The sequence below is a fragment of the Calyptranema fuscum S582 genome, from assembly GCF_055793305.1.
The window spans coordinates 57672-115342 of record NZ_JBSLYH010000017.1; the positions used below are offsets into that span (position 1 = coordinate 57672).

43 protein-coding genes (1 of these 43 only partly in view) are annotated in these 57671 nt (G+C 46.4%); 20 read left to right on the forward strand and 23 right to left on the reverse strand.

The window, feature by feature from the left end; all coding sequences use genetic code 11:
- Nucleotides 1-907 carry the 5' portion of a UDP-N-acetylmuramoyl-tripeptide--D-alanyl-D-alanine ligase gene (locus tag ACR6Z4_RS13495; RefSeq protein WP_479717804.1) on the reverse strand. The gene continues 455 nt to the left of window position 1, outside the view, so the window shows 907 of its 1362 coding nt (coding positions 1-907); the start codon lies at nucleotides 905-907; the stop codon falls past the left edge of the window.
- A gap of 475 nt (nucleotides 908-1382) precedes the next feature.
- On the opposite strand from ACR6Z4_RS13495, the gene ACR6Z4_RS13500 reads away from it, so the two are divergent.
- From ACR6Z4_RS13500 to ACR6Z4_RS13510, 3 genes are all read left to right on the forward strand, one after another.
- Nucleotides 1383-2675, forward strand: a complete 1293-nt coding sequence (locus ACR6Z4_RS13500) for a hypothetical protein (RefSeq protein ID WP_479717805.1) — start codon at nucleotides 1383-1385, stop codon at nucleotides 2673-2675.
- A gap of 292 nt (nucleotides 2676-2967) precedes the next feature.
- Nucleotides 2968-3147 carry a 30S ribosomal protein S21 gene (rpsU, locus tag ACR6Z4_RS13505; RefSeq protein WP_479717806.1) on the forward strand — a complete coding sequence of 60 codons (180 nt, stop codon included), beginning with the start codon at nucleotides 2968-2970 and terminating at the stop codon, nucleotides 3145-3147.
- 210 nt (nucleotides 3148-3357) lie between these two features.
- The gene (locus ACR6Z4_RS13510; RefSeq protein ID WP_479717869.1) at nucleotides 3358-4824 is read left to right on the forward strand and encodes a GTP-binding protein; all 1467 of its coding nucleotides are present in this window, start codon (nucleotides 3358-3360) and stop codon (nucleotides 4822-4824) included.
- Nucleotides 4825-5534: 710 nt separating this feature from the next.
- Here the strand turns inward: ACR6Z4_RS13510 and sodB are convergent.
- Nucleotides 5535-6134 carry a superoxide dismutase [Fe] gene (sodB, locus tag ACR6Z4_RS13515; RefSeq protein WP_479717807.1) on the reverse strand — a complete coding sequence of 200 codons (600 nt, stop codon included), beginning with the start codon at nucleotides 6132-6134 and terminating at the stop codon, nucleotides 5535-5537.
- Between the two features lie 783 nt (nucleotides 6135-6917).
- Here sodB and ACR6Z4_RS13520 point away from each other — a divergent pair.
- Nucleotides 6918-7361, forward strand: a complete 444-nt coding sequence (locus tag ACR6Z4_RS13520; RefSeq protein WP_479717808.1) for an NfeD family protein — start codon at nucleotides 6918-6920, stop codon at nucleotides 7359-7361.
- Between the two features lie 37 nt (nucleotides 7362-7398).
- Nucleotides 7399-8373: an SPFH domain-containing protein gene (locus tag ACR6Z4_RS13525; protein WP_479717809.1), complete on the forward strand. Its 975-nt coding sequence runs from the start codon at nucleotides 7399-7401 to the stop codon at nucleotides 8371-8373.
- 220 nt (nucleotides 8374-8593) lie between these two features.
- Here the strand turns inward: ACR6Z4_RS13525 and ACR6Z4_RS13530 are convergent, their stop codons facing one another.
- The 4 genes from ACR6Z4_RS13530 to ACR6Z4_RS13545 form a co-directional block, all read right to left on the reverse strand.
- Nucleotides 8594-9529, reverse strand: a complete 936-nt coding sequence (locus ACR6Z4_RS13530; RefSeq protein WP_479717810.1) for a DNA-formamidopyrimidine glycosylase — start codon at nucleotides 9527-9529, stop codon at nucleotides 8594-8596.
- A 583-nt stretch (nucleotides 9530-10112) separates the two neighbouring features.
- Nucleotides 10113-10340 carry a photosystem I reaction center subunit IV gene (locus tag ACR6Z4_RS13535; protein WP_479717811.1) on the reverse strand — a complete coding sequence of 76 codons (228 nt, stop codon included), beginning with the start codon at nucleotides 10338-10340 and terminating at the stop codon, nucleotides 10113-10115.
- A 310-nt stretch (nucleotides 10341-10650) separates the two neighbouring features.
- Nucleotides 10651-11271, reverse strand: coding sequence for a DUF6391 domain-containing protein (locus ACR6Z4_RS13540; RefSeq protein ID WP_479717812.1), 621 nt, complete (start codon nucleotides 11269-11271; stop codon nucleotides 10651-10653).
- Nucleotides 11272-11455: 184 nt separating this feature from the next.
- On the reverse strand, nucleotides 11456-12205 hold the full coding sequence (locus ACR6Z4_RS13545) for a hypothetical protein (protein ID WP_479717813.1): 750 nt from the start codon (nucleotides 12203-12205) through the stop codon (nucleotides 11456-11458).
- A 709-nt stretch (nucleotides 12206-12914) separates the two neighbouring features.
- On the opposite strand from ACR6Z4_RS13545, the gene ACR6Z4_RS13550 reads away from it, so the two are divergent.
- Both ACR6Z4_RS13550 and ACR6Z4_RS13555 read left to right on the forward strand, forming a co-directional pair.
- A complete protein-coding gene (locus tag ACR6Z4_RS13550) occupies nucleotides 12915-14498 on the forward strand; it encodes an alpha-amylase (RefSeq protein WP_479717814.1) in 1584 nt (527 codons plus the stop codon).
- A gap of 508 nt (nucleotides 14499-15006) precedes the next feature.
- Nucleotides 15007-15480: a GNAT family N-acetyltransferase gene (locus ACR6Z4_RS13555; protein WP_479717815.1), complete on the forward strand. Its 474-nt coding sequence runs from the start codon at nucleotides 15007-15009 to the stop codon at nucleotides 15478-15480.
- 51 nt (nucleotides 15481-15531) lie between these two features.
- Here ACR6Z4_RS13555 and ACR6Z4_RS13560 read toward each other — a convergent pair whose 3' ends face one another.
- The 5 genes from ACR6Z4_RS13560 to ACR6Z4_RS13580 form a co-directional block, all read right to left on the reverse strand.
- On the reverse strand, nucleotides 15532-15978 hold the full coding sequence (locus ACR6Z4_RS13560; protein ID WP_479717816.1) for an SLATT domain-containing protein: 447 nt from the start codon (nucleotides 15976-15978) through the stop codon (nucleotides 15532-15534).
- A gap of 33 nt (nucleotides 15979-16011) precedes the next feature.
- Nucleotides 16012-17484 carry a CoA-acylating methylmalonate-semialdehyde dehydrogenase gene (locus ACR6Z4_RS13565; RefSeq protein ID WP_479717817.1) on the reverse strand — a complete coding sequence of 491 codons (1473 nt, stop codon included), beginning with the start codon at nucleotides 17482-17484 and terminating at the stop codon, nucleotides 16012-16014.
- 8 nt (nucleotides 17485-17492) lie between these two features.
- Nucleotides 17493-19985 carry a glycosyltransferase gene (locus ACR6Z4_RS13570; protein ID WP_479717818.1) on the reverse strand — a complete coding sequence of 831 codons (2493 nt, stop codon included), beginning with the start codon at nucleotides 19983-19985 and terminating at the stop codon, nucleotides 17493-17495.
- Between the two features lie 255 nt (nucleotides 19986-20240).
- Entirely contained in the window at nucleotides 20241-21230 is a 990-nt protein-coding gene (locus ACR6Z4_RS13575; RefSeq protein WP_479717819.1) for a glycosyltransferase family 2 protein, read from the reverse strand.
- Nucleotides 21231-21249: 19 nt separating this feature from the next.
- A complete protein-coding gene (locus ACR6Z4_RS13580) occupies nucleotides 21250-22398 on the reverse strand; it encodes a hypothetical protein (protein ID WP_479717820.1) in 1149 nt (382 codons plus the stop codon).
- Between the two features lie 304 nt (nucleotides 22399-22702).
- Between ACR6Z4_RS13580 and ACR6Z4_RS13585 the strand changes: the two genes are divergently transcribed.
- The 4 genes from ACR6Z4_RS13585 (at nucleotide 22703) to ACR6Z4_RS13600 (ending at nucleotide 28892) form a co-directional block, all read left to right on the forward strand.
- Nucleotides 22703-23686 (forward strand): glycosyltransferase family 2 protein, encoded by a 984-nt coding sequence (locus tag ACR6Z4_RS13585; protein WP_479717821.1) that lies wholly within the window; start codon nucleotides 22703-22705, stop codon nucleotides 23684-23686.
- Nucleotides 23687-23748: 62 nt separating this feature from the next.
- Nucleotides 23749-24672, forward strand: a complete 924-nt coding sequence (locus tag ACR6Z4_RS13590; protein ID WP_479717822.1) for a class I SAM-dependent methyltransferase — start codon at nucleotides 23749-23751, stop codon at nucleotides 24670-24672.
- Between the two features lie 229 nt (nucleotides 24673-24901).
- Nucleotides 24902-27574 (forward strand): glycosyltransferase, encoded by a 2673-nt coding sequence (locus tag ACR6Z4_RS13595; protein ID WP_479717823.1) that lies wholly within the window; start codon nucleotides 24902-24904, stop codon nucleotides 27572-27574.
- 4 nt (nucleotides 27575-27578) lie between these two features.
- Nucleotides 27579-28892 carry a methyltransferase domain-containing protein gene (locus ACR6Z4_RS13600; RefSeq protein WP_479717824.1) on the forward strand — a complete coding sequence of 438 codons (1314 nt, stop codon included), beginning with the start codon at nucleotides 27579-27581 and terminating at the stop codon, nucleotides 28890-28892.
- 176 nt (nucleotides 28893-29068) lie between these two features.
- Here the strand turns inward: ACR6Z4_RS13600 and ACR6Z4_RS13605 are convergent, their stop codons facing one another.
- From ACR6Z4_RS13605 to ACR6Z4_RS13615, 3 genes are all read right to left on the reverse strand, one after another.
- Nucleotides 29069-30154 (reverse strand): sulfotransferase domain-containing protein, encoded by a 1086-nt coding sequence (locus ACR6Z4_RS13605; RefSeq protein ID WP_479717825.1) that lies wholly within the window; start codon nucleotides 30152-30154, stop codon nucleotides 29069-29071.
- A gap of 235 nt (nucleotides 30155-30389) precedes the next feature.
- Nucleotides 30390-31436 carry a sulfotransferase domain-containing protein gene (locus tag ACR6Z4_RS13610; RefSeq protein WP_479717826.1) on the reverse strand — a complete coding sequence of 349 codons (1047 nt, stop codon included), beginning with the start codon at nucleotides 31434-31436 and terminating at the stop codon, nucleotides 30390-30392.
- A 66-nt stretch (nucleotides 31437-31502) separates the two neighbouring features.
- Nucleotides 31503-32579, reverse strand: coding sequence for a sulfotransferase domain-containing protein (locus ACR6Z4_RS13615; protein ID WP_479717827.1), 1077 nt, complete (start codon nucleotides 32577-32579; stop codon nucleotides 31503-31505).
- A gap of 396 nt (nucleotides 32580-32975) precedes the next feature.
- Here ACR6Z4_RS13615 and ACR6Z4_RS13620 point away from each other — a divergent pair, with 396 nt between their 5' ends.
- A complete protein-coding gene (locus tag ACR6Z4_RS13620; RefSeq protein WP_479717828.1) occupies nucleotides 32976-34037 on the forward strand; it encodes a peptidoglycan-binding domain-containing protein in 1062 nt (353 codons plus the stop codon).
- A 223-nt stretch (nucleotides 34038-34260) separates the two neighbouring features.
- Here the strand turns inward: ACR6Z4_RS13620 and ACR6Z4_RS13625 are convergent, their stop codons facing one another.
- Together ACR6Z4_RS13625 and sigC are read right to left on the reverse strand one after the other, a co-directional pair.
- Complete coding sequence (locus tag ACR6Z4_RS13625) at nucleotides 34261-34716, reverse strand: ferric uptake regulation protein (protein WP_479717829.1); 456 nt, start codon at nucleotides 34714-34716, stop codon at nucleotides 34261-34263.
- A gap of 552 nt (nucleotides 34717-35268) precedes the next feature.
- Nucleotides 35269-36525 (reverse strand): RNA polymerase sigma factor SigC, encoded by a 1257-nt coding sequence (sigC, locus tag ACR6Z4_RS13630; protein WP_479717830.1) that lies wholly within the window; start codon nucleotides 36523-36525, stop codon nucleotides 35269-35271.
- 764 nt (nucleotides 36526-37289) lie between these two features.
- Between sigC and ACR6Z4_RS13635 the strand changes: the two genes are divergently transcribed.
- Nucleotides 37290-37511, forward strand: a complete 222-nt coding sequence (locus ACR6Z4_RS13635) for a hypothetical protein (RefSeq protein WP_479717831.1) — start codon at nucleotides 37290-37292, stop codon at nucleotides 37509-37511.
- Here ACR6Z4_RS13635 and ACR6Z4_RS13640 read toward each other — a convergent pair.
- The 3 genes from ACR6Z4_RS13640 to ACR6Z4_RS13650 all read right to left on the reverse strand — a co-directional run bounded on the left by ACR6Z4_RS13640 (nucleotide 37508) and on the right by ACR6Z4_RS13650 (nucleotide 40452).
- Nucleotides 37508-39019 (reverse strand): YcjF family protein, encoded by a 1512-nt coding sequence (locus tag ACR6Z4_RS13640; protein WP_479717832.1) that lies wholly within the window; start codon nucleotides 39017-39019, stop codon nucleotides 37508-37510. The two genes, ACR6Z4_RS13635 and ACR6Z4_RS13640, sit on opposite strands and share 4 nt — an antisense overlap.
- 21 nt (nucleotides 39020-39040) lie before the next feature.
- A complete protein-coding gene (locus tag ACR6Z4_RS13645) occupies nucleotides 39041-39673 on the reverse strand; it encodes an ExbD/TolR family protein (RefSeq protein WP_479717833.1) in 633 nt (210 codons plus the stop codon).
- Between the two features lie 134 nt (nucleotides 39674-39807).
- Nucleotides 39808-40452: a MotA/TolQ/ExbB proton channel family protein gene (locus ACR6Z4_RS13650; RefSeq protein ID WP_479717834.1), complete on the reverse strand. Its 645-nt coding sequence runs from the start codon at nucleotides 40450-40452 to the stop codon at nucleotides 39808-39810.
- A gap of 1446 nt (nucleotides 40453-41898) precedes the next feature.
- On the opposite strand from ACR6Z4_RS13650, the gene ACR6Z4_RS13655 reads away from it, so the two are divergent.
- Entirely contained in the window at nucleotides 41899-44763 is a 2865-nt protein-coding gene (locus ACR6Z4_RS13655; protein ID WP_479717835.1) for a DUF4347 domain-containing protein, read from the forward strand.
- A 309-nt stretch (nucleotides 44764-45072) separates the two neighbouring features.
- Here the strand turns inward: ACR6Z4_RS13655 and msrB are convergent, their stop codons facing one another.
- Both msrB and ACR6Z4_RS13665 read right to left on the reverse strand, forming a co-directional pair.
- Complete coding sequence (gene msrB / locus ACR6Z4_RS13660; protein ID WP_479717836.1) at nucleotides 45073-45486, reverse strand: peptide-methionine (R)-S-oxide reductase MsrB; 414 nt, start codon at nucleotides 45484-45486, stop codon at nucleotides 45073-45075.
- A 302-nt stretch (nucleotides 45487-45788) separates the two neighbouring features.
- On the reverse strand, nucleotides 45789-46076 hold the full coding sequence (locus ACR6Z4_RS13665; protein WP_479717837.1) for a helix-turn-helix domain-containing protein: 288 nt from the start codon (nucleotides 46074-46076) through the stop codon (nucleotides 45789-45791).
- Nucleotides 46077-46655: 579 nt separating this feature from the next.
- On the opposite strand from ACR6Z4_RS13665, the gene ACR6Z4_RS13670 reads away from it, so the two are divergent.
- The 6 genes from ACR6Z4_RS13670 (at nucleotide 46656) to ACR6Z4_RS13695 (ending at nucleotide 53719) form a co-directional block, all read left to right on the forward strand.
- A complete protein-coding gene (locus tag ACR6Z4_RS13670) occupies nucleotides 46656-47963 on the forward strand; it encodes an acetamidase/formamidase family protein (RefSeq protein WP_479717838.1) in 1308 nt (435 codons plus the stop codon).
- A gap of 186 nt (nucleotides 47964-48149) precedes the next feature.
- The gene (locus ACR6Z4_RS13675) at nucleotides 48150-50708 is read left to right on the forward strand and encodes an HAD-IC family P-type ATPase (protein WP_479717839.1); all 2559 of its coding nucleotides are present in this window, start codon (nucleotides 48150-48152) and stop codon (nucleotides 50706-50708) included.
- Nucleotides 50709-50842: 134 nt separating this feature from the next.
- On the forward strand, nucleotides 50843-51628 hold the full coding sequence (locus ACR6Z4_RS13680) for a hypothetical protein (protein ID WP_479717840.1): 786 nt from the start codon (nucleotides 50843-50845) through the stop codon (nucleotides 51626-51628).
- 109 nt (nucleotides 51629-51737) lie between these two features.
- Entirely contained in the window at nucleotides 51738-52211 is a 474-nt protein-coding gene (locus ACR6Z4_RS13685; RefSeq protein ID WP_479717841.1) for an ABA4-like family protein, read from the forward strand.
- A 246-nt stretch (nucleotides 52212-52457) separates the two neighbouring features.
- Nucleotides 52458-52886 carry an FKBP-type peptidyl-prolyl cis-trans isomerase gene (locus tag ACR6Z4_RS13690; RefSeq protein ID WP_479717842.1) on the forward strand — a complete coding sequence of 143 codons (429 nt, stop codon included), beginning with the start codon at nucleotides 52458-52460 and terminating at the stop codon, nucleotides 52884-52886.
- A gap of 365 nt (nucleotides 52887-53251) precedes the next feature.
- On the forward strand, nucleotides 53252-53719 hold the full coding sequence (locus ACR6Z4_RS13695) for a VOC family protein (RefSeq protein WP_479717843.1): 468 nt from the start codon (nucleotides 53252-53254) through the stop codon (nucleotides 53717-53719).
- Here the strand turns inward: ACR6Z4_RS13695 and ACR6Z4_RS13700 are convergent.
- Nucleotides 53716-55449, reverse strand: coding sequence for a helicase HerA domain-containing protein (locus ACR6Z4_RS13700; protein ID WP_479717870.1), 1734 nt, complete (start codon nucleotides 55447-55449; stop codon nucleotides 53716-53718). The two genes, ACR6Z4_RS13695 and ACR6Z4_RS13700, sit on opposite strands and share 4 nt — an antisense overlap.
- A 264-nt stretch (nucleotides 55450-55713) precedes the next feature.
- Nucleotides 55714-57456: a GspE/PulE/PilB domain-containing protein gene (locus ACR6Z4_RS13705; protein ID WP_479717844.1), complete on the reverse strand. Its 1743-nt coding sequence runs from the start codon at nucleotides 57454-57456 to the stop codon at nucleotides 55714-55716.
- Between the last annotated feature and the right edge of the window lie 215 nt (nucleotides 57457-57671).

The window sequence follows — 57671 nt, forward strand, 5'->3', positions numbered from 1 at the left end:
GGGGTGCCCAATCAATTTCAAGAATGCTGGCAACTGCCAGAGCTGCCAAATAATTCAGGGCGTTATGCTCTCCTGGTAAGGGCAACGGTAATTTCATGCCATTGACATTGAGGATTTCGGCATTAACCAGGTGCCCCTGTAGATCTCCGCCCGTTAACCCATAGGTAACGGTTTTTCCATGCCAGACCTGAGCGGCTGTGTCGATCAACCGCAAATTGTCATAGTTCAGCACGGCGATGCCTGCGGTCTGCAAATTCGCCAGCAGTTCACATTTTGCATCGGCGATCGCCTGTTCTGACCCCAACCGACCAATGTGGGCTGTGCCAACGTTCGTAATCACCGCGATATCGGGACGTGCAATTTGGGTCAGGAGGGCAATTTCTCCAGCCCCCCGCATCCCCATTTCTATTACGGCATAATCATGCGATTCATCTAATTCCAATAGGGTTTTCGGGACGCCAATTTCATTATTAAAATTGGCTTGCGTTTTCAAGACCCGTCCCTGGGTTGCTAAAACTCCTGCAATTAGCTCTTTCGTCGTCGTCTTACCGACAGATCCTGTCACCGCAATCACCGGAATGGTAAAGCGATCGCGCCACCACCGAGCGATCGCCTGGTACGCCTTGAGCGTGTCTTCGACCAGCAGTTGAGGCAGCACCGCACCATCAGCCCCTTTCATCTCGTGATCGGTAATCGCCGCGATCGCGCCTTGACGCAGAGCCGTTTCAACAAATTGATGACCGTCAAACGTTTCTCCACGGAGAGCTAAAAAAAGTTGCCCGGGTTCAACCCCTCGACTATCCGTCGAAATGCCCATCGCAATTTCACTGAGAGCCGTCTTTACTAAACCCAACGGCTGGGCTGCCACAACACGCGCAACCTGATCAACAGAAACCTTTAGGGACATGTAGCCCACACATCTACAACGCAAGGACAGGTCTGATTATATCCCTGGGACTGCACAGCTCTAAAACTGAAATGGGGCATGAGGGGTCTGAGCCCCTATCCATAGTGACAAACTCTAAGCTATGCTCCCTGTGGCAAAAGCGGTTTTTACGATTTCGTCCTCTACCTGCCGACAGTTGAATTTTTTGAACTCAGCATTACAGAGTCTAGCTATGTGATGTTTGATGCCAAACGCAAGCGGCTTTTGCGTATATCTTTGGAAAGCCATCTAACAAAGGTTTCTAGGTGGAAATAGAACCTTTGCCGAATCTTCATTGAAAACGTGACTATGATCACAAATAAGATTGCTTACACTGGGTAGTATTAGATACTACTGATGAGTAGTCTTGGGATCAGTGTAGGCTGTCGCTAAAGTTTGTTTCACAGTCTTTTTTCAGCATGTTCGATCAAAAAATGTCTTGAGGAATTTTTCAGCTGTGGTGACTGCACGCGTGAGTCGTTACAACAGGCAGATTACATCAGAGGAGCAACAGATCTACGATCACTTGCTCTACTGGGTCGAGCTTGAGTCACCGAGTGAACTCATCGAGCGTTTTCATAGACTGTTTATTGGCGGTAGCCGCTACGAAGACACTGACGTTGCTGCGGCTCTAGAGAAAGTCGTTTTTTCAAAAACGGCAACAGAAGATTTTCGCTACGTTCTGAACCGATGCTGCCACATCTTAATCAACCGTTGGCAATCTAGGGTTCAGTCCCAATTTGCTATTCCTCATCTCATCGATCTATTTGATGATGCTGCCGCAGCAAAAGCATCTCAGCCAGGTATTCATCGCTCTCGCTCCACCCGTCGCTTACAAGAACTGGCTAAGCTGTTTACGGAGACTGAACAATATTACACGCTACGTCGTTTAGCGGAAGTCTTAAGTCAAGCCAATGAAGACACCGTCACCCCCCAAAATAGTCCGTTGGGAAGTCTGATTGGGCGGTATCCCTATCTCTATGAGCATTGCCTCTTAAGTGACGATAGCACGCAAGAGCAGCAACACACCGTTCGCAAAATTCAAGCTGATTTTCAACATCAGTTTGAAATTGACCTGTCTCAGTACGTCACCTACCGGGTGCGTCAGTCGCAGATGGCGTCTCAGCAACGCCCAGAGGCTCAGATTCGTCTGATCAAACCTATTCAAAATCCAACTCTGCTCGAAGATCGAGAGCTGGGCAGAGCCTTAAAACACTACGTTGGTAAGGTAGATGGCTTAAATACACATCGAGATTTAGCCTGTAGCTTCTCCTCCAGCAGCAGCCGTTCTCCGTCGTTTGCGTCTTTCAAAGACGATCTTTATCAATACATTACCTCTACCGTTGATGCAGAATACGGCAGGTTAAAGTTCAATAACCAGTTATATGGTCAGCTAAAAAATATCTTACCGGACAGCAACTCTCAGTCTTTAAACGACTTTTTAGTTGTACGCACCTGTAGCCAACTGCTCAACTTCCTGGTTGTCGATAGTTCCCATAATCCCAACCATTTTGTTTTCATTGATCTATTAACCAATCTCGGTCCCATTTTAACAACAGGCATATTGCTGAGAATTGTATTGTTCTGCCGCAAGGTAAAGCCCTATCTAGAGCGACGATTCTCGATTTTATTCAATCACTATGAAACGTATAATCGTGAAGCCGTACAGTGGTTGGTCGATGCTTTAGAGCATCTCAATATTGCCCTGAGTACCAATTTTGGCTCCGTTGATCTTTCTTTTATCCGGTAATATCCAATCGGCTAAATCAGCGTCAATGAACACTCTACACAGGCGGCACAAGGTTTTGGTGTTTCATGGTAGTCTTTCTCTAACGTCTTAGAGCTGATCTACCATAAGAATCGTAGAGCTATTGTTGGAAGCGGGGCGACGCCCCGCTTCCAACAATAAACTTAAGGGTTTTATTTAATTTGTGACCCTAATTGATTGAACATTCATTTAAACTTGAGAAGGCGCGAAGGCTACGTCATTATTAAAGTAGAAGTTTTTGGTTAGCCGCTTTACTTAATGGAGGAGTAAACGTATGGCACAAGTGGTCTTAGGTGAAAATGAAGGCATTGAGTCGGCACTGCGCCGCTTTAAGCGGCAGGTGTCTAAGGCAGGTATTCTGGCTGATGTGAAGACCCATCGGCATTTTGAAACCCCTCAAGAAAAACGCAAACGCAAAGCTATCATGGCACGCCGTAAGAGGAGATTCCATTGATACGATTGAGAAATTGACCTGAGATCAGCCTTCTAACCCTTAGATTTGCCATAATGCTCCCCAAGATGTGCTGATTCTGATCCTAATTATTTAGGATAGGAACAGCAGATTCAAAAACGTTCTGGGGATCAGAGATTGAATACGTCTCTATCTAAATATGGCTCAGATGATAGCCAAGAACTGAGTGCTCAAACAACACAGAGCACTCAGCTGGATGGCACAGAGACTGACTTTGAAGAAGTCCTGGCTAATTTCAAAGAAATTCAGTCGGAGCTTAACTATCAAGAGGCTCGCGACGTCTTAAAGAATTTGGTAACAAAGCTAGATTTGACGGATCGGGAACGGTCAAGTCTGGAGGTTGAGATCCAGAGTCTAGAACACATGCTAGACAAGCTGGATCAGATGGTGGTTCAAATTGCCGTATTTGGCATGGTAGGGCGGGGGAAATCTTCTGTTCTGAACGCGCTGCTGGGGCAAGATGTGTTTGAAATGGGACCAACTCATGGCGTGACTCAGACGATACAAAGTGCAAGCTGGAGTCAGGTACAAAACAACATCGCAGAAACCGACGATTTATTATCCAACGAACCGACCCAAACCGCTGATGTTGTCAGAGTTGCGTTGCATGGGTTGGGCAATTCTCAAGTGCAGCTCATCGATACACCTGGAATTGATGAGGTAGAGGGTGAAGCACGGGAATTGTTGGCTCAGCAAATTGTCAAACACGTTGACCTGATTTTGTTTGTCGTTTCAGGCGATTTAACCAGGGTTGAGTATGAGGCTCTGGCAATGCTGTGTCGTTCAAATAAGCCGATTTTATTGGTGTTTAACAAGATTGATCAGTATTCTGAGTCTGACCGCAACCTCATTTATCAAACTTTGCAGGATGAGAGATTAAAAGGTTTGTTAAGTCCGGATGAGATCGTCATGACGGCAGCTTCTCCGCTAGTAACTCGTGCCGTTCGCCGCGCCGATGGCGCGATCGCAACAGCTGTAGAACGGGGTAAGCCAAATGTTAGAGATCTGAAGCTCAAGATTTTGGATGTGTTGAATCGTGAAGGAAAGTCTTTAGTAGCGCTGAACACGATGCTATATGCAGATGAGGTGAACCAGAAGGTTGTCCAACAAAAAATGGAAATTCGCGATCGCGCTGCCAATCAGGTGATTTGGAATGCTGTTTTACTAAAAGCTGTGGCGATCGCAATTAACCCTGTCACCGTCATCGATGTGTTTAGCGGTGCGATTATTGACGTTGTGATGATTTTGACCTTATCTAAACTTTATGGCATCACGATGGCACAACACGATGCGATCGCTCTCCTCCAAAAAATCATGATTGGCATCGGTGGGATCAGTATTACTGAACTGGTGACAGTTTTAGGCTTGGGTTCCCTCAAAAGCCTGCTGGGATTATCTATACCCATGACCGGAGGGTTATCGTTGGCACCGTATATGTCAGTGGCTTTAACTCAAGCGGCGGTTGCTGGGGTTTCCTCTTACGCCATAGGTGAGGTGACTAAAACCTATCTTGCCAACGGCGCATCCTGGGGATCTAGCGATCCCAAAACCGTAGTTAAAACGATCCTTGAGTCGTTGGATGAAACCTCGATTCTAAACCGGATTAAGGAAGAGCTTCAGACAAAGCTAGAATTACAACGACCTAAAGCGGTTGATTAAAGCAACTCTTAGGAATAGGAATTAAATAACTCCGATGATTTGTTGTACGGGCGAACGGCCGTTCGCCCCTTCAAACGGTTTAATATTCGATCTTATTTAATTCACGATCCTTAACTCAATCGTCAGTTCAAAACTGCCAGGATATAGCACTCTTAAATGAGTTGTAAAATCAGCGCATTATGAGAGGCGCACTTCTCTACAATGTGTCTCCCATACCAGTTTAAACGGATTTTTGGGCACATCGGGTTCAGGAGGGGCTTGGCAATGCCAAGCTCCCTGCAAAGATCTGTCGTGCTCTTAATTTAAAGGGGTATCACAACCTATGTGGGCTTGCTATGCTCCCTTGATTCAATCGAATTCTTGATCATAAGAAATGTGCTGAGAAATGACACTCTGCGTCGTTTCTCAGCACATTGTCAGGAATTCATAGCGCGTCGGCTATGACACCGGATTAATGAATAGTTCTGTAGTGCTTTACGCCTGGATAGATCGCGTTTGTTGTAGGAGAGCCGCGCTCCGCGCGGCTCTCCTATATTCACTCACACGTCACGGCTTGTACGCCACGAAATCGTGAATTGCGATATTGATACCGATTTAAACAGACTGCACGGCACATCAATTTTCTGTAAGGGCGCATCGCGATGCGCCCCTACGGTATCTGGTGTAATCGCTAATTAAATTGGGTTGGCATTTGGTTTGACATGGTCAGCCTAAGCTGCCATGTTTTGAGCCACAAAATCCCAATTGACAAGGCGGTCAAGAAAGTTCTGAATGAACGCAGGACGAGCATTACGGAAGTCGATATAGTAAGCGTGCTCCCAAACGTCTAGGGTTAGCAGGGCTTTTTTGCCGTGTGCCAGAGGATTTTCGGCATTAGGAGTCTTCATCACCTTTAAAGTGCCGCCATCATCAACCAGCCATGCCCAACCGCTGCCAAATTGGGTTGCCGCTGCATTACTAAACTCTTGTTTGAACGCATCATAGCTGCCAAAGTCTTTTTCGATCTTTGCCGCGACGTCGCCGGTAGGTGCCCCGCCACCGCTGGGCTTCAAGCTATTCCAGAAAAAGGTATGGTTCCAAACTTGAGCAGCATTGTTGAAAATGCCAGCTTTAGCGGCATCTGAGAAAGAGATTTTAATGACTTCTTCCAAAGATTTGTCGGCTAACTCAGTATCTTGAGTCAACTTATTGAGATTATCCACATACGCTTTATGGTGTTTGCCATAGTGGTACTCAAACGTTTCCGCCTTCATCCCATAAGGTTCGAGGGCATTGAAATCATACGGTAAAGCGGGTTGTTCAAAAGCCATTGTGTTCAGTCCTCTCTTCAATTGCTGCGCTGGGAAACTTGTTTAGAGCAATATCAGCCCTAAAAATGCGTTGTGCAAATGGTTTCACTCACACCCAACACCATCCCAATCATTGCTACCCAAATCGATTGCCTGAAAACTAGCCAAGCAAGCTACTCATGCTGACCGTAGCAGGTTTTTCGACACGGGTAACTATTGATAGGATTTTATATCAAAAATCCATTCCAGATACATTTTGCAGGATCTATCAGGGGGTAGATTTTCTCAGTGGTACAAAACTTGTCGTTACTCTATCCAGAAATGAATGCGCCAAATTTTGTAGGTGGCGATCGCCATCGCTGCGATCGCCATCACAGTAGTGCCGACCATGCCTAAAGATAAGTGGATCAGGGGAATAAATCGTCAAGAGCTAGGCTAAATTGAGTCTATCTCGCTTAGACCTGATACTCCCTAGCAGTCGAAAGGCTGGCTAGGACAGAGGCGCGTGGTGCCTCCAGATCGGGGTTCTACCCCTGCACCCCGTCCTAATGGATCATTCAATTGCTATCTCTGATCAGGTGTTTGCAGGATCGTGGATTTCATAGTCAATTTCATAAAAATTAAATGTTTAGGATCGTGAATTAATGAAAACCGCAAGGTTTATGGTGTGAGGCGCGGCGGTGCCGCGCCTCACACCATAAACTTACAGGTTATTAAATCCATGATGTTTAGTAGGGCGGCAGGGTGTTGTCGCGTTGCCATAAATTCTTATCGTTACCCCTTGTTCGATGCAAGATTTAACCTATGTCCTTTAGTCCTGTTTTCCTTTGGTTTGTTGTAGGCATCGCTCTCTGCGCCCTGGAAGTGGTCTTTCCCACTGCCTTTGTAGAATTCACAATGGGAATCGGTGCGATCGCGGTAGGGCTTTTGCTACTGGCATTTCCTTCACTGTCGTTTGGGTTTCAAGCTGCCATTTGGGCAGTCATCTCAATTGGTTTGACCGTCTTAGCACGTCGGTTTATTCCCCAAGGCAAGGCTTACCAAATCGAAGATGCGGTGGAGGCAAAAACGATTACCGCAATTCCTGCCAGAGAAACCGGACGAGTGTTATATGAAGGAAACTCCTGGGCAGCCCAATGTGGGGATGAAGAATTGGCGATCGCTCCCAATCAGACGGTCTATGTGGTCGGCCGTAAAGGCAACACATTGATCGTGATGCCGGAAAACTCAATCCGAAATTTACGGTAATCAATCCGTAGTCATTGTTTTAATTAGGAGGTAAGAAATGGGCGGATTATTGGGGTTTCTAGCCTTATTTGCTGGGGGATATTTTCTCCTCGGCTTTAAAATCATTAACCAGGGTAACGAAGCCCTGGTAGAAAACTTGGGACGGTATAGCGGCAAAAAGTTGACCCCAGGTTTAAACTACGCATTGCCTCTGGTTCAGCGAGTAGTGTTCCAGGAAACCATTCGAGAAAAGGTCATCGATATCCCGCCACAACAATGCATCACTCGCGATAACGTTTCCATCTCAGTAGATGCCGTCGTTTATTGGCGCATCATGGATATGGAAAAGGCATACTACAAGGTTGAAAATTTGCAGTCAGCCATGGTGAATCTGGTTCTGACCCAAATTCGGGCAGAAATGGGCAAATTAGAACTGGATGAGACGTTTACTGCTCGGTCTGAAATTAACGAGTTGTTGCTGCAAGAGCTAGATACGTCCACCGACCCCTGGGGCGTAAAAGTGACTCGGGTTGAGCTGCGCGACATTATTCCTTCTAAAGCAGTGCAAGAATCGATGGAATTGCAAATGTCGGCAGAACGCAGAAAGCGAGCTGCAATTTTGACCTCTGAGGGAGAACGAGAATCGGCGGTTAACAGTGCCAGAGGTCGGGCTGAAGCGCAGATTTTGGAAGCTGAATCGCAACAAAAAGCCACGATTCTTAAGGCTGAAGCAGAGCAAAAGAGTTTGGTACTGAAAGCCCAGGCAGAACGCCAGGAGAGGGTTTTAAAAGCGCAGGGTGCGGCTGAAGCACTGCAAATTATTGGGAAAGCGTTGCAATCAGATCCTCGTTCGCAGGAAGCACTTCAGTTCATCCTGGCGCAAAACTACATGGAAATGGGAACGGCGATCGGCAACAGCGGTAGCAGTAAGGTAATGTTTATGGATCCTCGTTCCGTTCCGGCGACGCTCGATGGCATTCGTGCGATCGTGGGAGAAACGATCCAGGAAGGTAAAACTAACTTGAATCGGTAGTCTATATCTGCATCTGCCGTGAAGGCACTGATAACACTCTCCTACCACCGTTTAGGATCACATAGGCTCACAGATTCGTGAACCGATCCTTCTTTTGACGTTACTGATTTGGGCTATGAAATTGGGTGTGGGTGCCGCGCTTCGCGCGGCACCCACACCCAATTTCATAGCTTGAACAAGCCTTCAGGGGTTTAATGTGGCAACTATTAAGAGGGACTTCTCAACGTTGACAGTGAGGGCAAAAATGTGCGGATCGCCCTGCTAACTTCAGACGTTGAATTGGGTTAGCGCACACCAGACAAGGTGAGCCTTCGCGATTGTAAACCTGGGCTGCACCACCGTAATTGCCATTAATGCCCTGGACATCACGAAAGTCACTAAAGGTAGTGCCTCTGGCGGCGATCGCCGCTTCCAGAACCTGAATCACGGCAGTATGCAAGCGTTTGATGCGACTGGGCTGAAGGGCAGAGCAAAAGACGGTCGGATGAATTTTACTGAGAAACAACGCTTCATCGGCGTAAATGTTGCCGATTCCGGCTACCAATGATTGATCTAGCAAGGCATTTTTGATTGGGCGATCGCGTTTTTTTAACTGCTGAGAAAAATAGGCAAGCGAGAAATCAGCCGACAGTGGCTCTGGTCCCAGCTTTGCCAGGGCAATCATTACCGTCTCTGGGGCTTGATTGGGCGGCACCCACCACATTTGCCCAAACGTTCGTTGATCTACAAATCGTAGCTCTCGGTGATTTGGGAAAAATAACCTGACCCGACAATGTTTTTGTAACGGCTCATCCTGATCTACCCAGAGCAATTGCCCGGTCATGCGCAAATGTACCCCCAACCATCCTGACGCTAAGGACTGAGGAACGCGGTTATCGGTAGAGGTGCAATCGTCGGTAGAGACGCGATCGTTTGTGGAGACGAGATTCATCGCGCCTCTAGCAATCCGTGAATCTTGTAATTCTGCTAATAAATATTTACCGCGTCGATGCCATTGGGCGATCGCCTGACCTTGCAATCCATTTAAAAATTCTGAGCCAGAGATGGGGTAAGCGATCGTGCGATCTAGCAAGACATCTCCACCCAAAATTTCTTGGTGTAACGTCACTTGATTAAGATCTCGACGGACAGTTTCAACTTCAGGCAGTTCAGGCACAAGGGTTCAAAAAAACGGTGCTAAACCCATCATGCCTCAACTCAAGACTTTATAGCGCTGTGCGGATTGATGCAGTACGGTGTTGTGGGGCGCGGAGCGCCTCACAACACCGTTTCTGTACTGAATAAACTTGCACACCGCCATTTATAAAATCTATAAAAAAGAGGAGTTTTTCTGATAGAAAAACTCCTCTTTCACGCTAAACGTTTGCTTTTGGCAGTACGACATCGGCGTCCTGCCAAAAACAAACGGTTGGATTTTATTAAATTTTTGATCCTGAGGACTGTCGATCACCAAACCCGATCTTTGGGAGTGTAGAAACCTGGCAAAACCAAACTTCTACCGCAAACATCGCTGATGATGCCATGTACAGACCTACTTCCTGTGATGGATGAGCTAGCACAGAGTAGAGATCTGGGTCAACAACAATTCCATGAGAAATCCATGAGAAGCCATTGATTCCCTAGAATCCCTGGACAGTGCTTCGTTTCATCAATTACAGGTAATGAGTGGAGAGGCTGAGCAATGCTCAGCCTCTACTCAACCATTAGATCGGATCAATCTGTCTGCTTCAGCAGGATAGTTATTTTTTAGCCTTGGGTGCTGAAACTTCTTCAACTTCATCTAGAGAGAAGTTGTTGGTGTTAACGCCACCGGAAGACCCGCTAAAGCCGTTGTAATTGACGTTGTCAAAACGAACGATGACAGGATACTTAATGCCGCTCTGGTCAACAGAAGCAACCGTTCCGACATCTTTATACCAGTAGGATTCTTTACGGAGAATTCGGACTGTAGAACCGCGTTGAACCATGAGTATTTTCCCTTTAGATAATTAATCTTGAACGAGGACTCTGGCAAATCACCCTATTGGGAGAGTCAAAGACTCAATAGATATCTGCAAGAGTGCTGCTCACACGGTAATTGTCTTTCAGCGTACTACTCTGATGGGGTATTTTTTTGTCATCATCCTTAAGTTTTATTGCTAGTCCGTCAACAAAGTTTGTATACGAGATTTGCTGGGTCATGTAGTGGACTGAAGCGATCGCCCTTAAACTCCCAGATCAAATTTTGGAGAAGGCGACGGCAGAGCCGTCGCCTTCTCCAAAAACGAGCCTTAACCTTCAGCTCACCCAACGAACCTGGACAAAATGCACGGGTCGTCCTTTGTCATCGAAGTTGTTTTGGATCTCTGCGATCGCCAGATTAAACGGAATGGCAGTGGTGACATGACGTTGCACCAGGCTACCCACATCGGGAGCAAGTTGCATAGCAGCCGTAGCCGCTAATCCCAAACCCAAAAATTGCTCGATGGGACCTTTGGGAAGCACCAAATGCACCCCCATGGCTAAACCCACAGTCAGCAGCATCGCAACCGATAGGTTCGTACCACAGCGCGGATGAATGGCTAAATTCCAATCTCCGGCAACCAGACGGTCTAGGGCAATATGGACGGCTCTCTTTAAATCGGACGGTTTTACCGGCCCATATAAGTAAAACCCGTGCTCGGTGGACATGCCCCCAACTAATCCAGGGGAAGAAGCCGATGATGCTCCTGCCTGCCGAGACAGCTCATCAAGCACCCACACCGTTGCATGCTCTAAGGCATGAACCTGACGCAACATGAGCAGTTCTTTTAATCCTGGCAAAAAGCCAAACTGTTGAAGCAGTTCGGCATCTTGAACCATTTGAGGAGAGAAGTCAAAAATCGATGGGTTCGCCTGGGCAGAAGCAGAGGTTGCCATAGCGCAGCTCCTGATGAAGGTTCATATTTTTTGATGGCATACTCTTCGACCATGCCATCAAAATTCGGGCATTGCTGAATCCTGCTATGAAATTGGAGTGAGTACCGCGCGAAGCGCGGCACTCACTCCAATTTCATAGATCAAATCAGCAACGCTAAAAATCATTACAGTTGAGAACGATTGCCTAGCGGAATGCAACCTCAGTCGCGGGAGCGATCGCCATAGCCGCAGGAGGTGCACCTGGCGAAACAGGAGGTGCGCCGCCTTCTCCGACGGCTCGCGAAACTTCAACCCCATTTTGCTCAAACACAACCACAGGTTCTGCGCCCTGATACACCTCGATCCGTTTTACTAAAACTTCGCCGTTAGAGAGTAGTTGTCCAGCCCTGACATAGCGGCTAGAGGCTTCGTTGGGTGCATTGACAATGGCATAGGGGACACTGCCAATTTGAACCACACCAGTTACCTTAACAGCTCGCGCCAGATCGGTGGGGGGGGGTGGCGGTGGCAAAATTGGCATAGGGGTGCTGGGTACCAATTCTGGAATCGGTGCTAACTCACCCGTTGATTCAGGAGGAGTAGGGGTGAGCGTCGTCGGTTGTTGGTTTGCGTCTTCCCGTACCTGAACAATGGGATTAGTTGAAACCAACGAAAATGGGTCGCTCCGGTTTCTCTGAATTTCTTGGAGCCGCTGTGTTGGATCGGTTGAGCTAATCAAATCGGGCGGCAAATTCCCTGCCACGGTAACGGGTGGTGGGCTGCCATTGGGAGAGGGTGCTGTCGATGGCAGAGCTTGAGGAGCCGCCGGGACGGGCACCCCTGAAGGGGCTACAGGTGGGGTAGGCGATTCGGCTGTCGTATCTCCACCCGTTGCGCATCCCCCAACCCAAATGGCTATGACGCTTGCCAGTGCGATTAATGAGAGTTGACGCATTCCCATTCCCCCTAAAAATATATAGCTCTAAGATAATTCAGGATACTTCAGAAAGTCTGTAGTGGCGCTAGAAAATCTAAGTTTTTTACACCCTTATCTTATACAATTTATCTCTCATTTAACGAGGATAGGTTGAAGTGTACTTTCAAACCCAACGTAGCCCCTCTCAATAGAGTTTGTAAATTGAACGAGGTAAGCGTATCGAAGCATTACGACTTAAGTAAAATCCAGAAGTTTTTTAACAGCGCAGTCATGTTGTGTTGTTAAACAAAAGCCTTCAGGTTTATTCAATTTCCAATCCCCAGGATTAAGGAGTGTATCAACCCCAATTTTGGTTAAGAGAGCGATCGCCTGATTAGCGCGCTCTCAAATAGAATGACGGGTTAATTCATCTATAACGATCCCATTTGATTCGTGAAAATGATCAGTTGTGAGAGCGCCCGCCTGAAGAGTGGGCGCTCTCACAAGTAATTCAGGATCGCTATATGATCCTTTAGTTATTTAGACTGAACAGGGACTGATCGGGTTCCACCATAAATTGGGTTCCGCAATAAATGGTGATCCCGAATAAATGCCTCGTTTTAGAGTGGAATGATGACGGCAAAATTATTAATCACGGGCGATCGCGTTAGGCTCCAAAACTCTGCGAGGATGATTCATGATTTTGATTAGTTTTTACGTTCAAACGTTGCCCTAAAAGATCATCAGCATGAGTAAAGGAGTCATCCGTTTTCATCCATTGCAATTAAGCCCGTTTCGAGGTGGCATCAATTTTGTCTGGAAGATCCTGATTGGTCTGGTTGGGGTGTTGCTGATCACATCGGTATGGACAATAGTGCAACACTCCCATTTCCTGGTTCAGCCACGACCGTCACCTCTACCCCGCACTGCTTTTGTGCATTTGTTTGAATGGACATGGGATGACATTGCCCAGGAATGTGAGAATTTTCTTGGACCTCAGGGCTTTTCGGCGGTGCAAATCTCACCACCGAATGAACATGCGGTCTTACCCAAAGCGGGGTTTCCCTGGTGGCAACGCTATCAGCCCGTCAGTTACAAGTTGATCAGCCGCAGTGGCGATCGCCGTCAATTGGTTCAGATGATTAGTCGGTGCCATGCCGCTGGTGTAGAGATTTACGCCGATGCCGTGATTAACCATATGGCAGCCGAAGCCGAAGGCGTTGGCAGTGCCGGAACCCATTTCCTGCGATATCACTATCCCGGTCTCTACAGCCCAAAAGATTTTCATGCTTGCCAGGACGCGATTACAAGCTATGACAATCATGAGATCGTGACCCATTGCCAACTGGTGGGTCTACCCGATTTGGATACTCATTCTGCTTATGTTCGCCATCGCATTGTGGATTACTTAACAGAACTCTTGCAGATAGGAGTAAAAGGCTTTCGGATTGATGCGGCAAAACACATTAATGCGGGTGATCTGAGCGCTATTGTGCAGTTGTTGGAGAAGACGAGCCAGTCAACCCCTTACATTTATCAAGAGGTAATTGATCCGGGCAATGAAGCGGTAAAAAAAACAGAGTACTACGGCAACGGGGATGTCATTGAGTTTGAATATGGCAGGTTGGTCGGGACAATGTTTTTAGGTGTAGATGGGGCATCTCTCACACAACTGCAAACTCTGGGCGAAGCGTGGGGGTTGGCTCCGAGCGATAAGGCTGTAGTTTTTATCGACAATCATGATAAGCAACGGGGGCATGGGGGCGGTGGCACATATCTGACCTACCAGAGTGGCTTACTTTATGATCTGGCAACTATTTTTATGCTGGCGTTTCCCTATGGATATCCTCAGGTGATGTCGAGTTATGCGTTTTCTAATACGGATCAGGGTCCTCCGGCAGATGCCGCAGGGCGTACCCGTCCGGTTTATCGGGATGAACGCGTCTATTGTTTTGACGAATGGATCTGTGAACATCGCAGACAAGCGATCGCGGCGATGGTAGGGTTTCGGAACTACACAGCTCCCGTGTTTGAACTTACCGACTGGTGGAGCAATGGTCAAAACCAGATTGCCTTTGGTCGTGGCGATCGCGGCTTCATCGTGATTAACCGAGAGAATCAGCCTTTGACCCATACATTTCTCACCCGGTTGCCTGCGGGTTCCTATTGCAACGTGGTACGCAGCGATCGCTCTGCCGATGGGCTGAGTTGTGTAAAAGCGAATGAGATGCTCCAGGTAGATGCACAGGGTCGATTTACTACCACAATTGAAAGTATGAGCGCGATCGCCATTCATGGGGGGGCAAGGCTAAGATCAGCCTCAAATCCCTAAACCCTTAGAGGTGGCGTTGCTAGTTTTGGCTATGAGTACCCAGGTGAACCCCTCGGCTGCGCTTTGATATTCATACCAGGATTCAGCATTGTCTAAAAGCAGAGGTTTAGATGTCGCTAATTTGGGGATGAGTTTGCAGGTGAACCGTCAGGTTTTACCATCCAACGCATCTCTTGATTAGGCGATACCGATCGTGGCTCATTCCCTACCCGCCACCTTGAAACCTGCTCTTAGACTCATCCCTCTCTGCTGTTTTATAGGGTGATGCAATCGAGCAAGGACAGGTGTGTTGAAAAGATATGCTTCGCAGAGCAACGCTGTTCAACCCATTATTATTCTGGTTCTGAACGCATCGCACTATACCCATCCCTTAAAACTAGACAACCTGGGGTGTGTGGGACTCTATCCTACGCACCCTGTCTGACCAACAGAGAGGGTTCTAGGGCTGCGCCATTACTAGGGATAAAACCCTTGCAACCCTTATATCCTCTTGATAGGACCGCACTCTATGGATATTGTTATCCGGTCTGCCCATGCGTCAGATGCTGAACCCGTCGGCAAAATCTTAGTTGAGTCAAATCGATTTCATGCCGCTTTGTTACCTCATCGCTTTCAACGGGCAGATCCAGTTATGACTCAAGCCTGGTTTGATGAGGTGGTAAACAACCCCTGGATCACGCTGTTTATCGCAGAATTAGACGAAAAAATTGTGGGCTTACTGTTAGTTTCGATAGCAACTCAGCCAGATGATCCGATTTTTTGCGATCGCACTTACGCCTCTATTGACGAGCTGATTGTGACCGAACGCTATCGAGGGCAGGGTATTGGACGGTTGCTGATGAACCGCGCTCAACAATGGGCGATCGACCATCAAGCCAGAAACATAGAACTTCAGGTTTGGGAAAGCAATGTGTCTGCCCGTTTGTTGTACGAAAAACTGGGTTATAAAACCATCCAACGTACCTTAAGTCTAGAACTGTAGTAGTTTGGGGTAGCGCGGCGGAGCCGCGCTACCCCAAACCTGACATGATCCTTAATTGATTCCTTTAATTTTTTTCCACTCTTCTAAACTGGTTTTGAGCACTTGATTAATCCGCTCTTTATAGTCTCTTAATTGCGATTCCGATAGGTTAGGATTCACCGATAACTCATATTGCAAATCCCGTTCGATATCTCTCAGTTGAACCAAAACAATCGTTTCTTTAATCCACAATCGTTGCGGTTCAAAAAAAGCCTCGTAAGCTGTTAAAACCGTAATCGATGTACTAAAAACAAGAGCAATATTTTTTAATACGATGGGATAATTTGATCCTTCCCAGCCCAGCAGGATCGTCGTAAGAGCAGCCAGAAAAGTCGTTAACAGTTTCATCCACAGGGCAATGTGTTTATGGCGTTCGCGATCGCCCTTGTATCGAGTAATCAACGTCGCTAATTCGTTGACAATAAGTTGGGCGGGCGAAGGAAATTCAATCGGACTCATGGTTAGTCATTCAGCGATCGCAGCAGCATTATGCTAAAACTGCCTTGACCAATCTTGCAACCATCGCTCAACCACCACTTTAGTTTGGGTAAAAAATTCGACCGCATGGTGCCCTTGTCCATGCAAATCGCCATAAAAACTGTCTTTCCAACCACTGAACGGGAAAAACGCCATCGGCGCAGCAACGCCAATATTGATGCCAATATTCCCTGCCTCTGCTTCGTAGCGAAATTTGCGGGCAGCGGCACCATTGTTGGTAAATAGACACGCCATATTACCCCAATGCCCGCTGTTGACGAGGGCGATCGCCGCTTCAATCGTCTCGACATGCAGCATCCCTAACACAGGTCCGAAGATCTCCGTGCGGGCGATCGCACTATCGGGTCGAACATCTTGCAATAGCGTTGGTCGGACAAAACTGCCCTGCTCATATCCCTTAATCGTGGGTTGACGTCCATCAACAATGGCATTAGCGCCTTCATCAATCCCTTGTTGGATCAGCCGTTCAATCCGTTCCTGGCTTTGATGGTTGATCACGGGTCCCATCTGCACACCTTCATCTAACCCAAACCCTACGACACGAGCCTGAGCCGCAGCGGCGATCGCTTCTGTAAACGGTTCCCTGGCTTGCCCCACGGTTACGGCTAAAGACGCTGCTAAACAGCGCTGTCCAGCACAGCCAAAAGCGCTATCCATCGTAATCCGGGTGGTCATCTCCAGATCGGCATCCGGCAGAATGATCAGGGGATTTTTGGCTCCGCCCTGACATTGCACCCGTTTGCCATTGGCAGCAGCGCGGGTATAAACATACTTGGCGACCGGACTGGACCCGACAAAACTGATGGCACGGATGATGGGATGGTCGAGAATCGCATCAACGGCTTCTTTCGAGCCATTCACCAAATTCACCACCCCTTTCGGCAATCCAGTTTTATCTAATAACTGAAACACCTTTTGCATCGTCAGCGGCACTTTTTCGGAGGGTTTGACGATGTAGGTGTTGCCGCAGGCGATCGCATAGGGCATAAACCAGAAAGGGATCATTCCGGGAAAATTAAAGGGGGCGATCGCGGCAGCAACTCCCACAGGTTGACGGATCATAAACTCATCAATACCCCTGGCAATATCCTCGGAATTGTAGCCCTGCATCAGAATGGGAATGCCACAGGCAACCTCAACATTTTCGATCGCCCGTTGAATTTCACCCCGCGATTCTGCCAACGTCTTGCCACATTCCAACGTGATTGTCTGCGACAGATCCTCAAAATGTTCTTCCAATAAGGTTTTTAGCTTAAACAAATACTGCACACGCTCGGTGGCTGGCGATCGCCGCCAGTGTTGAAATGCCACTGCTGCGGCTTGGGCTGCCTCATCCACTTCACTCGTCAGTGACAACGGCACATAAGCCAATACCTCATGAGTTGCCGGATTGACTACATTGAGGAACTCGGGCGAGGTCGAAGATTTCCACTCACCGTTGACGTAATTCTGTAGATGCTCAGTCATGTATTCCCTTATTCCAGTGCCTTACTGTATGCCTGATAAAGCCGTTTGAGGTAATTTTCCATGCTAAAAAATTCGGCATTCTCTTTGCCCATCTCAGCATAGCGATCTCTGAGATATGGATCTGCTATAAATGTCTCCATTTTCTGGCGAATATCGACAACATCGTAAGGATCGACGTAGAGGGCAGCATTGCGGCAAACTTCTGGCAAACTGGACGTTTGCGTTGTGATCACGGGGCAGCCAAAGGTCATGGCTTCTAGGGGAGGTAAGCCAAAGCCTTCATACAACGACGGGAAGACCAGGAAATAGGCACCCCGGTACAGATATTTAAGACTCTTAACCGGAACGTACTCTAATAGTTTGACTTTTTTCTTCGATTCTTTGTCAAACAAATAGCTAACTTTGGCAAGTTCATCTTCCCACAACCATCCTTTTTTACCGACGATTACCAGGGGCATATCGGTGTCCATGGTGGCATAGGCATCGAGCAAGCGTCCGACATTTTTCTTGGGTTCGATCGCCCCAACAAATAAGATATAGTTGCCATACTCCAAGCCATAGCGTTTGAGGAACTCTTCTACATCTACATCATCGAGTTCTTCATACTGCAAGGCGATCGGTTGATAGGTGACTACAATCTTGTCTGGATCGACATCATAGAATTCCAATAAATCCTTTTTGGAATGCTCTGAAACGGTGATGGTAACAGCCGATTCTTTCAATGCATCGCGGATTTTGAAGTAGAAATTTTCCTTGTCATCGAGAGTCGCGTAGGGCAATCGCAACGGAATCAAATCATGCACCGTGGTAATTTTTTTAGAACCACGAATTTTGATTGGTAGAGGATAGGTGACGTGCCAGATATCGACTTTTTCAGAGATATGAAAATTGGAAACAAAATTCAATTTGCGATACAAAATATTGGCGACGTCGTAACACTGAGGCAGGTTAAACGACTGAGCATATTGCATAAAATCTTCGCCATATTTGCCCTGCGTCACCACAAAATCGGTTCGACTTTTCCGGCGTTTTGCCTGATAGAGCGGTCCAACTGAATTTTTGATCAATCCCTTTGTGACATCGATCAGATCGAGCAAAAAACTACCATTTCTGACCTGGTTATCAAAAAACAAGACTTCATCCAAAATCTCGTTGATCTTAGAAGCATTACGGCTGAGTAATACATCTACGTTCGCTCCCAGGTGGCTGAGTCCCTGGATCAGGCTGGTGCTGTAGGTTTTAATGCCCGTACCCGAGGTCAGTTGCAGGTTATATCCATCAACCAAAACTTTGGTACCTGCCAAACTTATATCTGCCGGTAAGGAAAAGCTAGGAGGCTCTGGTTCCGCATCATCAGGCTGTGGCGATCGCCTTGCATCTGCTTTATTCCTACGTTCTCTCACCGATAACGACTGAAGAACGGGTAGAGCATCAGGTTCCACCTCAGCCACCCGAATGCCACCCCAGATAGTATCGTCTTTCTCATCCTCAAATGTTCGCACCAAACCAGGTACACAAATCACATAGCCTCCCTGTTTGACGACTGATTGGGGCGACCATGCTGTAATCCACCAGTCTTCTTCTGTCCCTCGTCCAATGATGCGATCACGATCGCTCAATTCTGGCGTAGGAATGGGTAACACGGCTGCCCAATAATCACGATGGGCATGGAGATGAATTCCCGGTAGCGATCGCTTCAGGCGCACTTCATAACCAGCGATCGCTGTGGTGCCAAAATCGGCATGTTCAGCGGCATCTCGACCCGAAAGTAAAGGACGATCTTGTGCATCTCCGATCTGGGCTAACGTAACGAAGAGGTCGGGATGAACTTCGACAGCATCACTTAAACACGAAATCCACTTAGCCTTTGGATCTGCCAACCAATAGCTGATGCCCATATTGATCGCACTGGGTTTACCGCGATCGCCTGGAACGTTCAACAGCGTCACCTGGTGGCGATCGGCAATGTGCTGATTCAGTGCATTATTTTCAGGCGTTGACCCCGCATCTACCACAATGATCGGCACACCCAAAGCTTTGATCTGAGGGAGCGATCGCTCTAGCGCATCCGGGCGATCGCAGGTGATTACCACAACCCGATGGGTTTGCAGGATGGAACTCTCTGAAGGGGTCGGTGCCATCAATGCCGGAGTAGGAAACTGCGATCGAAATAGTTGCAGTTGCTCGTCGTTGTCCAGCAAGGTCATGCGCGCCGGTGCCCGTTTGGCAAACACACCAAAGACATCGTTAAAGAAAATAAACCAAAACCGTTCTATCACCTCTGCCCCAAACGCAGGCTCAATTTCCGCCAACATGGCTTTGTGCAACACGACAAAATCGAAGTCGTGGGCAGGCAGGGTGTAGGTGATGTTGTAGGGATAATTGCCAGGAAAGAAATCCAAAAATTCGTTGGGTGCCAGAATTGTTGCAGTCGGCTTGGCATACTTGGCTAGAAAAGTACGAACTTCGAGCCATTGAGGGTCTTCAACGGGAAAAGGCATGTTGGGCTTGTACCTGTACTAACGCGGATTGGGTCTTGTCGTTTCTACCACCAAACCTTAACTTAAGGCAATCTTGGGCAGTTGGCTATTAGCTTATGGCTGTTAGCTGTTGGCTGTTGGCTGTTGGCTGTTGGCTGTTAGCCCGTAGCTGTTGGCTGTTAGCCCGTAGCTGTTGGCTTATGGCTGTTAGCTGTTAGCTGTTAGCCGCTAGCTATTGGCGAAGAACCAGTTCTCGTTATGGTTAGGAGCATTTGACTAATCTTCAGGATCAGTAGGTAAGCCCAATCGACGCTTAACTCGAAACCAGAGCGATCGCAGTTGCCAAAATTTGCTGGTTTCCATTGCCTTAATCTTGCTTTCCAGGGTTGACTTAGCGTGGTGTAGCGATTCTATGTCTGCCTTAAGGCTGGCAACTTCGTCTCGAAACTGGGTAATTCTTGCTTCCAACCCCAGGATGTCGCGGTAACGGGCGATCGCCAGTTGATTCGTGCGTTCTAGTAAGTCATATTTGTCGATAAATGACTGTTGCAACTTTGCTATACGCTTGCTCAACCATTCCTCTTGCTGATAGAGCGGAATAGAATTTTGAATGGCAAAAACTTCTTCAAACAATGCCCGAATATTGCTAGAAGCACCGCCATGAGAATAGGAAACGAGAGTACGAGGATAGTAATGTAATGAGATGGTTGAATCCTGGATGAGTCGAGAAAACCACTCATAATCAGATGCGATGCGATAGCGTTCATCAAACAATCCCTTTCGGGTAAATAAATCCGCCTTAAAAAAACTAGCCGGTTGGATCAAACATTCTCCCAAACACACCATTTCTTCCAGCATGGCTTCCGGGGCAGCAGGTTTGTGAATGGAGGCATCACCGGAGAAGAAACGCGCTTCATGATCGCCATAAACAAATTCACACCCTGGATGGTCAATCACAAACTGAACCAGATCTTCAATAACAGTTTGATCGAACACATAATCGTCAGCATTGAGGAAATATAGAAACGCACCCGTCGCTAACCGGATGCCCTTATTCATCGCTGAATAAATACCATCATCCGGTTCACTAATCAGGATAGAAATGCGATCGCTGTAGGCTTTCAGAATCTCTTGTGTTCCATCTTCTGAAACACCATCAACCACAATATATTCAATCTCCGGATAAGTTTGCGAAAGAACACTTTGAATCGTTTGTTCGATCGTTTTTTCAGCGTTTTTGCAAACTGTAATCACAGAGACTTTCATGCGATCGCTCTACATAAAACTATTCTTCGACAGGTAATCCTACAAGTCGCTTTATGCGAAACCAGAGCGATCGTAACTTCCAAAACTTACTGCTTTTAATTGCTTCTATATATGCCTCAGATTGACTGTGTTTAGACTGAAACTTTTTCACACGTTCTCGTAGTTTTCGTACCTTTACTTTAAGCTGTTGAACATCATCTTGAGCTTTGCTTAGTTTAACCTGTGTGTTTTGGAGTCGTTGTTTGAGCAGAACGTCTGCTGAGGAAGGATCAGGTGGAGTAGGTGGTAAATTTACATCATCCGGAGAAGGCTCAGATGGAGTAGGTGGTAAATTTACATCATCAACAATCTTAGAATCCTGAGATGGAGTTAAAACTCTATAAGCAGAAACCTGATGAAATCTTATCTCATCTCGTGGAAACCCAAGAATCTTATCTATGTCTGGAATATTAAAAAATCGTTCACATGAGAATGGTTCAGAAAACAAATCGGAATTGACCAAATCCTTACGCACATAAAATCCATTGGGTGAGTAAAGACCACATCCAACTAACACCATTCCTTTGCGATCACAAAGCTCTTCTAATGATTTTATTGAAGCGCCAAAACTCCCATCTTTATAATCCCATCGATAGTCAGTGTTGTAAGGCATAATGTAATGTTCAGGCGGTGGAAAAGCAGGATTATGCTCAATACATAGCACTCTGGGATTAATTACCGAAATAGCTTCGTAAACATAGTAATCATTGCTGTCAATGTCAACAGACAGCAAATCAATTTCTCCAGTAATACCTGCACTTTCAATCAGTTGATTTATATTTTCAGCAGTAACCTTCTCTTCAATAAATTTCAATTGTCCTGTGGCTATTTCTTGACTACGACGTTGACGAATTTCTGCGGCATAGTAAGAGAAGGATTCTATCCAAAGTCCAGTCCATCCTTGCTCTAATAAATAGCGTGTATTATTTTCTTCCCCAATTTCCACCCCAAACTCAACAAACACTCTGTTTGTTATGCCAATACGCCTGAAAATTTCCTCAATAATTCCATCTTCATCTGCCTGAGAGAAAACCTTATAACCGAAATGTTCTAGACGTCTAGCATCTTCGCCTGCCCGCGCTTGGCGGTCCATAATAATCTGCTGAATTGATAAATATTTATCGCTCATTTAATCTTCACTCGATACATTTTTCTAATGCTGAAAATCTATAAAAACAAAACTATCGGGGATTAATAGCTAGAAAGAGTTGAACTTGTTTGTTGCCGGAAGATTTGTTGCCGGAGGAGAAGGATAGAAGTCAGGTCAATTCCCTCCATATGATAAAGTGCTATGAAAAGATGTCAATATATTACGGTTAAACTGTACCCTCGTAGTAATGATCCTATGGAGACTTGATTCTTTAGCGGTTTCGCACTATAGGGGAAATCGACAGAGCTATAAGCTCATAGGAGCATCAAAGTAAGGTTATATCATGAAAATCTCAATCATTACGGTCTGTAGAAACGCTGAACTCTGCATTGAAGCAGCCATCAAAAGCGTTGTCTCACAAACGTATCAAAACATTGAATACATCGTGATTGATGGAGATTCTCAAGATAAAACGAAAGCAATTATATCTCAATACTATGGCTCAATTAGCAAATTTATCAGCGAGCCAGATGCTGGGGTTTATGAGGCAATGAATAAAGGGATTCGTTTGGCCTCCGGTAATTTCATATACTTTTTGAACTCAGATGATTCTCTGGCAGATGAGCACATCATTCAAGATATGGCGCAGTTTCTTGCAGAACATCCAGAATGTGATTTTGTATACGGAAATCTGCTATTTCAAGTCGATACTCCATCTGGGGTATACAGTCAGCTAATTACGTTTCCCGAGCCAGACGGGATTCCTGACCATTTAATTTGCGATTGTTTGCTGCATCAGGCGAGTTTTGCCAGGACAGATTTGTTCTCCAGGCTAGGCTATTTCAACGAAAACTATCAGATCGGGTCAGATTATGAATGGTTTCTTCGGTTGATTGGCGATCGCTCCATTAAGCTTTGCTATTACCCACGAACTGTGGCGTCTTATAATGCAGGCGGTATGTCAAGTGATATGGAGAAAACACTGGTAGAGATGTTTGAGATTCAAAACAAAGCAGATGTATACCAGGATGTGTCCTGGCTGCAAAAACGAATTCGCAAATATCAAGACATACTCATCAATCCCCATGGGCGTTTTGGGCTCCATCGAGGAACTCCTCCATCATCAAACCAGCCAGAACTAGAAGAAAAAATTCAGCAATTAACTCAGCATATCAACCGATTAAAGCGCAGAGAGCAAACGCTGAAACAGGAGCTAAGTCAGGCAGAGTCTGTGATTGAAGCCATGAAAACCAGTAAGTTTTGGCAGATTCGTCAGGGTTGGTTTCGATTTAAACAACGGATTGGTCTAGCTAGCGATAACGAGTAAAAGACTTACAAGACTGACAAAATGTGATAACTAGTGCTTTCAAGAGTTAGAGAGGAATCAGCATGACACAATCAGTTAGTTCGTTAAAACAGATAATAGATGAGATTGGTCAATTGCCTGAAGATTGGCATCTGGCTGGCACAGTGCACCCCAGCGTTCTTCATGCCATTGTTAAGTATGCTGGGGATAAAAAAGTAGCGCATTCCGTAGAAACAGGATCTGGGAAGACAACTCTAGTCTTTTCTCAGATTAGTCTTGATCACAAGGTATTTGCTTTGGATGCAGGCAATAAAAGTATTGATTCAGTTCGTGCTCATCCATTGTTTAAGTCAGAAGTAGTTGAGTTCATTGAAGGTCCATCTCAAAAAACGCTGCCACCTTATCAGTTTGACAATAAGATTCAGATGGCTTTAATTGATGGCCCTCACGGTTATCCTTTCCCAGACCTGGAATATTATTATCTTTACCCCCAGATGGCAGAAGATGGTGTGTTAATTGTTGATGATATTCATATTCCAACTATCCGAAATTTATATAACTTTTTGAAAGAAGACAGCATGTTTGAACTGCTGGAAGTTGTTGAAACAACAGCTTTCTTTAAGCGAACAAATGCTGAACTGTTTAGCCCCATAGGTGATGGTTGGTGGCTACAACCCTATAACAAAGCTCGCTTCCCAGTACAAACAGATGCTCAGAAAGCAATGGCAGAATTGGCAATAGCCAATTCTGAGACAGTAGCACAGCCGGCAACAGCAGAATCTGTGAACGTCGCTCAAATTGGAGAATCAGAAGATGCTGCCAAAGCCCAGGAGATGCAACTTAAGCTACGCAAAGTTGAAGCTGAACTCCGCACCATGCGCTCGGAATTGGAGCGATCGCAAAACAGGATTGTAGCTATGGAAAGCAGCAAATTTTGGAAGTTGAGGCAGTTATGGTTTCAATTGAAGCATCGGCTTGGTCTAGCAGACGATAGTGAAGTGGAGTGATGAAAAATCACTATCGATCCCGAATTAAATAGTATTGTAGTTTGGGTGTCCATGTAGTCTATAACAACGCCCACTCAAACGGGTAAGATACCTATCCTAAAAGAATTACAGTTCATTGAATTCATCTTCCTGTACAATTCAGGATTGGACTATCTATAGAGTTGCATCCCATTTGTCTCTTTGCCTTGATTTGCTGAATTGATGATGTGTGGAGTGAGCCCCAAAAACTATGACAGGTAGTTCCATAGCAGCATCTAAAGCTGCCCTAGTTTTCTTCCCACACAATCCTTATCCCGCTCAGTCTGGTGCCCATCGACGGTGCCTTTCGATGTTGGGCGCGTTGCAATCTCTTGGGTACAAGGTGACATTGCTGAGCTCCACCCAATTTACAGATAGTCCCTGGACACCTGACAGCGTTCAATACTTTCAAGAAACGCTCGACATTGCAGTTGAGCTTCATCAACCAACAGAGTTCGACTATTACTACACAGCCTATGCCGGAGAGCGGGTTGGACAGGTAGTAAACTTTGCCATGTTTGCTCCACCGGGGTTGCGCGATCGCTTTCGCCAGACATTTCAGGCGATCGCCCCCGATCTAGTGATGATCAACTACTCCCTTTGGGGCGGGTTAGCGGTTGCCCAAGAGTTTCAGTCAGCATTGAGGGTGATTGATACCATTGACCTCTACAGTCGCAATCTCAAGATGAACTATGCGCTACACCAACATGCCCCCGAAACGCCTATTCATCTTAAAGATATCGATTCTGTTTTTGTAGATGAAGAGTTTTTCTCTCAGTTTGATGTAGATGCCACAGCCGATGAGTATTGGATTTATAACCAATACGACTGTACCATTGCTATTTCTCCAACTGAAGCCAAGGAGATGCAGCACCATACGCATCATACGTTTGTCGAGTATGTCCCGATGGCGTTTGATCCAGTACAGATCAATAACACATACACCAGCGATCCGCTGTTGGCTATTGGTCCAAATCCATTTAACCTACAGGGCTATTGTTATTTCGCTAAACAAGTATTACCACTAGTTCTCAAACAGTGCCCAGAATTCAATCTGAATGTGGTAGGTTCAAGCTGTCAACATTTAAAGGCGATTCCTAACACCAAGCTGTTGGGATTTGTGCATGATCTGACACCTCTCTATGCCGAAAGCCGATTTGCTATTTGTCCGTTGATTGGTGGTACAGGGCAACAAATAAAAATCGTAGAAGCCATGGCTCATGGAGTGCCAGTCATCGTATTGAAAAATTTGGCAGAAAGCTCTCCCATTCAACATGGCATTAATGGCTTGATTGCTCAAGATGCTCAGGAATTTGCAGATTACACTATCCAACTCTGGCAAGATCAAGAGTTATGCCGTCGCCTCGGAGAAGCTGCACGGCAAACGATCGCCCAATCCTTTTCAGAGCAACGATTGGTTGAAACGCTTGGTGTTGCTATTACTCAGGCAACCACTCGTATCAGTCAACGTCCTGCCAAGCCATACCCTGTTGTAGTCATTGATGGGGTCTTTTTCCAAATTAACAAGACTGGAATAGCTCGCGTTTGGGCATCTGTGTTAGAGGAATGGAGCAAAACTGGATTTGCCCGCCATGTCGTTGTTTTGGATCGCGCTGGCACTGCCCCTAAAATTCCGGGGGTGCGTTATCGCTCAATTCATCCTTATAACTACAGTAAAACTGCTCTGGATGCTGAAGTTCTCCAAGCAGTTTGTGATGAGGAAGGCGCAGATCTGTTCATTTCAACCTACTACACCACGCCAACATCTACGCCATCAGTATTCATGGGCTACGACATGATTCCAGAAGTTCTCAAGATGGATTTGAGCACTCCAGATTGGCAAGAAAAACGATTTGGCATTCTCCATGCATCTCGATATATCACCATCTCTGAAAGTACAGCCCGCGATTTGATACGATTTTTTCCCCATATTCCAAAGGAGTCCGTTACCGTTGCGCATTGTGGCATCGATCCCCTGTTCTCCCCGTCCACACCCGATGATATTCAGCAATTCAAGACCAAGTTTAAATTGACCAAACCCTACTTTCTGCTAGTAGGTGAACGTGTTGGCGTGGATGGTTACAAAAATGCCGCATTATTCTTCAAAGCATTCGGGCAACTTGAGAATCGGGCTGGCGTAGATGTAGTGTGTATCGGTGGAAACGAGCAGTTAGAATCGGAACTCAAGGTTCTGGCTGAAGCAGTAACTATCCATCTGTTACGTCTCAATGATGAAGAGTTGAGGCAAGCCTATTCAGGAGCGATCGCTCTAGTCTATCCATCCCTTTATGAAGGATTTGGGTTACCTGTGGCAGAAGCAATGGCCTGTGGCTGTCCTGTAATCACTTGCCATAATTCCTCTATTCCAGAGGTTGGTGGAGATGCTGCTCTTTACGTTCATCCTGCCGATGCCGACGGACTTGCCCGTGTCTTGAGACAGGTACAAGATCCAGAGATGCGTCAACGACTGGGTGAAGTTGGGTTACAGCAAGCTCAAAAATTCTCCTGGTCTAAGATGGCAGATATTGTGGCTAACGTCCTGTTGGATACTGTACAACACAAGCAAGTCAACCAGCATTCTCCAATACCTCCAGTATGGGCAGAGTTTAGAAAAGTTCAGCACCAATTGCAGCATACTGTTGCTGTTCCGACGGTTGATCCCTCTCAATTTCTAGCCATGCAGACAGAGTTTCAATCCGCCCAAGATGAGTTAAAGTCATTGCGGCAACGATTTAAGCAAGCTACATCTCAATTAGAAGCGACCCAGATAAAGCAACAAGAAGCGGAAGGTATGATTGCTGCAATGCAAACCAGTAAATTTTGGAAGATGCGATCGGTGTGGTTTAAGTTTAAGAAGATTTTAGGGCTGGCTAGCAACGATTAAATATATGGCACATAGAAATTGTTGGTGTGGCAACGACCAACTTAATCTTTTTTCTGATGAGTATTTACTTTGTAAAAAGTGTGGCACATTAGTTTCACAAGCAGGTTTGGACGCCGAGGAAATCGAAGTTAAAAACGACGACAAAGATTTCTATGGAAAGGAATATTGGCTATCTCATCAAACCGAGAATTATGGCTTTCCTGATATCTATCAACGCTCACGTCAAGATTTACCAGAAAGATGTCTACACTGGTTGCGTACACTATTAACCTATAAACTACCTCCGGCAAGCATTTTAGAACTAGGGAGTGCTCACGGTGGGTTTGTGGCATTAATGCGTTGGGCTGGATTTGATGCAACAGGATTGGAAATGAGTTCTTGGGTAGTGAATTTCGCCCACAAAACTTTTGATATTCCTATGCTGCATGGACCCGTTGAAGAGCAACAATTGGTCGAACAATCACTGGATGCTATCGTCCTTTTTGATGTATTAGAGCATCTCCCTGATCCGGTAGCTACGATGAAATACTGTTCTTCTATCCTGAAGCCAGATGGATTTTTTATTGTTCAAATACCTAACTATGAAGAAGGCAAGAGCTATTCAGAATTAGTTGAGAAAAATGATATTTTTTTAGAACAAATGAAATCGATTGAGCATTTACATTTGTTCAGTCATAGAGCTATACAGCAATTTTTCGAGCTGTTAGGATTTCCTTTTCTAGAATTTAGACAAAATCTATTTCCTTATGACATGTTCTTTGTTGCTAGCCGACAACCTCTAGAGCAACATACTCAAGAGCAAATTTGCGATCGCCTATTGTCAATTCCCTCGGGACGATTGGTACAAGCTTTACTGGATCAGACAGATACTCTAAACCAGTTGCAATCATCCCATCAAGAACTGCAAGCCTTCTATCAAATATCTGAAGCCGACCGAGCATCACGACTAGCGATCATCGAAAAGCAAGGGCAAGATATCGTTAGCTTGCAAAAAGCACTGCATCAAACTCAAACTGTCTTAAACGATTATCAAGTACAGTTAATCCAGTCTGTGAAAGGCTTGCAGGAAACTCATAGCCGACTTCAGCAGACGCTGACAAAACTTAATCAAACCCAGACAAAACTTGAGCGATCGCTCGAACGTAATCAACGTCTTGAAGGCAGGTTAAAGAACGTAAAGAGTAGATTGAATCGCGCACGGGATGCAATTAAATCGCTGAATAGCGGAATTGAAGCCATGCAAAGCAGCAAGTTTTGGAAACTGCGCGAGAGATGGTTTATCCTTAAGCGCAAGTTGGGATTGAACACTGAAGATTAATAATTTAGATGTCTTGCAAAGTTGGTTAACTTTCACTGCTGTTCTCTAAATATTAATGTCTATAAAAAGATATGACTCAAAATCTATTTTTAGGTAGTTGGTTATAAATACATAAAACAATCATTTGCTGATTGTAATATTAAGACAATTACTTTAGCTAAGAAGCGTAAAAAAGCCTATTTTTCAGAGGGAAAGAGTAGCTTCTTTAAGCTAACCCATTGATGGCGAAGTTTCCAAAATTTACTAGATTCCATTGCACCGATTTTCTTTTGCATACCAACTAGCCTTTGTCTGGCTCGTTTTAGTTGTTGGCGCAGACGTTTAATGGTGCGTTGTTCTTTGAGATACTTTGTATTAGTTTTTTCTAAAACTGACTGAGACTTTTCTAATTCGGATCGAGTTTGAGAAAGATTTAACTGAGTTTTTTTCCATCGAGCTTCGGTGTAGCGCAGCTTTAATCGCAACCTTTCAAGTTCTGGTTGAAATTCTCGTTGTTCCAGTTCATTTATGATAGAAGCTGATACATATTCAAGTCTTTCTAATGCTGAACTATGGGCATAAATAAAGCTTTCTATCATTTTCTCACTAAAAAACTCTTGCCAACCACCTACTTTACCTTGACGTACAAAAGGTTTTGAAATGTCGTACGTTGGTGTGATGCGAGCTAAGTCTTTTTCAAGACGTTTCATATTGTCAAATTCAGACGCTTGAACAGCAGCGATTAATTTATCTTTATCGATTGGTAATCCTGCAAACTCTAGAAAGCGTGTGAATTCATGGGCTGTATCTTTCCTCATATCCTCATATTTGATCAACAAAAAGTCTTTTTGAGGACTATCTATCCAGCCATTGACATGTTCGCTCCATGAAGTCATCCAACCATCAACACATCCTGCATTAAAATCAAGAAGAAAGTCTTGAAAACAGGTTTCCGGGCTGATTTGCTTATATTTAAGCATGTGGAAGTAATAGGAAACGGCAACATCACGGCCATCTCTAACGATATACACAACTCGTTGGTAATCAGGTGTATAGGGTCTATGACTTTTAATAATCCTAGGTCTTTCTAAGTTTCGACAATATTCTGGATTCAGATGGATATCTGGAACAATTAAATGACTATTAGCAAAGTCACAACTATTTTCAGTAATGTAATTACCAATGAGAAATCTTAACCAAGTATTACCTGATTTTGGATAGGAGACTAAAATTACATCATCAGCAAAAAAATCAATGTCGGATCTTTTTTTATGACTGTTCATAAGGCTTAAAAACTAACAGCTACTTCAAAATTTTACGTTTTTTAGATGGAGGAGATGCATAAATTATATGCTAACTAAATTCTAAAGGTAGTAAATATAATCTTAGACTCTAGATAATTCTACGCGATCGCTAGCATCATTTTTCATTAGTCGAATAAGGTGTTTGCTACAGTTCATCTAGACCGAAGCCAAGGCAGAGTTTACGGTGAGACGCTGCTACGCTATTACAACTTTTTCATTTTAGCAAAGAGCGATCGCCTAACCATCGCTTTACCTTCAGTCTTTGCTGCTGTAACCATCCAGTCGTATCAGGAGGTTCAACTGTCAAGTTTTTTAGCGTTTGTTGGGTTCGTTCTAAGTCCCGATAAGCTTTTTGAAGATTAAGCTGAACTTTTTTAATCTTTTGTCTACCTTGCTGGGCTCGAAATTGCGCGTTTTCTAGCTTGATTTCGGTTTCATTTAGCTTTTGTAGCAAGAGGTTTCTTATCTGCTCCAAATCCGTTTGATAACTTGCTCTGTCAGGTTCGGTCGAATACGAGGTAGAAATATAGCCTAGACGATTTAGAGCTGAGCCATGAGCGTTAATGAATCTCTGTTCTAATTCATCGCTAAAATAACTTTGCCAAGCACCCACCTTACCCTGACGCACAAATGGAATGGATGAGGTATTTCCGTCTGCCGCAGGGGCGATCGCTGCTTCAAGCTTTTGCATGGATTCGAACGTAGAGGCAGCGATCGCACTGGCAACTTTGGTTTGATCAACGGGCAATCCAGAGAATTCAAGAAATCGATTAAATTGCTGTGCTGTATCGAGTTTCATATCCTCATATTTGATCAACAAGAAATCGTTGCTACACTGATCAAGCCATGAATTGACATGATCACTCCACGCTGTAAATTTATCGACTAACCCAGCATTAAAAGTGATGAGAAAATCTGAGAAAGATGTATCTGGGCTAATTTTTCCGTACTTGAGTTTATGAAAGTAGTAAGAAACAGCCACATCTCGTCCATCTCTGACAATATAAACGACCCGTTGATATTGAGATGTGTAAGGTCTATGGCTTTTGATAATTCTGGGACGTTTGATTTGATAACAATGTTCTGGATTGAGGTGAATGTCCGGAACAATTAAATGACTATTAGCAAAATTACATTGATTATTCGTTAGATAATTTCCTATTAAAAATCTAAACCACGTATTGCCTGATTTCGGGTAAGAAACCAGGAAAATGTCGTCTGGAAAAACATCAATGTCTGATCGTTTTTTACGATGTTCCATACCTTTGTCGTCGAACCTATTTTACGTACTCAACCCTAGATGTAGAAAATTAAAATCTAAAAATTTCTAGGTGAGCTTACTTTTCAATTGGTGCCACTGATCTCTTAGCCACCCAATCTTTCCAGATTTCAGAGCTTTAATCGTTATCTTTGCCTGTTTAAGCTGCTGGTCTTTTTGGTGCAATTGTTTTTGAGTGATACGGAGTCGTTTCTGAAGTTTTTGCAATCGTTGTCTCAGTTTTCTAATCTTCTGATTACCTTGCCGAAATTTGCGCCCAATAAACCTCATTCGAGTCATCGTTTTGTGCAATTTGGCGATCGCTTGATTCAGCTCAATTTGCTCAGTTGTTAAAGTTCTAGAAGAATCTGGCAAAGTAGAACGAAATTGTCCAATATCATCTGGGCTATTCCTTAGTTGAATCTGTTGCAACTGCAAATGGGCTTGCTGTAATTGCACCTGAGCTTGAACCAACTGTTTTTTTAATACCTCAACTTTACTAGCGCGATAACCCAACACATAGGGAATATTCCCCATGTCTTCTTCAAATTTTTTCTCTATTTCTTCATCAAAATAATTAACCCAATCCCCTGCAATTCCTTTGCGGAAGGTAGAAAACTTATCTTCCACTCCTGAACGTCGATTATCACTTAAATTTTCGAAACTATACTCGACCAGGAGTTGTTTCAGAGCATCATCTTCTATAGCAATCTCGCAATGTTGAAATAATGCTCGGAAGACATTAAAACCGTCATCTCCAATTAGATCTTCAAATCGAACTACTGTAGTTTTTGGATCTTTTTCTGACGCATTAATCCAGGTTTCTAAAGGTTTAAAATAGCCCCCAGAACTCAAAATATCAATAGATAATAATAACCCTTCTTGAGTAGAGAGCTGACTCAGTGTATCTCTGAGTTTAGACATCCGTTCTGAAGGAGGGTGAGAATATCGAGTTGAGAAATACCAAGAAACAATTAAGTCTCTTGGGTCGCGCATAACAAAAAATGCTCGATAATTGTCATTTTTAGGAATGGTACAAAAAGTTTCGAAATCAATGTAGAGAGGAGTGATGATTGTATCGTTTGGGAAAGGCTCTACAAAGGTTTTCTGATGTGTCGATTTTGGATTATCTTCCAATGCAGCCAAACTTTTGTACCAATGAGCGGTTAAACCCGAAGCCTCTAGAACTCTTTTGTCTGATAAGATGCGCCGAATCCACTGACTGGCAGACTTCTGGACGCAGCAATGAAAAATGTTCATCTTCCCTTTAGGTTTAACGTTGCCTCAACTGATTCTATACTGTGTCGGTTCATCGGCTAATGATCGGGGATTGAATGAAATCCAATTCATTTGAGAGAGCGACAGCAGAGCTGTCGCTCTCTCAACATTGCTTTCTCCAAACGAGTTACAGGGTTATTGATCTGTAATTCTGGCTGTCAAGCTGGATTTAGGTCATTTCATGCCTAAACTGGAGAAAATGACATAGAATTACAGCCTAAAGAGTGAAATCTTGGTATCACACAGAAGAGTTGTGTTAATGCTATGCAGTTTCTCAACAATTCCCGATTTACAGGAATTTATCAACGTTTTTACCTTGACCCATCGGTTGAGGGGCGATCGCAACCTTGTTCTCCGTTGATTCTGGCTGCTACGGCTATAGATCTGATGCGGAATGGCGATCGCTCCCTAGTCAAGTACGCAGGATTGTTGCTTGTCAGCCTGGGGATGTGGGGAACTGGTGCTGTAGCCCAGGCAGCGTCTGAGTCTACTCGTCTGGCAAATACAGAGGCAGCAACGCAATTAGCTGTTCCTGGCAACTCTTCGTCAATCGCGCCCCAAGGTTTTTCACAACCGATTTTAATCAGTCAATCGTCCGATGGTCTCTTAAGGTTCGGCGATTTTGGATCAGAAGTCGAGGTGATTCAGCAACAGTTATCTGACCTGGGATACTATGACGGCGTCATCGATGGAGACTTTGGCTCGGGTACGGAAAATGCAGTGATCACGTTTCAACAAGATTATGGATTATCTGCGGATGGTGTCGTTGGCTACGAAACCCGCGCCGCCCTGGAAAATGCAAGCAGTGGCAGTGACAACTCAGGCTCTGATAATTCTTCAGGAAATTCTGATGATGATGGGGTGCTGCAATTGGGAGATACGGGACCTGCGGTGACAGAGTTACAACGTCGTCTTAGACAGGTAGATGCTTACGATGGCGATATCTCCGGTAGTTTCGGTTCTCGTACAGAAGAGGCTGTTCGACTTTTCCAGCAAAGAGAAGGGCTAACCGTCGATGGCATTGTCGGTCCCGTTACCGACGCCGCTTTAACAGAGGCGATTCGACAACAATCAACATCAGGCAACCCTCCAAACGACGGATCGTCCCAGCCGGGTTCTCCCCCATCTAACCCCTCGAATAACTCGGCAGGCACGGGCAGTAGCCGATATAGTGTTGTTGATCTGCAACGACGTTTGTCTCGTCGAGGATTTTACCAAGGTTCATTAGATGGCATCCTGGGAACAGAAACCCGAGATTCGATCACCGAAGCGCAAGATGCGTATGGCGTAACTGAAGGTGATGTGCTTGCCCCCGCAGGTTTTTAGGGCAGAATTTGAAATTATTTGAATGACTTAGAGCATATCCGAAGCGTTGATATAGCAGCCGAAGGGCTGGTTAGAACCCCCGCACCCCGTCCTGATCAACCATTCAATTGCTATAGAACAAAACCCAATTCTATTGGAGAGGGCGACGGCAGAGCCGTCGCCCTCTCCAATAAAGAATAACAGGGTGATTAATCTGTGAGCCTGCCTACCGATTGCTGGAGTTTTAGATAGGCAGTAATGCCCGTTGGCAGGCTGGGCAAACCGCATGAATGGTTAATTGACAGTCAAGCAAATGATATCCTTCCTTTTTGGCAGTTTTAGTGCCCATCCGTAGGATCGAGTCATTTTTGAACTCAACGGTCTTATTGCACCGCACGCAAATCAAATGGTGATGATGGTAGGGAGATGGCTGATTTAACTCATAGTGTTTATGCCCTTCAGCGAGTTCAAGCTCCCTTAAGATACCCATACGAGCCATTAGCTTGAGGGTTCGGTAGATGGTCGATAAACTAATCCCCTCACCATCTTCTTCAAGTAGGTTATAGAGATCTTCAGCGCTGAGGTGATTTCCTTTAGGAAGGTTTTGGAAGATGCGGAGGATCGTTTCCCTTTGCGGAGTTAGACGCCATCCTCTTTCATTGAGTTCAGCCTTGAGTGAGGTGGATGTGTAAGCTGTCATAATACCTTCCTCTCAATAGAGCTGTCTTATTGAGAAGGATACACAATCTAGCGACTCACTTGCAAGAAAAAAGGCTTATTGAGAATATTATTTAATAAGTTCGTTGCTGTTTTAATCTTAAAACCCTTGATAAATATAGGGTTTTCATAATCTGGTGTCATTCTGTCCAACAACTTCGTGTGTTAACTGCGTCGGGACGTGTGACCCGCGATCGCCTGTTATGGACGCAACCCATTTCATCAGGCATCGTGCTGAAATCGCGCCGTTCTGCTATGGGAATAAAATTTAAGGGTTAATTTTTGTACATTCTCTACAAAAATTAACCCTTAGGATCTTTACAAAATTAAACCCCACAACTGTTTTGGGAGAGTGCGGCTCCGCCGCACTCTCCCAAAACAGTTATTCAAGTTATTTTTATGAGGATCCTTAGGTTCGTAGATTTCATGAAATCTAATACTTGTTGAGCGCGCGACGGCAGAGCTATCACGTTCTCAAGCAAAATTACACGTTCATTAATCTGTAATCCTTAACATCACCTGAGATTAGCGATCTTTAAGTTAACGATTCCAGGTAATCTCTCACCCGGTTCCGTCGCTTGGGTTGGCGCAATTTTTGTAGCGCTTTTGCCTCAATTTGACGAACGCGTTCCCGCGAAAGATCTAAGGCTCGCCCAATTTCTGCCAATGAGTAAGGCTGACCGTCTCCTAAGCCAAACCGCATCCGAATTACGTCCTGTTCACGAGTAGTGAGATCGGTGAGTAATTGTTGCAGATCACGGTGGAGCGCTTCTCGCATCAGTGCTTCTTCTGGGGATACGCCTTCTTCAGGAAGTAAATCGCCCAATTCTGTATCTCGTTCTTTGCCCACTTTGGTTTCGAGGGAAACGGAACGAGGCACTCTCAACAGCACTTCGCGCACTTGCGGTGCGGTCATGTCTAATTCCAGGGCAATATCTTCAATCGATGCCGTCCGGCCTTTCTCTTGAGAGATTTTGCGCTGAGCTTTTTTGATTTTGTTTAATTTCTCGGTAATGTGGACGGGTAGGCGGATGGTTCGGCTTTGAGTGGCGATCGCCCGCGTAATCCCTTGACGAATCCACCAGTAAGCATAGGTACTAAACCGATAGCCTTTGGTGGGGTCAAATTTCTCCACGGCACGCTCCAGACCGAGCGTTCCTTCCTGAATCAGATCTAGAAGTTCTAACCCGCGATTTTGGTATTTTTTGGCGACCGACACCACCAACCGCAGGTTTGCTTTGATCATGTGATCTTTAGCAGAAACCCCTTCTGTTTTAATCCGATCCAGTTCTTCTACAGATAGCTTGGCAAGTTCCGCCCAGCGGATTTTGCCTTCTGCAAGAATTGGTTTTAGCTGAGTAACATCCACCCCTGCTTCTGTTGCCCAACGTTCTAAGGAAGGACGATGTCCTAGAATGGAGGCTAAGCGATCGCAGGCTTCGAGGAGTTGGACATATCGGTTGAGAGCCTCATCCTCTTGAGCAGCCTCGCGGCATAGTTCCAATAGGCGCATGTAGCGCTGGACACACTGTGCTTCTGAAACTTCTTCATCTCGCCCTAATAGCCGAACTCGACCAATCTCTTGAAGGTAAAGTCTCACCAGGTCGGTTGTCCGACGACCTACCCCTTTAGAAACGGCAGCGTTGGCGTATTCTGCTTCAAGGCTGACTAAGTCACTTTCAAGAGCTTCAGCATCTAATCCAGAACTATCAGTCTCAAGTGCTCCAGATTCAAAGCTGAAGTCAGTTGGTTCATCGTATGCAGAGTCAGCGTAAGAAAATTGTGCTGGCATAGTGATCGTCTCAATTGCTCCAGATACAAGGGGGCATTTACTACTGCTTACCGTTAGTGTTCCCGCTATTCAGGACTAAGTAATCAGGACTGCGCCAAAATGTTGAAGTTCCGCGAATCAAACTTCTCTTTGAAATGCGTTGGCTTACCTAATTAAGCTTCAAGCGGGTAACTATGAATTACGTATTTTTGAGGACGCACGTAATTAATTTGAGCGATGCACACCTAAGTAGACCTACAGAAAGCAGACAGACCTCGATCTGCTTATGACGTTATATATCAGGTATCTGTGATAGATCGCTGATTGGAAAGTGAAAAAGCAAGACAGGATGGGTTTTGAATCTTGCTGATGCAGGTACCTACATTACTTGTACAGCGAATTCCAGATTTGTTTCTTTAACCATTTGTAGTCGCGTATCAAGTTGAGATGAAGTTTCAAGCGGAATTTTTATGTACAAATACTCACTCAACCCGATTGGAATTTTGCAAAGGTTCGCATTGAGGGGCGTAGACTCAGCCCACGCCGCTCAATCCCAAGACCAGAGGCTAGCGATATCAGTTCACTCCACAACAAAACCCACTTTTAGGTCTTTTAGTAAGTGATTTGTGTCACTCTTTTTAAGAGATTTGGTCACGTTTTTTAACTAGTTCTATCACTCATGTTTACGGGACAAAATCACAAGAGTTCGCTCGTTTCAATCACCGCAAATACTATGAAAATCTCCGATATTTAATACAGTATCGAGTTCCTGAATTGTCACTGTCATGATCCAACCTATTAGTTTATTGCCAGGTGCGATCGCCGAATTATTTGCTCAAGTGAGCAACTCTGGGGTTGTTACATTAGCAGATCGGTATGGATTGATGGCAGCTATGTTTGATGACATGCTGTCGGACGAAGAACGCTATGCCATCGATCGCTTGCTGCGGGCAGCGTGTCGGGGGCATTTACGAGCGGTCGATGAGCTTTCAGCCCTACTGGGTTAATGATTATCCTGGGTTAGCGGCTGAACAACACGCGCGATCGCTTCCTGAACAAAGGTTTTGATAAATTCATCGCGACGGTTGAGTTGAAATTGGGATTGCACCACGTCGGTCATGCCACCGTCACCCCAGTCCTGGTCGCGGCGGAAGTATTCGATAAAGCTTCGCCCCGCAATGCGGGTTAAATAGGCAGCGGTCACTCCCTGGATGGCTTTACCGATCAAAAAAGTGCTGACATTGGTTTGTAGGGTAATCGAGAGCACCTCAATGGCACCTCGAACCACACCTAAACTCACCAGGGTTTTTGCTAGAGAAAACGCTAATTCTTTACCCCGGTCTAAATTCATTTCGCAACCATAAACTTGCCCGAGTTCTACAACCATCTGAGCGTTGACAGCCGCCGTTGCCAGCAAGTCTACACCAGGCAATGGGGTGAGAGAAACGACCCCCGCCCCGATCCACTGGAACCGATCGACAATTTTTTCTGCCTGCTGTCGTCGTTGTTCGTCGAGCAATTGGCGAGCTTCTTCGCCCAGTCGTTGGGATTGCAGCAGGATATTATCGGCAATCAAGTCTTCTCCCTCCGATCGGAGAACCGTTGCCATCCGCCGCAGTAATGGCAGAATCTCTGGTTCAGGTTGAAGGCGATCGCCATTTTCTAAGGTCAACGCCTGGGGATGAGCCGCGATCGCCACGACATCTTCTGCGGCAATGAAAGACTGCACTCGTTGTTGCAAACGGGTTAGGATGGCGTATTGGTCAGCGTCCGTGTACAGGTCAATCTTGTTGAATACGAGCAGCGATCGCTTGCCAATTGCCGATAATACTCTCAACGGATCATATTCAGATTTGCGCAAATCGCCATCCACAACAAAGAGTAACAAGCTTGCATTAGTAGCTAACTCTCGTGCCAGTTGCTCTCGTTCCGTGCCAATCACCCCCGCTTCCAAAATTCCGGGCGTGTCTGTTATCCAAATTTCGCGTGCCAATCCTTGCAGGCGTAGCCGGTAGGTTTCTCCCACCGTTGTTGTCCCCATTGGGGCACCCACCTGCCCGACGACCCGCCCTGCGATCGCATTGACCAACGAGGTTTTGCCAGCGGAGCCGGTGCCAAAAATCACGACCTGCAACGCCCCCCGAGACAAATTTTCTTCGATTTCACGCGATCGCCTGAGTAAGGCCTGCTGAGCTACTTCATCTTGGATTTGCTCCAATTGTTGTCGAACAGCTTGAAGAGTTTGCTCGGCAACGTCTGCTTTCTGCTCTGGAAGCGTAATGGGAGGGCGATTGTTACGTGCTTTTGGACGCAAAAATAAAACAGCGTAATAAACCAGCGCTGCCATCAAGACGCCTAAGAGTCCCAATATCATCCACAGAACGATGCCACTCAAGACCGGAGAAATCAGAGATAGAGAAGCATACAGACGCAACAACGCATCTACCAACCACAGCACCATGCCCAACGTCAGGACAGATGCCGCAATGATGGTTAACAAGCGCGACCGGGACATGGGATGTCGTCTCAATTCAGGTCAAAACTTAGGAGAAGGATTTTGGGAGGGTGAAGCCGGTGTTGACCCACTATTCGGTTGGCTGGGCACGGAGTCAATGCCTGGAAAAAGAGGTTGGTTAGGGTCAAAGGGATCTGAGCCGGGCGCGGCGGGGTTAGGAAATGGATTCGCCGGGTCGATGAGATAGGGATCAGATTGCCCGTTTAAACCAGGCACCTGACTGGGGGGTATCAGATTGGTTTCGCCCGTGTCAGATGATTCGGTTGCCAACGCAACGCGATCGCCGCCAACCAATTTCAGAACATCTAAGACCTGGATAACCTGGCTGTAGCTGGCAAACGGAGACGCACGCAGCACCAAAAGCCCTTGGGGTGTGGTTTGGTGATAATCTGCCAATTTTTGGTAGAGATCCGCCTGATTGACCGGGTCTTGCTCAAAATAAAGTTGCCCATACTGGTCAATGGTCACAACTTTCATTTCCCGCATCTGGGGGGTACCCGTAGCCGCTTTTGGCAAATCGATGTTGATAGCAGTCTGTCGGGTGAGGGTTACTGCTGCCAGAATAAAAAATGTCAGAATACAAAAAATAACATCAATCAGAGGAATTAGCTCAACCCGAATATCAGGTTCTGATGACTCCAAATTAATTTTCATAGGAGAATTAGGTGCCGCCGTAACAACAGTTTCAATCCATTAATAAACGTCTATATTTGATTTTTTTTGAAACGCTCCCGAAGGGAGCGTTTCAAAAAAATTAGCCCCATTTCTGAAAGACCATCGCAATCTATTTAAATCTCAGTCTTGGTTAAGGGGATGGCGCGATCTTTGCGATAGAGCAGCTCTAGCTCGTTGCCTGATTGCCGAAACACTTTTGCCTGTCCAGAGACAAATCCTTGGAAGGTGCGATAAAACGCCAGACTGACGATCGCTACGATTAAACCCGTGGCTGTGCTAATGAGTGCTTCTGAAATCCCTAATGTGACACCTGCCGTAGAGTCCGTGCCTAAATCTGCTAATCGGATAGAGCTGAGGGAATTGATCAGACCGAGCACTGTGCCCAGCAATCCTAATAGTGGAGCAAGGGCGATCGCAGTTTCTAAAATTTTGTCGCCCCGCCGCATCGTCGCCAATTCTTCATCGGCAGCATTTTCTAACGCCAACTGAAAAATTTCTGGTTCGGGGTTTTCTAGCTCCAGTGCCGCGTAGAGAAACCGACCAATGGGTTGACTGTTCGATCGCTTGGCAATTTCTGTCGCGGCTGACCAATCGCGCCGTGCAGATTCCAACACGCGCCCTGCAATTTCCCGTTCTCGCGTTAAGATTTTAGACCAAAACCAGATCCGCTCAATAATAGTGCTGAGTGACAGGATTGAGAGTAGCAACAGGGGATACATGGCAATGCCCCCCTTTTCAAATATTTCGCCGATATTCACAGTGTTGTTTTACCTCCAATTATCCTTATTATCCTCACGCCTGAACCCCTAGGATTTGCTAAATGATTCTTCAGTTGCTGCCCATCATCAGTAAATAGAGCATCTCAATTCTAGAGACATCCTTGCTCAACATAACAAGAAAATTGAGATTTCAAATTTTGCCTTTAGCTATCCCCCGTCACAACTCAGGGAAGCAGGGCTTAGGATCACAAATTAATTAAAACCCGGACGTTTATTTTTGGAAGCGCGGCGGAGCCGTGCTTCCAAAAATAAACGTCCGGGTTTTATTAAATCCACGATCCTTAGAAGCGATGTTTTTTCTTGCCCGAAGGGCAAGAAAAAACATCGCTCTGACTCAGCGTTCTGGAAGATTGTTTAAAAAAATGGCTACAGACGATTAGAGGGCGATCGCCCGTTTCAACCCCTCAACCCAAACGAGTGAGTCAATAAAAAACAGGCACTATTTAGCCTCTTAGAGATAAAATGACTGTAATTTTGCTGAAAAGATTCATGCTTCCATGAAGAATTGACGAAAATACATCAGGGGTTGCTTTTAAGTAGTTGTACGGTTTAATCTCCTATGATTCCATGGGCATTAGGTTGGAATAGTGGCTCTAAAATCTGAGAAACTACTGACCATAGCTATCTCAACTCTTATTAAAAAGCGTGTGTCTTACGTCAGTTTGGTGTGTTCTATAGGTCCTGACTACTCCGTAAACATACGCGATCGATGGTTGTGCGATCGCTTTTGCTCCTCGAAGTACAGCGTAGCTAATCAGTAGCTATGCTCAATTTCGTGCAAATGTTTCAGGGCAAGCAAATTTTCAGGGCAACGTGCATCTACAGAATATTTCGGCAAGAGCAAATTCAACATTGGGGAAATGTACAAGGTATTAGAGATTGCACTACACAGCCATCCTAAATCTTTGATGAGTACTACTTCCTAAACGACGTAGCATTCACAGATACAGCGGTGTGCAAGTTCGTTAAGTACAGAAACGGTGTTGTGGGGCGCTCCGCGCCCCACAACATGAATCAACCCACACAGCGCTATAAAACATCTCAAACCCCTAAAACAAGGCAATCGTAGGCGATTTCATATCCTCCGCTCTAGTGGTTTGATGGTCGTTGTCAGATATCGCTTGTCAGTCACTATCTAACGCAAACGGTATCAACCCTGAGGATCGTGGATTAGTAAACCCCAATTTTTTGAGACCGTGACGGCTCCGCTGTCGCGTGTTCAAACAGAATGACAGGTTAATGAATTTGTGATCCTCATAGCAGCCGCAGGTCTAGTTAGGACAGAGGCGCGGAGGCTGTGCCCCCGGACAGAGGTTCCACCCCTGCACCCCATCCTTATGAACCATTCAATTGCTATAGCTAGTCCTTGCCGAATACTACGCCGTTTTTTTTTGATGCATCTAACATTTCCAAGAGGTTTTCTGAATGAAGTCTTCCAGTCAATCTACGGTGGCATCTACACCTATTTCTAGACTCGTTTTTATTGATTCATCGGTTGCAGATTACCAAACTTTAGTAAGAGGTGCCTTACCAGCAACCAACGTGATTGTCCTGGGTGCAGAGCAAGATGGCGTTGCTTGCATTACAGAAGTACTGGCAACTTATGACCATGTTTCCAGTCTCCATATCATTTCTCATGGTGAGGCAGGAAAAGTCCAAATTGGTTCATCTCAACTCAGCCTCAATACGTTGGGGCAATACACAGAGCACCTGCAACGTTGGTCAGAAGCCCTGACTGATGATGCCAATATCTTGTTGTACGGTTGCAATGTTGCCGCCGGTGAAACCGGACAGCTCTTAATTCAACAGCTCAAAGAGTTAACGGGCGCGGAAATTGCGGCTTCTAATGACCTTACCGGCAGCGCTACACTCGGTGGGGACTGGGATTTAGAAGTTAGAACCAGCTCTGTTAAGCCAGAACTGGCTTTTAGCCGAGATGCACTGTTAGCCTTCAATTCTGTCCTGGTCTTGGTGCTAGCAGAAGACTTTCGCGGCAGCGATGTTACTAGCGGACCTTGGATTTATGGAATTGGTCAATCTAGTACGACTCCTCCTGCCCAACCTTTCTTAACGGCTAGACCTGGAACCACTGCATCGTCGGGGGGGATCCCAGGAGGAGGCACTCCTCTGGATGCCGATGGGCAAGGGGCATTACGGCTTACCAGCAATGATTTTAACCAGGCTGCATTTGTTATTTACGACATCCCGATCAAGTCTAATGCAGGGCTATCGATTACCTTTCAGTTTTTTGCCTACGATGGGGTTTCAAATACCTCAGGTGACGGGGCAGATGGTACGAGTTTCTTCCTGATTAATGGGACTAACTCGCCGAACCTGGGAGGCGCTTTTGGGGGTTCCTTAGGCTATTCCCAACGAACCGGAATTGCAGGGGTAGAAGGGGGCTATGTTGGGGTTGGGTTTGATGAGTTTGGCAACTTCTCCGCCGCGACCGAGGGAAGAGTGGGGGGGGTGGCAAATCCTATTCCAGACTCCATTGCCATTCGGGGGAGTGAAGCAACTCAGTACCAGTTTCTAGGTGGTACTGCAACGATTCCCCAAGGCATTGATTTTCCCAACGTTACCAATCGAGAGAATGCCTTACGTTTCACGAGAATTCAAATTACACCGGCAGGGCTATTGTCGGTTGATTTGGATCTCAACGGAGACGGCGACTTTCTTGATGCTGGGGAGGCTGTTGTTCCGGCCTTTAACATTGCTACCAATAACGGAACAGTTCCGGCAACCTTTAAATTTGGGTTTGCGGCATCTACCGGAACCTATACCAACATCCACGAAATTCGCAACCTGCAAATTGACACTCTGGTTGAGCCGATCAATAACCTTCGACCCACCGTTACCAATGCAGCAAAAACGCTAGACCCCAATACAACGGTTAGGCTAACCGGACTTTCTGGCACGGATCCAGATGGTGAAATTCTTTACTACACCATCTTGACGCTTCCTCCCGCTAATCAAGGGACTCTTTTTTTGGATGATCCATCCCTGGGTGGGGTTGCTGTAACAGTCGGGCAAAATATCCCGATTAATCGCATTGATGACCTATATTTTCAATCCAGCAATGGATTTGCAGGTACAACATTTACCTATAATGCCACCGATAACTCAGGGGTTAAACCTCTGACCGCAGGTATCGTTACGCTTGCCGTAACGGGCACCGATATCTGTCTGCCTGGAATTACGTTGGTGGGGAATGGCAAAGCCAATACCTTGCGCGGCACAAAAGACAGTGACACCTTAAAAGGTTTGGCTGGAAATGATAGCCTGTTTGGCTTGGGCTGTGATGATTATATTGATGGTGCTACCGGCACCGATCGCATTTTTGGTGGGGCTGGTGAAGACCGACTTTTAGGTCGTCCGGGCAGTGATTATCTTGACGGTGGTATCGGCGAAGACTTCATCAGTGGTGGACGCGGGAGCGACACGATCAAGGGCGGCAAAAACAGTGATCTGCTCCGGGGCAATGAAGGTGCCGATGATATCTCAGGTGGACCCGGAAACGACTCTATCAACGGGTTTATTGGCAATGACCTGCTCAAAGGGCAAGGCAGCAATGATACTCTCTTTGGCGCAGAAGGCGATGATCAATTGTTGGGTGCCTTTGGTCAAGATACTGTCAACGGTGGAGAAGGCGACGACATTCTCAGTGGTGGTGGCGGTGATGACTTAGTTGTTGGCGGCTCTGGTAACGACAAACTGGTCGGCAATCGTGGCAATGATATTCTCAGAGGATTTCTAGATGACGACAGCATGTTTGGTGGCGCAGGAAATGACTCTATGAACGGCTATGAAGGCAATGACTTAATGAGAGGTGGAAATAGCAATGATGAAATGTTTGGAGCGTTAGGTGATGATGCCTTGTTTGGTGAAAACGGTGATGACGTCGTTCATGGTTATTGGGGCGATGACATGCTAGATGGTGGTAACGGAGATGATGTCATTATTGGAAGTCTTGGCTCTGATATTTTGACTGGCGGAGCAGGTAACGATCGCTTTACCTTTTACAATATTCGAGATCGAGGAGATACGATCAAAGACTTTACTTCAGGCGATCGCATTGACCTAAGTCCACTATTTGATAATCCTGTTGATAACCCTGGATTTAGTGATCCAAATCGTTTTAGTCGGTATTTGAAGATTGAAGCTTCCAGCACGGGGACATTAGTCCGAATTGATGTTGATGGCGATGGCATCGGGACAACTTTTGCTCCTCTTGTGACCCTAGAGAACGTTGCGGTGGGCAGCATTAGTGCTAGCGACTTCATTGTCTAGCAGACCTTGTTTTATCAGTGACGCAGCTCCGCTGCGTCACTGATAAAACCAACTACCCGTCATAGTTCTGAGCGCGTAGCGTTATATCGATAGAGAGTACTCATCGCACTTTTCGCCTGGATAGATTACGAATGTTGAGAGAGAGCCGCGCGGAGCGCGGCTCTCTCTCAACACCCTGTACCTTATGCAACTGAAAATTGCTACAAGAGTAGGCGATCGCAATCATCACCAGATGATGTGTTGAATCAACGGGTCGTTCTCACAAGAATGCCCCATTCATTTGCGACCGAACTTCTACGCTTATCACCTCTACTCTTGTTCGGGCACAAATTGTAAGGAGACACCATTCATGCAATAACGCTGACCAGTCGGAGCCGGACCATCATTAAACACATGCCCTAAATGCCCACCGCAACGACGACAATGCACTTCCGTGCGCGTCATAAATAGCGCTCGATCCACGGACGTTTCGATCGCTTCTGTCAGCGGTGCATAAAAACTGGGCCAGCCCGTGCCGCTATTAAATTTAGTATCCGATGAAAATAGCGGTAACCCACACCCCGCGCATTCATAGACGCCCTTGTCATAGACTTTGTCTAGAGGGCTTGTCCCTGCTCGTTCGGTGCCGTGTTTACGCAGAACCTGAAATTGCTCTGGGGTCAAAGTTTCACGCCATTCTTGTTCTGTTTTTGTAATTTCAAAGCTGCTCTTTGAAGAGGTCATACCGTTCGAACTCCAGAGTAAATCTTGTAATTAGAAACCGTGCTTTAGGAATATGGTTTACCCTGCACAGTCCTATCACTAGCGTATCGGCTATTGCCCTCAGTGTGCTGAGAGATGACTGAGGAGTGACTGAGGACTCGCTGGGATGGGTTGAGAATAGGCGTGTTGCACTTTCAAACCAGTCCCATGCAAACATCTCGCGATCGCATTTGGGGATGTTACTAGCTTTGGAGATGAATTTGAATGGGAACCCTTCGGGTTCCCATTCAAATTCATCCTGGATGCAGCACTGCTCGTCTGGGCTATAACCGCTGCCGTCGAGCATAGCGCTGCATCGCTGCCCGAAAGTTATATTTACTCACGGGTTCGCCCAACGTTTGTGAAAGCGATCGCCAAATTTGATTACCGACGTGTTTAATGTATTCGTGAGCGTACCCCATCTTGTCTGCAATTTCGGGATAGGTTAACCCATCCCAGGCATAACAAAGAATCAGCTTTTGCAGAGCAGTGAGCTGTTCTTGTTTCGGGATTTTATCTAGAAGCTCTAGTGCTTCTTCTGCTTTCATTGACAGGTGAACTAAACTAGACATCTATCTATACAGCATCTTTTCTAAGCTTGATACAAACGAGATCACTAACTTAACAATTGCGATTAGCAAGATTCTCGATGTGGTCAGCGATACGGTCAAAGCTGGTCAGTGATGCCCCTTGCAAAATTAAATCTGCTTCACTGGGTTATAGGGCAGATGAGTATTGAAAGCGATCGCAGTTGCTCATTGAATCACAGTATGAAAACGCTTTATTGTCGGATTAATAGAGCGATCGCACCTCGTTCTTAAGAATGACATAACGCTATCCGTTGAAGTATCTAGTGTTGCAAACACGAAATTTTGCAACATGGGGGTTTGGGGGCTACGCCCCCAAGAGGAGGTTTTACCCCCTCCACCCCCTCTAAAACTTTTAAGTTGGTGCACTAGATAGGTGATGTGTTGAAACGCGGCGCGCCGCGTTTCAACACATCACCCTGCTTGTTGCGTAACGCTACACCAAGGTGAAGGAATGTACCAAATTGCACCGAATGATAGCTTCTGTAATGTGAAACACAATTTCGCAGCGACCATTTCCTTATAAACCTATGAACATCTATTCCTATTTATCGGCTAGAGTTTATGTCAGAGCATCACCACGAGCATTCTCACCCTGCCGCACATTGTCCGCACTGTGGCGCAAACCCGCCCACTCCAACCACCTCAGACATTGACGAAATCACAGAAGATCCAGCCCATCATCCGTCTCAGTTTTTGTCTAAACAATCCCGACGAGCATTTCTAGCTTCACTGGGAGCAGCAGCAGCAGTTGGCACTAATATGGTGGGCTTTTTGCGGGATCCACAAGACGCAAAAGCCCAGACCTTGAAAGCGGCAGATGAAATCCGTGATGCCAGCAATATTCATGTCCTCAAAGCCACACCAGAGAATTGCTTTTGGGGATTTTTTGATAAAGAACTACCCCCTGTATTAACCATCGATTCCGGTGACATTGTCTATGTAGAAGCTTTAACTCACCATGCTGGAGATGCTCCTGACCTGTTGATGGATGATGGGGTTAGAGCTGTGTATGAAACCATCACCGATCGCGGTCCTGGCGTGCATATTATGACGGGTCCGATCGCCGTGCGTGGGGCTGAAGTTGGCGATACGCTCATGGTGCGAGTGTTGAAAACAGAACCCCGGCTGCGCTATGGCAGTAACATTGCGGCAAATTGGGGCTATCTCTACGATAGTTTCAAAAAAGAGCGGATTACGATCTATCAAATTGATGCCGAAGCCAACCTGGCACAACCTGTGTTTGCTTATGACTTCAAAGGCAGACCGATTTACGACACACCAGGCTTGATTACCGCACCCGATGCCAGTGCCAGAGAAGTAATTCAAACACGGGTGGCAATTCCTCTACGACCTCACTTTGGGGTGATGGGTGTGGCTCCGCAAGAGAGCGGACGGATTAATAGCATTCCGCCGGGTCCCTTTGGCGGCAATATTGACAACTGGCGTAATGGTGCCGGAGCGACGATGTATTATCCGGTGTTCAATCCGGGTGCCAATTTCTATGTGGGCGATACCCATATGGCGCAGGGAGATGCTGAGCTATCGGGAACGGCGATCGAAGCTTCTATGAATGCCTATCTCCAGATCTTTGTGATCAAAGATTTCCCAATTACCAATCCGATCATGGAAACCGCAACGCATTGGATTACCCATGGGTTTAATGAAGATCTGAACAAAGCGATGCGCCAATCGGCTGAGCAAATGCTGACATTCTTGCAAAGTAAACGGAGCATGAGTGCTGATGAAGCCTACTCTTTAATTTCAGTCGCAGTCGATTTTAGTGTGACGCAGGTGGTTGATATTCGTCAGGGTTGCCATGCCGCTTTGCCTAAGAGCGTCTTTTTGCCTGCGCCCTATACTGCTTCATAGGACAGAGCAGATTTAGTTTTTGATTAGCCTGAGAGACTTATCCCGTTCACATTCGTGTCTGGATTCAGCAATACCCTAAATTAGGGTATAGGTTTGTTGTGAGAGGGATCGCATCACCGCGACCCCAACAACAACCCTGTATTTTGGGGTAAACAGTCATCAGTCGATGGTTGAAGTAACTGAATCATGAGCATCGAAGAAGAGGTGTATCAGTACCGCGCTGATGCAGGCGGATTGACCGAAGCAGAAGCCATGCAACGGCGGACTGCCGGTCAAGGCAACAATACCAAATTGCAAACTAGCCGATCGTATTGGCAGATCGTTCAGGAAAATCTCTTTACCTTTATCAACGCGACCTTTACTAGCATCAGTCTAGTAATGATTTTTCTGGGACGCTTGGGAGATGCTTTTCTGGTCATTGTGGTCATCTTTGGTGGTGTTTTGGTAAACATCTATCAAGAAATTTGGGCAAAGCGAAAGCTAGATAAAATTGCCTTACTGAACCGCCCCAAAGCGACTGTTTTGCGAGATGGCATAGAAAAAAATATTGACCCTAGCGAGATTGTATTGGGCGATATTTTGCGCCTGGAAGCGGGCGATCAGATTGTGGTTGATGGAGAGGTTGTCGGGCAAAGTAATATTGAAGTCGATGAATCGTTACTGACTGGAGAATCGGATCTAATTCCCAAGCCGATGGGAACGACGGTCTATTCGGGTAGTTTTTGTGTCAGTGGAACTGCCTATTACGAAACCCAGAAAGTTGGCAAAGAAACCGTTGCCTATCAACTCATGGCAAAGGCGCGGGCATTTCGCCATGTCCTCACCCCTTTACAACGGGAAATCAACCTGGTGATTCGGGTGTTTATGTTGATTGCCTGCTTTTTGTGGATTTTGGTTGGCATCAGTTTTCTCAGCCGCGATTATTCCTTAAGCGAACTAGTCCAACGAGCCGCAGTGATTGCAGGTCTGGTACCCGCAGGATTATTGTTAGCCATTACCCTGGCATATGGGTTAGGTGCCGTCAGTATGGTGGGTCAGGATGTGCTGATCCAGCAAAGCAATGCCGTCGAGTCGTTGAGTAACGTTGATATCCTTTGCCTGGATAAAACAGGTACCCTGACGACCAATCAACTGGTGTTGCAAGATCTCTATCCCATCGGCATCACAGCCGCAGAACTGCGATCGCAACTAGGCAACTATGCTGCCAATACCACCTCTGGCAACCGCACCACAACCGCGATCGCCTCCGTTTGTCCCGGTCAACCCCTCACCGTCATAGCAGAAGTTCCTTTCTCCTCTGCCCGCAAGTGGAGTGGCTTAGTGCTATCAGGAGCGACACATCAATTATTAACCTCTTCATCCCCTCCCCTATCTCCCCCACATCCCCCATCTCCCCCACCTCCCCTATCTCCCCCACCTCCCCCATCCCCATCCCTCACCTACATCCTCGGTGCCCCAGAAACCCTTGCTAGCGCTCTGACCTTGACAATAGACATGCAAGATTGGATCGAAGCCGCGACACGCCAGGGCTTGCGGGTGCTGATGTTTGCTGTAGCAGACGGGCGATCGCTAACGAACGAAGCCGATCAACCGCAGTTGCCACCCAACGTGCAACCCCTGGGTCTGTTGAAATTTAGCGATGAACTTCGACCCGAGGCACAGAAAACCTTAGCCGGGTTTGCCAATGCCGGAATTGAGATCAAAATTATTTCTGGAGATAATCCTCAAACGGTGATGGCACTAGCCAAACAGGCAGGGTTGCAATCTGAAATCTCTGCTATCTCTGGGCAAGCGTTAGCCCTGATGGATGACTTGCAATTTGCCCAGGCTGCCCTAACCCACACGATTTTTGGTCGCATTACGCCAGAGCAAAAAGCTCGTTTGGTGCAATGTCTGCGCCAGGCAGGTCACTATGTTGCCATGATTGGCGATGGCGTCAACGATATTTTATCCCTCAAACAATCTAATCTGGCGATCGCCATGGAAAGCGGCAGTAAAGCCACTCGTGGAGTCGCAGATATTGTGTTGTTAAAGGACTCGTTTGGATCGTTACCCCGAGCGTTTTTAGAAGGACAACGGATTCGTAACGGCATCCAGGATGTATTAAAACTGTTTATGGTGCGAACCCTTTGCGTTACCCTTTTAATTTTCGCAACGGCGATCGTGACCGATAGCTTTCCGTTAGAAAATAAACAAAGTGCGGTCGTCACATTGATTGGCGTTGGGTTTCCCTCGATGTTTGTACCCATTTGGGCGAAACCTGGTATTTCCAATCCGCGAGGTCTTGTTCGTTCGATTCTGCACTTTGTTGTGCCATCTACGATGACCCTGACGCTGGTTGCCTTACTGGTTTACCTGTTTTATTTGATCTACGCTATCCTCGATTTACCTCCCGGTTCAGACGTCAGCCAGGTCGATTATTCTATTCCTCGCAGTGCCCTGGTTGCTATTCTGGTGTTGGGCGAGTTATTCCTCATCCCATTCCTCAAGCCTCCGACTCCAGCCTGGGTGGGTGGAGAAGCGCTGAGTGGCGATTGGCGGTATACCATCGTCACTTTAATTTTGCTAGGAATTTATATTCTGATTCTGGCCATCCCCGGTTTAAGCAATTTCTTTGAACTGGCTCCTCTGGGTTTGCTCAACTATCTATTTATTGGACTGGTTGCCATCGAATGGTGCTTCATTCTGCGGTTAATCTGGCGAACCCGATTTCTCGATCGCTTCTTAGGAGTAGATTTGAACTAACCTTATGCCCGGTTTAATCAAGCATCGTTGCCTTGCTACATTGGTGGTTCTCAAACCGTCATGATGTTGGGCTGGGCGGGCGACGCCCGCCCAGCCCAACATCATAATACGACTACTGGTCTGTCAATTAAAAATTGACGGTTAAAACGAGTGATGTGCTGCGCGAAGCGCAGCACATCACTCGTCAGCAAATACTTGGCAAAGCACTACCCCTATCCCTAAATCTTTATGGTTTTATGGCAGAGTTCCCTTCAAGCTCAACTCCAGAATCTTCAACCCCAGTATCCGTCAGTATTTGGGAAATGCTGGCGATCGCCATTGGGTCAATTTTAATTGTCGTCATGGGGCTGGCGGGGCTGGGTTTCAAGTTCATCAACAATGCTTTTGACCCTCGTCGAGCCGAGGCGATCGCCCAAAGTTTAATGGATTACACCATTCCGGGTGGGGCAATCGGAATTTTTGGCACAACTATCGGTGGGGCGCAGATTTCGCTGGTGAGAAGTACTCACGTGTTTGAACCGTTACCCCAAACGGACGCCAGTACCCCGCCGCCTTTAATCGAACTGTTCATAGCCAGGGTTCCCTCCAATAGTCGTGTGGGAGAAGCCTGGACCGAAGATACCAACCCGGACGATCCTGTACCCAGAGTCTCATTTTCTTATGAACCGGAAGGCACCTTTCAAGCCGCATCGTCGAGAACCGATAGCAAAACCATCTGTGGCCAGGTGGTGCCGATCACTGTTCAAGTAGGCACGTTGACGTGGGCAGACGGTAACACCAACATTCCAGCCTCTCGCTATGATGCCAGTTTGATGTTAGAAAATTATACGTATCTACTAACGCTCTCAGCCCTGGGTTTAGATGCCAATACTCAGGCAAGTGAGGTATTTGCTTCGCTCAGATGCAATACAACATCCTAAAACGTTGCTGAAAATCACCCACTAACATGAACATCCAACGGTTTGTGTTGGTTCACCTGGCAATGGCATGTGACCTAATATAAACCGTCGGTAACACCCCGGAGAATCCATGAATTTAGACCTATTATTTAGCGGTGCCAATCTCTTTGTGTTGCCATTTTGGGCACTCATGGTGCTATTACCCAACTGGGGCATCACTCGCAAGGTGATGGGTTCATTCTTGCCTTTTGTCGCCCTGGCAGGTGTTTATCTGTACTTATTCATTAGCAGCTTAGATCCAGGAACCGCACAGGCTTTTTCTGACCCCAATTTAGGATTAGCAGATCTGGCAAACCTTTTTGCCAACGAAAAAGTTATGGCAACAGGCTGGGTTCATTTTTTGGTGATGGATTTATTTGTCGGACGCTGGATTTATTGGGAAGGTCAACGAACAGGGGTTTGGACGATTCATTCGCTGGCACTTTGTCTGTTTGCCGGGCCGTTGGGGGTGTTGTCTCATATCCTGACTGCCTGGGTCAGCCAAAAATTCCTGGGTATTTCGTCTGAGGCGGCGATCGCCTCGTCTCCTTCCACAACCGCCTGATCAACAGGGCATTGCTTAAAAAGAACTCGTGAATGCCACATAGTCAGCCAATTTCAGCCAACTCTTTAGATCACATTACGCCTATGCAAATTCCTACTCGTCTGCGATAAGGTGGGCGTGATCAAAAAATACTTGCATACGATAAGGTGGGCAAGATCAAAAACACTTGCATAAGCCGAAGTTTGGTCTCGCGACAGTTTTTCGCGCAAGTAATCGATGCAGCATTTTGCAGACAAGGAGAAAGCAGTGACACAGGCTAAACAAGGCGACACGGTAGCTGTCCACTATACAGGCAAGTTGGACGATGGCACCATTTTTGATTCTTCGATTGGGCGCGACCCCCTGGAATTTGCGATCGGCAGTGGGCAAATTATTCCAGGGTTTGAGCAAGCTGTGATCGGCATGAATTTGGGAGATTCGAAAACCGAGCTGATTCCCGCAGAGAATGCGTACGGTCCCCATTATCAGGAAATGGTCTTAGTCGTCGATCGCCAGCAAATGCCAGGGGATATTCCGATGGAAATTGGGCAGCAACTCCAGATCCGGCAACCCAGCGGTCAAATTATCCCCGTTGTGATTACCGAAGTATCTGAAGAGCAGGTCACCCTTGATGCTAACCATCCGTTAGCGGGTGAAGACTTGACCTTTGAAATTGAACTGGTCAGTATTTCCTGAGGATCGTGGATTGCATAAAACCCAATTCGTTTGCGAGCTGATTTATAAACAAAGATTTCGATCCCCCTAAATCCCCCTTAAAAAGGGGGACTTGGGCATCTAAACAGATTCCCCCCTTTTGAAGGGGGGAAGGGGGGATCAAGCGATATTCCTCATCTCAACGCTTAAGCTTTACTTTATAAATTGGCTCTAAGAGAGCGACGGCAGAGCCGTCGCTCTCTTAGACGAGTGTTAGAAACGCGGCGACGCCGCGCTTCCATCAGAGAAAATGAGTGAAGGGTAGACACGTAGAGCACGCCATATTAACTCCCGGATCGGCTTTCAATCAGTATGATTGAGAAAAGCGTTAACTAAGAATCGCTCTTATGATTTCTAGTTCTGCCCCCTCTGTCCCCGTACTTGCACCAGGGCTGCTGCGCCGAGTTCATCACGTTGCTCTGAATGTGAGCGATATGCAGGTATCGCGTCACTTCTACGGCACGATTTTAGGATTGCATGAGCTTACCGGAGAAGAAATTCCCGAAACCTTAAAAGCCGCCGTCGCTGCCGGAGACGTTGCCAACTTTATCACGCCGGATGGCACGATTTTAGATTTATTTGGGCGTCCTGAATTGCAGCCGCCTGACCCAGATCCCGGTCGTGCCTTTACCCGTGCCGGACATCTGGCGTTTGATATTGCGCCCGAACAATTTGAGCAAGCATTAGCCGTTCTTGAAGCTCACCACGTGCCGATCGATCATGGGCCGGTGAGCCGCCCGACAGGACGAGGCATTTATTTCTACGATCCCGATGGATTTTTGCTAGAGATTCGTTGCGATCCAACTGAATCCTAAAACCCCAGATCTGCTTTGGCTGCTTCAGCGGCTTTGAATACAGCTGCGGTCGGCATCTCTTCCCAGGCTGTGGCTCCAACTTCGGCATAAAAAGTTTCATCGTAGGGTCGTGTGCGAATCACCACCGGCATCGGTACGGCATGACCCAGGATCAAGGCTTGCTGTTTGGAATCTAATTTTGCCAACACCGATCGCAAACTTTGCCCTCCCGAAACTCCGGTAAAAATGGCATCAATGTCTTTTTCATCATTCAGTAAGGCAGTGATGCGGGTGCCGATTTGAGACATAACTTCGTTATCAATACCAGATGGACGTTGATCGACCACCAGTAACGTCACAAAATATTTCCGCATTTCGCGGGCGATCGTACCAAAAATTGTTTGTCGAACGGTTGCCGGATCGAGAAATCGATGCGCTTCTTCGATCGTAATTACCAGTTGACGAGGGCGATCGCTAATATTTTTAGTTTGTAAAAATTTTTCGGCTTTCTGGACGTAACTGGCATGGATCCGTCGCGCAATCACATTGGTTGCCAGCATATACGACAACATATTGGACTGAGAGCCAAATTCTACGACCACATGTTTACCCAGCTCAAGCGATTCTAAAATTTGAGCCACGTAATTATGGGGACAGGTTTGACGCAAATATTTGAGATCGTCCAGTCGCGTTAACTTACGTTGCAACGCCATAATGGACGATTTACTGCCCATCTTGACTTCGCAAAATTCCTGGATCTCCTCATTACTCATATTCAGCAATCGTGTGATCCAGGTCTTGCCAAACTCATTGCGAAGAATAATGGCATTTTCCAAACTGGCTTCCGACAGATTTAACTCACCCCGCACCAGCATGAGATCTTCGACTTCGATCTGGTCATAGCTAATGTAAAGCTCCTGGGCATCTCTTACCCCGCGCCGCTTGGTCGATTCTGGGTCGAGCGTGTAAATTTGCACCTGCCCCGGAAATAGTTGACGTAATCCTTTAACGGTACTAAATTGTTTGCCTTCCCGCGTGGCTTCCCAGCCATATTCTGAGTGCATGTCAAAAATCAGATTGACGGCGGCTCGCTTGCGGATAATGCCGGATAACAATAACCGAGTCAGAAATGACTTGCCCGTGCCCGATTTGCCAAATACACCATTACTGCGCTCGACAAAGCGATCAAGGTCAATGCAAATGGGTACATCCATATCAATCGGTTGCCCGATGGCAAAGTTACACCGATGGGGATCATCTTCCCAGCCAAACACCGCCCGAAAATCTCGCTCGCTGGCGTCAAACACCTGGCTAAAGTGGCTGGGAATAGTTTTTACCGGCGATAGTTCGATCGCACTGGTGTTAGCTTTCGGCAGACTGTAGCCTTTAGGATTCACCGTTTGGCTATCGGCTTTTTGCTGACGAATGGTAGGTGGCAACTCACTGAGCGCGTCACTGGGCGTAAACATCAGCATCGGCGTCAGATTGATAGTGCCATAGGTGCCCGTTCCTGCCAGAACTTCATGCAGAAACGTATTACTCGGTTCTGGCGGATTCGCTACAATGCGCAAACTTGCCGTGCCCAGCGAAACATCGGTGAGCATACAAAAGAAGTGCGATCGCCGACCCTGGACGACCAAAAATTTTCCTACCCGCATATCTTCGACCGACACGTCGGGATGTAACCGTACTTCCAATCCTTGGCTGAGAGAACCTTGGATAACCGAACCGAGGGGTTTTTCTAAGTCCATTGGCATCAAGTTGGACGGAGTATCGTGCATCTTAGGAGCACAAGTTAAATTAAATCCGGAAGATTTATGGTTGGAATCGCGGCGACGCCGCGATTCCAACCATAAATCTTCCGTTTTCATCAATCTGCATTCCTTCATTCATAATACATCCGTCCTTCAATACAGGCGTTCGCCTGGTCAAAGATTATGGTAATTAAACCATCGAGGGAGGTGCAAAGCACCTCCCTCGATGGTTTAATCGTTTAGCCATGTAGGCGCTTTAAACTACTCCGACATTTCTTGGTCTTCATTTTGCTGCAATGCCCCCAGTTGCTCTTCAATGCTGTGTAGCAGTTGACTCAGGGATGGCAAAATTTCTAATTTCATGCTCGACAAACCCGGTTCTGCCAAAGCGCGATCGCGAATCTCGCTAATTTTATTTTGCAATTGTTTGGCGATCGTCAGGGCATCCCGTTCTAAGCTGGCTAACTGTTGCTGTTGATAAAACTTCAGGGCAGCCCCACGCAGCACCTGTAGCGTGGCTTCTTCACCATGCTGGTTGGGCATAAAGCGAAATCGCAAGAGCAACCGGGCTTGTTGATAGAGCCGTTCGATTTCTACCTGTTTTGCCTGGGTCACAGGCAGCAAGGTTAACCCCGTCATCGATTTCAACTCATTGATGATGCCTTGAAACGTCGGCATCTCTAACTTATCGACGACCGATTGCAAAACCCCATTTTGGCTCCAGAGTACCCGTCCAAAATTGGGCTGACGCTCAAAATACAACCGCCCAATGCCACTCAGCAGCACCCGACCCAGTAGCTCTTGGAGCAATTCTTTGGGCGTCAGAGTGGCTAGCACGTCTGCCGAGCTATGGAGATGGTTAATTTGAATTTCTAGAGGCACCAGGGGATGCAGTAACGCTGCCGAGATCGGTGCAGAGGCTCGGCTTTGGGCAACGGCATAGCGAAAATTGAGCGACAAATCTGACGGTTTTTTGATCAGAGGTTTAGTAACCGGCACAGCATCAGCCGCTGCTGCTTGATCCGCTGGCGACTGATCCACGGGCAACTGATCCACAGGCGACTGATCCACGGACGCAGGTGCCACCTCTTGCAAACCTTGGGGTGACTGAGCGTGAGCCGATTCTGGTGGGTTGACCGCTTCAGCGCTATCCATCTGAGCCACCGGATTCAGATCATCGGCTGCGGCTGCGGGTTCAGGCGGATTGGCGATCGCAGCATCCGGCAACTTCGTTGTGCGAACAGGTTCAGGTGCAGCAGGTGTTGCGTCCGGCGAACTCAAAACCTCAATGTCGTCTAGAACAGCCGATGGGTTGGCGGTATCACGGGCTGCCAAGTCTTCGACAAGCACCTCGGGCTGACTGGAATGCAGTTCGGGTGCAATCCCTTCACTCGGTTGATGGGTGGATTGCGCAGGTTCTGCGTCTGAGAATGCGTCGGCGAGTGGGATGTTAGCTTTTTCGGCAGAATTTATCGTTGAAGCGTGGGATAAATCTGTCCGGGCATCAGAACTTAAAAATCCATCTCCGTTGAGTTCGTCAGGGCTATCCACCACCAACGTCTCCTGGACATTTTGGTCAACTTTTTGCTCAGATCGCGATCGCGCACTGCGTTGCAAACGAGAGCGAGACAAATGCTTGTGTTGGGCAGTTTGCCGATTGCCGGAGTAGTTGAGATAGGCTGAGAGGGTATTTCTCAGGGCTTCAGAAGAAATCTGGCGCGAAATTAACGAGTAATTGTGGTACGACACAATTCGGCGCACGTAGTCGCTGGCAGTGGTATCGTCTAAGCTCACCATACCCAGGTGCAACCGACTGCCTTCAATGAATAGCGGTAGAACCTGGTAATATAGGCAGGCTTCAAAGGGTAGAACACCATCGATCAAAATGAACATCTGTTCGATATTCAAACGCTCGGCTACTTCACCCTGAAAATGGGACATCACTGACTGATAGGCAGATTGGAGCGGTTGTGAGCCGCTGTGATCGTTCAGGGGGGACTGCATAAATAATCGCTTAAAGGGTCATTTTAGTCGCCTGATCTATTCTTCTTAACTATACTGTTGTAACTGTCGCAGGACGTTAATTTCAGTTTTAGAAATTGGGGTACTGAGATCTATCCTTTTTCGGCAGTAAAATCTACTCCCTGTCAGTTACACAGCACCGTTCACAACAAAAGAGGGTTAGGGATAGACCGGGAAAAACCCGCACCCAGTGGACA

What these genes read in the sequence shown, in the direction of transcription:
- ACR6Z4_RS13670 (WP_479717838.1), top strand. Translation starts at nt 46,656, where the DNA reads ATGTCAGAGCATCACCACGAGCATTCTCACCCTGCCGCACATTGTCCG.
- ACR6Z4_RS13550 (WP_479717814.1), top strand. Translation starts at nt 12,915, where the DNA reads ATGAGTAAAGGAGTCATCCGTTTTCATCCATTGCAATTAAGCCCGTTT.
- ACR6Z4_RS13565 (WP_479717817.1), bottom strand. Translation starts at nt 17,484, where the DNA reads ATGACTGAGCATCTACAGAATTACGTCAACGGTGAGTGGAAATCTTCG.
- ACR6Z4_RS13595 (WP_479717823.1), top strand. Translation starts at nt 24,902, where the DNA reads ATGACAGGTAGTTCCATAGCAGCATCTAAAGCTGCCCTAGTTTTCTTC.
- ACR6Z4_RS13610 (WP_479717826.1), bottom strand. Translation starts at nt 31,436, where the DNA reads ATGGAACATCGTAAAAAACGATCAGACATTGATGTTTTTCCAGACGAC.
- ACR6Z4_RS13535 (WP_479717811.1), bottom strand. Translation starts at nt 10,340, where the DNA reads ATGGTTCAACGCGGTTCTACAGTCCGAATTCTCCGTAAAGAATCCTAC.
- ACR6Z4_RS13570 (WP_479717818.1), bottom strand. Translation starts at nt 19,985, where the DNA reads ATGCCTTTTCCCGTTGAAGACCCTCAATGGCTCGAAGTTCGTACTTTT.
- ACR6Z4_RS13600 (WP_479717824.1), top strand. Translation starts at nt 27,579, where the DNA reads ATGGCACATAGAAATTGTTGGTGTGGCAACGACCAACTTAATCTTTTT.
- ACR6Z4_RS13520 (WP_479717808.1), top strand. Translation starts at nt 6,918, where the DNA reads ATGTCCTTTAGTCCTGTTTTCCTTTGGTTTGTTGTAGGCATCGCTCTC.
- ACR6Z4_RS13540 (WP_479717812.1), bottom strand. Translation starts at nt 11,271, where the DNA reads ATGGCAACCTCTGCTTCTGCCCAGGCGAACCCATCGATTTTTGACTTC.
- ACR6Z4_RS13640 (WP_479717832.1), bottom strand. Translation starts at nt 39,019, where the DNA reads ATGTCCCGGTCGCGCTTGTTAACCATCATTGCGGCATCTGTCCTGACG.
- msrB (WP_479717836.1), bottom strand. Translation starts at nt 45,486, where the DNA reads ATGACCTCTTCAAAGAGCAGCTTTGAAATTACAAAAACAGAACAAGAA.
- ACR6Z4_RS13575 (WP_479717819.1), bottom strand. Translation starts at nt 21,230, where the DNA reads ATGAAAGTCTCTGTGATTACAGTTTGCAAAAACGCTGAAAAAACGATC.
- ACR6Z4_RS13705 (WP_479717844.1), bottom strand. Translation starts at nt 57,456, where the DNA reads ATGCAGTCCCCCCTGAACGATCACAGCGGCTCACAACCGCTCCAATCT.
- ACR6Z4_RS13685 (WP_479717841.1), top strand. Translation starts at nt 51,738, where the DNA reads ATGAATTTAGACCTATTATTTAGCGGTGCCAATCTCTTTGTGTTGCCA.
- ACR6Z4_RS13605 (WP_479717825.1), bottom strand. Translation starts at nt 30,154, where the DNA reads ATGAACAGTCATAAAAAAAGATCCGACATTGATTTTTTTGCTGATGAT.
- sodB (WP_479717807.1), bottom strand. Translation starts at nt 6,134, where the DNA reads ATGGCTTTTGAACAACCCGCTTTACCGTATGATTTCAATGCCCTCGAA.
- sigC (WP_479717830.1), bottom strand. Translation starts at nt 36,525, where the DNA reads ATGCCAGCACAATTTTCTTACGCTGACTCTGCATACGATGAACCAACT.
- ACR6Z4_RS13625 (WP_479717829.1), bottom strand. Translation starts at nt 34,716, where the DNA reads ATGACAGCTTACACATCCACCTCACTCAAGGCTGAACTCAATGAAAGA.
- ACR6Z4_RS13585 (WP_479717821.1), top strand. Translation starts at nt 22,703, where the DNA reads ATGAAAATCTCAATCATTACGGTCTGTAGAAACGCTGAACTCTGCATT.
- ACR6Z4_RS13700 (WP_479717870.1), bottom strand. Translation starts at nt 55,449, where the DNA reads ATGGACTTAGAAAAACCCCTCGGTTCGGTTATCCAAGGTTCTCTCAGC.
- ACR6Z4_RS13560 (WP_479717816.1), bottom strand. Translation starts at nt 15,978, where the DNA reads ATGAGTCCGATTGAATTTCCTTCGCCCGCCCAACTTATTGTCAACGAA.
- ACR6Z4_RS13675 (WP_479717839.1), top strand. Translation starts at nt 48,150, where the DNA reads ATGAGCATCGAAGAAGAGGTGTATCAGTACCGCGCTGATGCAGGCGGA.
- ACR6Z4_RS13590 (WP_479717822.1), top strand. Translation starts at nt 23,749, where the DNA reads ATGACACAATCAGTTAGTTCGTTAAAACAGATAATAGATGAGATTGGT.
- ACR6Z4_RS13635 (WP_479717831.1), top strand. Translation starts at nt 37,290, where the DNA reads ATGATCCAACCTATTAGTTTATTGCCAGGTGCGATCGCCGAATTATTT.
- ACR6Z4_RS13620 (WP_479717828.1), top strand. Translation starts at nt 32,976, where the DNA reads ATGCAGTTTCTCAACAATTCCCGATTTACAGGAATTTATCAACGTTTT.
- ACR6Z4_RS13695 (WP_479717843.1), top strand. Translation starts at nt 53,252, where the DNA reads ATGATTTCTAGTTCTGCCCCCTCTGTCCCCGTACTTGCACCAGGGCTG.
- ACR6Z4_RS13525 (WP_479717809.1), top strand. Translation starts at nt 7,399, where the DNA reads ATGGGCGGATTATTGGGGTTTCTAGCCTTATTTGCTGGGGGATATTTT.
- ACR6Z4_RS13555 (WP_479717815.1), top strand. Translation starts at nt 15,007, where the DNA reads ATGGATATTGTTATCCGGTCTGCCCATGCGTCAGATGCTGAACCCGTC.
- ACR6Z4_RS13645 (WP_479717833.1), bottom strand. Translation starts at nt 39,673, where the DNA reads ATGAAAATTAATTTGGAGTCATCAGAACCTGATATTCGGGTTGAGCTA.
- ACR6Z4_RS13655 (WP_479717835.1), top strand. Translation starts at nt 41,899, where the DNA reads ATGAAGTCTTCCAGTCAATCTACGGTGGCATCTACACCTATTTCTAGA.
- ACR6Z4_RS13665 (WP_479717837.1), bottom strand. Translation starts at nt 46,076, where the DNA reads ATGTCTAGTTTAGTTCACCTGTCAATGAAAGCAGAAGAAGCACTAGAG.
- ACR6Z4_RS13545 (WP_479717813.1), bottom strand. Translation starts at nt 12,205, where the DNA reads ATGCGTCAACTCTCATTAATCGCACTGGCAAGCGTCATAGCCATTTGG.
- ACR6Z4_RS13580 (WP_479717820.1), bottom strand. Translation starts at nt 22,398, where the DNA reads ATGAGCGATAAATATTTATCAATTCAGCAGATTATTATGGACCGCCAA.
- rpsU (WP_479717806.1), top strand. Translation starts at nt 2,968, where the DNA reads ATGGCACAAGTGGTCTTAGGTGAAAATGAAGGCATTGAGTCGGCACTG.